General features: G+C 70.3%; 57 protein-coding genes and 3 tRNA genes (1 of these 60 only partly in view). 28 read left to right on the top strand and 32 right to left on the bottom strand.

The window, feature by feature from the left end; translation table 11 throughout:
• The 4 genes in view from ASF39_RS05815 to ASF39_RS05800 are tightly spaced (at most 43 nt apart) and all read left to right on the top strand, a layout consistent with a single transcriptional unit that may run on beyond the window.
• On the top strand, positions 1-875 hold the 3' portion of the coding sequence (locus tag ASF39_RS05815; protein WP_055882237.1) for a geranylgeranyl diphosphate reductase. The gene continues 313 nt to the left of window position 1, outside the view; the window shows 875 of its 1,188 coding nt (coding positions 314-1,188); its start codon lies off the left edge, out of view; the stop codon is at positions 873-875.
• A gap of 9 nt (positions 876-884) precedes the next feature.
• Positions 885-1,370, top strand: coding sequence for a TspO/MBR family protein (locus ASF39_RS05810; RefSeq protein ID WP_244472287.1), 486 nt, complete (start codon positions 885-887; stop codon positions 1,368-1,370).
• 43 nt (positions 1,371-1,413) lie between these two features.
• Complete coding sequence (locus ASF39_RS05805) at positions 1,414-1,770, top strand: hypothetical protein (RefSeq protein WP_055882244.1); 357 nt, start codon at positions 1,414-1,416, stop codon at positions 1,768-1,770.
• A 43-nt stretch (positions 1,771-1,813) separates the two neighbouring features.
• Positions 1,814-3,388: a c-type cytochrome gene (locus tag ASF39_RS05800; protein WP_056281822.1), complete on the top strand. Its 1,575-nt coding sequence runs from the start codon at positions 1,814-1,816 to the stop codon at positions 3,386-3,388.
• 164 nt (positions 3,389-3,552) lie between these two features.
• Here ASF39_RS05800 and ASF39_RS05795 read toward each other — a convergent pair whose 3' ends face one another.
• Both ASF39_RS05795 and mutM read right to left on the bottom strand, forming a co-directional pair.
• Positions 3,553-4,974: a diguanylate cyclase gene (locus ASF39_RS05795; RefSeq protein WP_244472292.1), complete on the bottom strand. Its 1,422-nt coding sequence runs from the start codon at positions 4,972-4,974 to the stop codon at positions 3,553-3,555.
• Between the two features lie 107 nt (positions 4,975-5,081).
• Positions 5,082-5,987: a bifunctional DNA-formamidopyrimidine glycosylase/DNA-(apurinic or apyrimidinic site) lyase gene (gene mutM / locus ASF39_RS05790; protein ID WP_056281820.1), complete on the bottom strand. Its 906-nt coding sequence runs from the start codon at positions 5,985-5,987 to the stop codon at positions 5,082-5,084.
• 137 nt (positions 5,988-6,124) lie between these two features.
• Between mutM and ubiE the strand changes: the two genes are divergently transcribed.
• The 6 genes from ubiE (at position 6,125) to ASF39_RS05760 (ending at position 13,987) form a co-directional block, all read left to right on the top strand.
• Entirely contained in the window at positions 6,125-6,916 is a 792-nt protein-coding gene (gene ubiE, locus ASF39_RS05785; protein ID WP_056281818.1) for a bifunctional demethylmenaquinone methyltransferase/2-methoxy-6-polyprenyl-1,4-benzoquinol methylase UbiE, read from the top strand.
• 37 nt (positions 6,917-6,953) lie between these two features.
• Positions 6,954-8,501 (top strand): 2-polyprenylphenol 6-hydroxylase, encoded by a 1,548-nt coding sequence (gene ubiB / locus ASF39_RS05780; protein WP_056281815.1) that lies wholly within the window; start codon positions 6,954-6,956, stop codon positions 8,499-8,501.
• Between the two features lie 163 nt (positions 8,502-8,664).
• Positions 8,665-10,494: an extracellular solute-binding protein gene (locus ASF39_RS05775; RefSeq protein ID WP_244472291.1), complete on the top strand. Its 1,830-nt coding sequence runs from the start codon at positions 8,665-8,667 to the stop codon at positions 10,492-10,494.
• A gap of 26 nt (positions 10,495-10,520) precedes the next feature.
• On the top strand, positions 10,521-12,344 hold the full coding sequence (locus tag ASF39_RS05770) for an extracellular solute-binding protein (RefSeq protein WP_056281895.1): 1,824 nt from the start codon (positions 10,521-10,523) through the stop codon (positions 12,342-12,344).
• A gap of 12 nt (positions 12,345-12,356) precedes the next feature.
• Positions 12,357-13,463 (top strand): microcin C ABC transporter permease YejB, encoded by a 1,107-nt coding sequence (locus tag ASF39_RS05765; RefSeq protein ID WP_056281813.1) that lies wholly within the window; start codon positions 12,357-12,359, stop codon positions 13,461-13,463.
• Positions 13,464-13,474: 11 nt separating this feature from the next.
• Entirely contained in the window at positions 13,475-13,987 is a 513-nt protein-coding gene (locus ASF39_RS05760) for an N-acetyltransferase (protein ID WP_056281810.1), read from the top strand.
• 70 nt (positions 13,988-14,057) lie between these two features.
• Here ASF39_RS05760 and ASF39_RS05755 read toward each other — a convergent pair whose 3' ends face one another.
• The 4 genes from ASF39_RS05755 to ASF39_RS05740 form a co-directional block, all read right to left on the bottom strand.
• On the bottom strand, positions 14,058-16,139 hold the full coding sequence (locus tag ASF39_RS05755; RefSeq protein WP_056281806.1) for a hypothetical protein: 2,082 nt from the start codon (positions 16,137-16,139) through the stop codon (positions 14,058-14,060).
• Positions 16,140-16,239: 100 nt separating this feature from the next.
• Positions 16,240-19,065 (bottom strand): DUF4159 domain-containing protein, encoded by a 2,826-nt coding sequence (locus tag ASF39_RS05750; protein ID WP_056281801.1) that lies wholly within the window; start codon positions 19,063-19,065, stop codon positions 16,240-16,242.
• 4 nt (positions 19,066-19,069) lie between these two features.
• Positions 19,070-19,984, bottom strand: coding sequence for a DUF58 domain-containing protein (locus ASF39_RS05745; RefSeq protein WP_055882280.1), 915 nt, complete (start codon positions 19,982-19,984; stop codon positions 19,070-19,072).
• A gap of 9 nt (positions 19,985-19,993) precedes the next feature.
• Complete coding sequence (locus ASF39_RS05740; protein ID WP_055882283.1) at positions 19,994-20,998, bottom strand: MoxR family ATPase; 1,005 nt, start codon at positions 20,996-20,998, stop codon at positions 19,994-19,996.
• 186 nt (positions 20,999-21,184) lie between these two features.
• Here ASF39_RS05740 and ASF39_RS05735 point away from each other — a divergent pair, with 186 nt between their 5' ends.
• Positions 21,185-22,339 (top strand): helix-turn-helix domain-containing protein, encoded by a 1,155-nt coding sequence (locus ASF39_RS05735; RefSeq protein ID WP_056281798.1) that lies wholly within the window; start codon positions 21,185-21,187, stop codon positions 22,337-22,339.
• 73 nt (positions 22,340-22,412) lie between these two features.
• Here the strand turns inward: ASF39_RS05735 and ASF39_RS20280 are convergent, their stop codons facing one another.
• Positions 22,413-22,958: a helix-turn-helix domain-containing protein gene (locus ASF39_RS20280; protein WP_162240577.1), complete on the bottom strand. Its 546-nt coding sequence runs from the start codon at positions 22,956-22,958 to the stop codon at positions 22,413-22,415.
• A gap of 330 nt (positions 22,959-23,288) precedes the next feature.
• On the opposite strand from ASF39_RS20280, the gene ASF39_RS05725 reads away from it, so the two are divergent.
• From ASF39_RS05725 to ASF39_RS05710, 4 genes are all read left to right on the top strand, one after another.
• A complete protein-coding gene (locus ASF39_RS05725; protein ID WP_056281794.1) occupies positions 23,289-23,873 on the top strand; it encodes a DUF1285 domain-containing protein in 585 nt (194 codons plus the stop codon).
• The gene (locus ASF39_RS05720; RefSeq protein WP_056281791.1) at positions 23,870-24,571 is read left to right on the top strand and encodes a CoA pyrophosphatase; all 702 of its coding nucleotides are present in this window, start codon (positions 23,870-23,872) and stop codon (positions 24,569-24,571) included. The genes ASF39_RS05725 and ASF39_RS05720 overlap by 4 nt, the downstream gene beginning before the upstream one ends.
• Before the next feature lie 101 nt (positions 24,572-24,672).
• The gene (locus ASF39_RS05715) at positions 24,673-24,930 is read left to right on the top strand and encodes a DUF6111 family protein (RefSeq protein WP_055882298.1); all 258 of its coding nucleotides are present in this window, start codon (positions 24,673-24,675) and stop codon (positions 24,928-24,930) included.
• A 38-nt stretch (positions 24,931-24,968) separates the two neighbouring features.
• Entirely contained in the window at positions 24,969-26,186 is a 1,218-nt protein-coding gene (locus tag ASF39_RS05710) for a CCA tRNA nucleotidyltransferase (RefSeq protein ID WP_244472290.1), read from the top strand.
• A gap of 15 nt (positions 26,187-26,201) precedes the next feature.
• On the opposite strand, the gene atpC is transcribed toward ASF39_RS05710, so the two are convergent.
• From atpC to ASF39_RS05670, 8 genes are all read right to left on the bottom strand, one after another.
• A complete protein-coding gene (atpC, locus tag ASF39_RS05705) occupies positions 26,202-26,603 on the bottom strand; it encodes an ATP synthase F1 subunit epsilon (RefSeq protein ID WP_055882302.1) in 402 nt (133 codons plus the stop codon).
• Positions 26,604-26,679: 76 nt separating this feature from the next.
• Positions 26,680-26,931: a hypothetical protein gene (locus tag ASF39_RS05700; protein WP_055882305.1), complete on the bottom strand. Its 252-nt coding sequence runs from the start codon at positions 26,929-26,931 to the stop codon at positions 26,680-26,682.
• A 4-nt stretch (positions 26,932-26,935) separates the two neighbouring features.
• Positions 26,936-28,396 (bottom strand): F0F1 ATP synthase subunit beta, encoded by a 1,461-nt coding sequence (atpD, locus tag ASF39_RS05695; RefSeq protein ID WP_055882308.1) that lies wholly within the window; start codon positions 28,394-28,396, stop codon positions 26,936-26,938.
• Positions 28,397-28,442: 46 nt separating this feature from the next.
• The gene (locus ASF39_RS05690; protein WP_056281785.1) at positions 28,443-29,318 is read right to left on the bottom strand and encodes a F0F1 ATP synthase subunit gamma; all 876 of its coding nucleotides are present in this window, start codon (positions 29,316-29,318) and stop codon (positions 28,443-28,445) included.
• 157 nt (positions 29,319-29,475) lie between these two features.
• Positions 29,476-31,005: a F0F1 ATP synthase subunit alpha gene (atpA, locus tag ASF39_RS05685; RefSeq protein ID WP_055882317.1), complete on the bottom strand. Its 1,530-nt coding sequence runs from the start codon at positions 31,003-31,005 to the stop codon at positions 29,476-29,478.
• A gap of 82 nt (positions 31,006-31,087) precedes the next feature.
• Entirely contained in the window at positions 31,088-31,657 is a 570-nt protein-coding gene (locus tag ASF39_RS05680; RefSeq protein ID WP_055882320.1) for a F0F1 ATP synthase subunit delta, read from the bottom strand.
• A gap of 339 nt (positions 31,658-31,996) precedes the next feature.
• Positions 31,997-32,692, bottom strand: a complete 696-nt coding sequence (locus ASF39_RS05675) for a DsbA family protein (RefSeq protein WP_056281781.1) — start codon at positions 32,690-32,692, stop codon at positions 31,997-31,999.
• Between the two features lie 208 nt (positions 32,693-32,900).
• Positions 32,901-33,299 (bottom strand): DUF3597 domain-containing protein, encoded by a 399-nt coding sequence (locus ASF39_RS05670; protein WP_055882325.1) that lies wholly within the window; start codon positions 33,297-33,299, stop codon positions 32,901-32,903.
• Between the two features lie 294 nt (positions 33,300-33,593).
• Here ASF39_RS05670 and ASF39_RS05665 point away from each other — a divergent pair, with 294 nt between their 5' ends.
• From ASF39_RS05665 to ASF39_RS05655, 3 genes are read left to right on the top strand one after another with little or no spacing between them, the layout of a single operon-like run.
• A complete protein-coding gene (locus ASF39_RS05665) occupies positions 33,594-34,622 on the top strand; it encodes an ABC transporter substrate-binding protein (RefSeq protein WP_056281777.1) in 1,029 nt (342 codons plus the stop codon).
• A 5-nt stretch (positions 34,623-34,627) separates the two neighbouring features.
• On the top strand, positions 34,628-35,380 hold the full coding sequence (locus tag ASF39_RS05660) for an ABC transporter permease subunit (protein WP_055882331.1): 753 nt from the start codon (positions 34,628-34,630) through the stop codon (positions 35,378-35,380).
• Positions 35,377-36,153, top strand: coding sequence for an ABC transporter ATP-binding protein (locus tag ASF39_RS05655; RefSeq protein ID WP_056281773.1), 777 nt, complete (start codon positions 35,377-35,379; stop codon positions 36,151-36,153). The genes ASF39_RS05660 and ASF39_RS05655 overlap by 4 nt, the downstream gene beginning before the upstream one ends.
• A 58-nt stretch (positions 36,154-36,211) precedes the next feature.
• Here ASF39_RS05655 and ASF39_RS05650 read toward each other — a convergent pair whose 3' ends face one another.
• From ASF39_RS05650 to ASF39_RS05640, 3 genes are all read right to left on the bottom strand, one after another.
• Complete coding sequence (locus ASF39_RS05650; protein ID WP_082494389.1) at positions 36,212-36,733, bottom strand: hypothetical protein; 522 nt, start codon at positions 36,731-36,733, stop codon at positions 36,212-36,214.
• 144 nt (positions 36,734-36,877) lie between these two features.
• The gene (locus tag ASF39_RS05645) at positions 36,878-37,063 is read right to left on the bottom strand and encodes a hypothetical protein (RefSeq protein ID WP_056281770.1); all 186 of its coding nucleotides are present in this window, start codon (positions 37,061-37,063) and stop codon (positions 36,878-36,880) included.
• Positions 37,064-37,240: 177 nt separating this feature from the next.
• Positions 37,241-39,049: an adenine deaminase C-terminal domain-containing protein gene (locus tag ASF39_RS05640; RefSeq protein WP_056281767.1), complete on the bottom strand. Its 1,809-nt coding sequence runs from the start codon at positions 39,047-39,049 to the stop codon at positions 37,241-37,243.
• 284 nt (positions 39,050-39,333) lie between these two features.
• Here ASF39_RS05640 and ASF39_RS05635 point away from each other — a divergent pair, with 284 nt between their 5' ends.
• On the top strand, positions 39,334-39,591 hold the full coding sequence (locus ASF39_RS05635; protein ID WP_055882343.1) for a hypothetical protein: 258 nt from the start codon (positions 39,334-39,336) through the stop codon (positions 39,589-39,591).
• A gap of 63 nt (positions 39,592-39,654) precedes the next feature.
• Here ASF39_RS05635 and ASF39_RS05630 read toward each other — a convergent pair whose 3' ends face one another.
• From ASF39_RS05630 to ASF39_RS05610, 5 genes are all read right to left on the bottom strand, one after another.
• The gene (locus ASF39_RS05630) at positions 39,655-39,873 is read right to left on the bottom strand and encodes an alkylphosphonate utilization protein (protein ID WP_055882346.1); all 219 of its coding nucleotides are present in this window, start codon (positions 39,871-39,873) and stop codon (positions 39,655-39,657) included.
• A 15-nt stretch (positions 39,874-39,888) separates the two neighbouring features.
• Positions 39,889-40,104 (bottom strand): hypothetical protein, encoded by a 216-nt coding sequence (locus ASF39_RS05625; RefSeq protein WP_055882350.1) that lies wholly within the window; start codon positions 40,102-40,104, stop codon positions 39,889-39,891.
• A gap of 79 nt (positions 40,105-40,183) precedes the next feature.
• On the bottom strand, positions 40,184-40,882 hold the full coding sequence (locus ASF39_RS05620; RefSeq protein ID WP_055882353.1) for an esterase: 699 nt from the start codon (positions 40,880-40,882) through the stop codon (positions 40,184-40,186).
• A gap of 7 nt (positions 40,883-40,889) precedes the next feature.
• On the bottom strand, positions 40,890-41,267 hold the full coding sequence (locus tag ASF39_RS05615; protein ID WP_055882356.1) for a hypothetical protein: 378 nt from the start codon (positions 41,265-41,267) through the stop codon (positions 40,890-40,892).
• A 41-nt stretch (positions 41,268-41,308) separates the two neighbouring features.
• On the bottom strand, positions 41,309-41,752 hold the full coding sequence (locus tag ASF39_RS05610) for an OsmC family protein (RefSeq protein WP_055882360.1): 444 nt from the start codon (positions 41,750-41,752) through the stop codon (positions 41,309-41,311).
• A gap of 266 nt (positions 41,753-42,018) precedes the next feature.
• Here ASF39_RS05610 and ASF39_RS05605 point away from each other — a divergent pair, with 266 nt between their 5' ends.
• The 6 genes from ASF39_RS05605 (at position 42,019) to ASF39_RS05580 (ending at position 46,803) form a co-directional block, all read left to right on the top strand.
• Complete coding sequence (locus tag ASF39_RS05605) at positions 42,019-42,447, top strand: PAS domain S-box protein (RefSeq protein ID WP_055882364.1); 429 nt, start codon at positions 42,019-42,021, stop codon at positions 42,445-42,447.
• A 117-nt stretch (positions 42,448-42,564) separates the two neighbouring features.
• Positions 42,565-43,815: a formyl-CoA transferase gene (gene frc, locus ASF39_RS05600; protein WP_055882368.1), complete on the top strand. Its 1,251-nt coding sequence runs from the start codon at positions 42,565-42,567 to the stop codon at positions 43,813-43,815.
• A gap of 207 nt (positions 43,816-44,022) precedes the next feature.
• Positions 44,023-45,228 carry an HPP family protein gene (locus ASF39_RS05595; protein WP_056281765.1) on the top strand — a complete coding sequence of 402 codons (1,206 nt, stop codon included), beginning with the start codon at positions 44,023-44,025 and terminating at the stop codon, positions 45,226-45,228.
• Positions 45,229-45,518: 290 nt separating this feature from the next.
• Positions 45,519-45,890 (top strand): CBS domain-containing protein, encoded by a 372-nt coding sequence (locus ASF39_RS05590; RefSeq protein ID WP_244472286.1) that lies wholly within the window; start codon positions 45,519-45,521, stop codon positions 45,888-45,890.
• A 178-nt stretch (positions 45,891-46,068) separates the two neighbouring features.
• Positions 46,069-46,350, top strand: a complete 282-nt coding sequence (locus tag ASF39_RS05585) for a hypothetical protein (protein ID WP_055882375.1) — start codon at positions 46,069-46,071, stop codon at positions 46,348-46,350.
• A gap of 267 nt (positions 46,351-46,617) precedes the next feature.
• Positions 46,618-46,803 (top strand): hypothetical protein, encoded by a 186-nt coding sequence (locus tag ASF39_RS05580; protein ID WP_055882378.1) that lies wholly within the window; start codon positions 46,618-46,620, stop codon positions 46,801-46,803.
• A gap of 128 nt (positions 46,804-46,931) precedes the next feature.
• Here ASF39_RS05580 and ASF39_RS05575 read toward each other — a convergent pair.
• The 3 genes from ASF39_RS05575 to ASF39_RS05565 form a co-directional block, all read right to left on the bottom strand.
• Positions 46,932-47,006: transfer RNA gene (locus ASF39_RS05575), tRNA-Gly, on the bottom strand.
• 137 nt (positions 47,007-47,143) lie between these two features.
• On the bottom strand, positions 47,144-47,620 hold the full coding sequence (locus tag ASF39_RS05570) for an NUDIX domain-containing protein (protein ID WP_055882381.1): 477 nt from the start codon (positions 47,618-47,620) through the stop codon (positions 47,144-47,146).
• Positions 47,621-47,627: 7 nt separating this feature from the next.
• Positions 47,628-48,326, bottom strand: coding sequence for a fumarylacetoacetate hydrolase family protein (locus ASF39_RS05565; RefSeq protein WP_055882384.1), 699 nt, complete (start codon positions 48,324-48,326; stop codon positions 47,628-47,630).
• Between the two features lie 163 nt (positions 48,327-48,489).
• On the opposite strand from ASF39_RS05565, the gene ASF39_RS05560 reads away from it, so the two are divergent.
• The 3 genes from ASF39_RS05560 to ASF39_RS05550 all read left to right on the top strand — a co-directional run bounded on the left by ASF39_RS05560 (position 48,490) and on the right by ASF39_RS05550 (position 51,897).
• Positions 48,490-49,965 (top strand): FAD-binding oxidoreductase, encoded by a 1,476-nt coding sequence (locus tag ASF39_RS05560; protein WP_056281763.1) that lies wholly within the window; start codon positions 48,490-48,492, stop codon positions 49,963-49,965.
• A gap of 241 nt (positions 49,966-50,206) precedes the next feature.
• Positions 50,207-50,500 (top strand): DUF2218 domain-containing protein, encoded by a 294-nt coding sequence (locus ASF39_RS05555; protein WP_055882391.1) that lies wholly within the window; start codon positions 50,207-50,209, stop codon positions 50,498-50,500.
• Between the two features lie 128 nt (positions 50,501-50,628).
• On the top strand, positions 50,629-51,897 hold the full coding sequence (locus ASF39_RS05550; protein ID WP_056281760.1) for an aminopeptidase: 1,269 nt from the start codon (positions 50,629-50,631) through the stop codon (positions 51,895-51,897).
• Between the two features lie 94 nt (positions 51,898-51,991).
• Here ASF39_RS05550 and ASF39_RS05545 read toward each other — a convergent pair.
• The 6 genes from ASF39_RS05545 to secE form a co-directional block, all read right to left on the bottom strand.
• A tRNA-Gly gene (locus tag ASF39_RS05545) sits at positions 51,992-52,065 on the bottom strand.
• A gap of 5 nt (positions 52,066-52,070) precedes the next feature.
• Positions 52,071-52,147, bottom strand: a tRNA-Arg gene (locus tag ASF39_RS05540).
• 182 nt (positions 52,148-52,329) lie between these two features.
• Complete coding sequence (gene rplA, locus ASF39_RS05535) at positions 52,330-53,028, bottom strand: 50S ribosomal protein L1 (RefSeq protein WP_055882397.1); 699 nt, start codon at positions 53,026-53,028, stop codon at positions 52,330-52,332.
• A 13-nt stretch (positions 53,029-53,041) separates the two neighbouring features.
• The gene (gene rplK, locus ASF39_RS05530) at positions 53,042-53,491 is read right to left on the bottom strand and encodes a 50S ribosomal protein L11 (RefSeq protein ID WP_055882399.1); all 450 of its coding nucleotides are present in this window, start codon (positions 53,489-53,491) and stop codon (positions 53,042-53,044) included.
• 212 nt (positions 53,492-53,703) lie between these two features.
• Positions 53,704-54,237 carry a transcription termination/antitermination protein NusG gene (gene nusG, locus ASF39_RS05525; protein ID WP_055882402.1) on the bottom strand — a complete coding sequence of 178 codons (534 nt, stop codon included), beginning with the start codon at positions 54,235-54,237 and terminating at the stop codon, positions 53,704-53,706.
• A gap of 65 nt (positions 54,238-54,302) precedes the next feature.
• Positions 54,303-54,605: a preprotein translocase subunit SecE gene (secE, locus tag ASF39_RS05520; RefSeq protein WP_056281757.1), complete on the bottom strand. Its 303-nt coding sequence runs from the start codon at positions 54,603-54,605 to the stop codon at positions 54,303-54,305.
• Positions 54,606-54,693: the final 88 nt, after the last annotated feature.

Here is a 54,693-nt window from a genome sequence, read left to right as displayed (position 1 = left end):
CCGCCCTCGCCGGTGCCGATCACCGCCCCGGCCGGTTCGAGCGGATCGTCCACGATGCCGACGGGCTCGCCACCGTGCATTACACCCCCACGGGGGGCGAGCCGGCCACGGTCCGCACCCGGCTGGTGATCGGTGCCGACGGGGCGACCTCGGCCGTGGGCCGGGCCGAGATCCCCGGCCATGCCGCGATGAAGCAGGTGTTCGCCTACCACGAGATCGTCCGGCGCCCGACCGACGGCAGCGGCGACGTCGAGGCCACCCGCTGCGACGTCTACTACCAGGGCAAGCTCTCGCCCGACTTCTACGCCTGGATCTTCCCGCACGGCGATACGATCAGCATCGGCACCGGCAGCGCCCGCAAGGGTTTCTCCCTGCGCAGCGCCATCCGCGACCTGCGCGCGTCGAGCGGGCTGGCCGCCGGCGAGACCGTGCGGCGCGAGGGCGCGCCGCTCCCGCTCAAGCCCCTCAAGAAATGGGACAACGGCCGCGACGTCCTCCTCACCGGGGACGCCGCCGGCATCGTCGCGCCGGCCTCCGGCGAGGGGATCTATTATGCCATGCTCGGCGGCCGCCTGGCGGCGGAGGCGGCGCAGGCCTTCCTCGTCACCGGCAAGGCCAGCGCCCTCGCCCTGGCCCGCCGCCGCTTCATGAAGCTGCACGGGCGGGTGTTCCTGATCCTGCGGATCATGCAATGGTTCTGGTACCGCAACGATGCGCTGCGCGAGCGCTTCGTCTCCATCTGCAAGGACAAGGATGTCCAGCAACTCACCTGGGACGCCTACATGAACAAGGAACTGGTGAAGGCCAAGCCGGTGGCGCACGTGAGGATCTTCTTCAAGGATCTCGCCCATCTGTTCCGCTGGGTCTCCCCGTAGGTGGATCTCTTGGACTGGAATTGGGCGCCGATCGGGGTCGCTGCCGCGGTCGCGGTCCTGTGCGCCCTCGCGGGCGGCCTGCTGACCACGATCGGCCCGTGGTACAAGGCCTTGCGCAAGCCGTCCTGGCAGCCGCCGGAATGGGTGTTCGGGCCCGTATGGACCACGATCTTCACCCTCGCGGCGATCTCCGGCGTCATGGCCTGGGAAGCCGACCCGCGTCCGGGTCCGCGCACGGCGCTGGTGGTCGCCTACGCCATCAACGTGGTCCTCAACATCGCCTGGAGCGGACTCTTCTTTCGCATGCGTCGGCCGGACTGGGCCTTCGTCGAGGTGCTGGTCCTCTGGGCCTCCGTCGTCTCCCTGATCGTGGTCACGGCGTCGATCGCCACCGTTCCTGCGCTGCTGCTGCTGCCCTATCTCGCCTGGGTCAGCGTCGCCTCCTACCTCAACCTGACGATCGTGCGCCTCAACGGGCCGTTCGGCCGGGCCTGAGCCGGGGCGTCACCCCATCGCCTCCACCGCGCCGCGGGATGTCATGACCGACCTGTTCGCGAGCGGCCGCATCATCGACGTCGTCCTCGGTCTGGTCGCCCTGGAGGCGGTGGTGCTGCTGCTCTGGTGCCGGCGGAAGGGGCCGGCGCCTTTCCCGCTGCTGTGCAACCTCGCGTCCGGTGCATCGCTGATGCTGGGCGTGCGGATGGCCCTCACCGATGCGCCGTGGCCGTTCGTCGCGGCCTGCCTCCTCGGCGCGCTGCTCGCCCACGCCTGCGAACTCGCCGTCAGGCTGCGGCAGCGCCGGACGGTGCCGATGCAACCTCTCGGCGATGAACCCGGCCGGACGCGTGGAACTGACGCGGAAACCGTCGCGTTTGCGCAGCGGCGCCGGGTGTGACGCGGGTTCCGCTTCGGGCGATTGAGCGAAGGAAATCGGCACGATGGTTCGTATCGACGCTGCGGCTGTGGGTGCCGTTGTCCTGACCCTCGGCATCACCGCCGCCGCCGCCCAGGGCGCCGATGCGGATCTGATCAAACGGGGCCAATATCTTGTCACCGCCGGCGATTGCGTGGCCTGTCACACCGCACCGGGGGGCAAGCCCTTCGCCGGCAACTATGTGCTCAACACCCCCATCGGCAAGATCCGCACGCCCAACCTGACCCCCGACAAGGAAACCGGTCTCGGCAACTGGACGGAGGAGGACTTCGCCCGCGCCATGCACGAGGGCATCACCAAGGACGGGTCGTACCTTTACCCCGCCTTTCCGTTCGCCTGGTACACCAAGGTCACCCGCGAGGACGTGAAGGTGATCTTCGCCTATCTCCAGTCCCTCGAACCGGTGCGCGAGGTCCGTCAGGCGTCCGAGATCCCCTTCCCCTTCAACATCCGCACGGCGCTGATCACTTGGCGTACCGCCTTCTTCACGGCCGGCGAGTTCAAGCCCGACCCCAACGCCAGTGCCGAGGTCAATCGCGGCGCCTACCTCGTCGAAGGGCTCGGCCACTGCGGCATGTGCCACAACGAAAACAAGATCGTCGGGAACTCCGGGCTGGCTGGCAAGCTCGGCGGCGGCGTCATCGACGGCTGGTACGCCCCCAACATCACCCCCGACGGTCACCAGGGCATCGGCGGTTGGAGCGACGAGCAGGTCGTCACCTACCTCAAGACCGGGGCCGCGCCCGGGAACCAGCCCGGCGTCGCCGCCGGCCCGATGCGCCAGACCATCGAGGAATCCCTCTCGAAGATGACCGATGCCGACCTGAAGGCGATGGTCGCCTACCTGCGCACGCAGAAGGCCAAGGAGACCTACAAGGTCAAGGACGTGCAGGCCTTCGACCAGGTCGGCGCTCCAGGAGCGGGCACGTACCTCAGCTATTGCTCCTCCTGCCACAAGCCGGACGGGCAGGGCGTACCCGGCGCGATTCCCGCCCTGGCGGGCAACACCTCCGTCCAGGCCGAGGGACCCGAGACCGTGATCCGCGTGATTCTCGGCGGGCTCGGTGCCCAGGCCGGTTACGCGCCGATGCCGGCGGTGGGCGCGGGCATGACCGACAGCCAAGTGGCCGACGTCACCGACTACATCCGCAACAGCTGGGGCAACAGGGCGCCCGTGATCCAGGATCGCGGGGTTGTCTCGGCGGCGCGTGAGCAGACCCGGACGATGCTCGTGGGCAACGCGCCCTGCGGCGAGGTCTCGTCACCCGAACTGGCCAAGGCCTTCGATGGGGCCGGTGCCGCCGAGGCGCTCAGGGACCTGAAGCCGGAGGACTTCATCCCGAAGATCGACGAACTCCTGCCCAGGATCAAATCCGCGGCGGGCGGCCTCAAGGACGAGGAGATCGTCAACGGCCTGACCTCCCGCTTCTGCCAGATCGGACGTGACAACCCGCTCTACGAAAAGGTCGGCTGGCACTCGGTCATCGGAAGCTTCGGCAGCGTCGTCTACAGCCAGCTCAAGAACCCCGAGAAGCGGGCCGACACCGGCATGAAGCCGGGCGCTCCCAAGCCGAACTGATTTGACGTTCCGATACGGTTTCCGCTCGATCCGAGTGGGAACCGTATTTGCAAGCGCGTGCGGCACTCGAGCGAAGCTCCGTCCCGCATCGCGCAATGACCGACCGGAAATGGCATGACACGCCGTCCGGACCGCAAGCCTTGCGGCGGCGTGCGGTCCGTCGGTCAGGCCGAGGCGGCGAAAGGCCAGTCGCCGGCACCGGGGGTGTCGTCGTCGAACCGGTAGGTGTTCCGGCCGCCGGCCTTGGCCCGGTAGAGAGCGAAATCGGCCCGCCGATAAAGTCCGTCGCCGTCGACCCCCGCCTTCGGACCGAGGGCGATGCCGATGCTCAGGCCGACGCCGACGGTGATGCCTTCCACCGAAATCGGCTCGCGCACCGCCTTGATCAGGCGCTTGGCCAGGGACTCGCTGCTCTCGGGCTGTCGCGTCCGTGTCTGCAGCACCATGAACTCGTCACCGCCGAAACGGGCGATGGTGTCCTCGGTCCGCAGGAGCCTGCGCATCCGATCCGCCACGGTCCGCAGCACGACATCCCCGGCCTGATGCCCCAGGGTGTCGTTCACGGACTTAAAGCGATCGAGGTCCAGGCAGAACACGGCGAAATGCTCGCCGTACCGGGTCGCGTGGGCGATCTCCTGGGCCAGTCGTTCCTGGAACAGCGTCCGGTTGGCGACATCCGTCAGTTCGTCGTGGCGGGCCATGTGGGCGATGCGGCGCTCGGCCTCCACCCGCTCGTCGATGTCGCGAACAGCCGCCACGTAGCCGTCGGGCCGGCCGTCGACGGGGTCGTGGGTGAGGTTGAAGGTGGCCTCGACCCAGACCCATTTCCCGTCCTTGCGCCGGTAGCGCTGACGGCTGACGGCACTCTTGACGCGGGCATGCCCGATGTCGTCGAGGACCCGCTGATAGCTGGCGGCGTCGTCGGGATGGACCCCGTCCATGGGACGGGTTCCGAGCAGTTCCGTCGGCTCGAACCCGAGCAGCGAATGGGCCGCCGGTGAGACGTAGCGGCGCGTGGTGTCGAGGTTCGACCAGACGATCATGTCGCTGGCGTTGTCGGCGAGCAGGCGATAGTGCGCCTCGCTCTCGCGCAGCTCGGCCTCGATCTTGGCTTGGCGCAACTGCGCCACGACGATCAGGGCGAGATCCTGGAGACGCTCCCGGTCCTCCTGGGTGAACGTGCGCGGTATCGTGTCGATGACGCACATCGTCCCCACCCGGATGCCCGGCTGCAGGACGAGGGGGGCGCCCGCGTAGAAGCGGATGCCCTGTGGTCCCGTGACCAGCGGGTTGTCGACGAACCGCGGGTCGGCCGTGGCGTCCTCGATCACGAGGACGGCATCGTCGAGGATGGTGTGGGTGCAGAAGGAAATGTCGCGCGCGCTGCCCTCGGTCGCCACGCCGCATTTGGCCCTGAACCACTGCCGGTCGGCCTCGACGATGGTGATCGTGCACATGGGGACGTGGAACAGCGCCTTCGCCGTCCGGCAGATCGCGTCGAGCCGCGGATCGGGAGGGAGCGCCGACAGGTCGAGGTCGCGGATCGCCGCGAGCCTTTCGGCCTCGTTATCGGCCACGAGATGCATGCTCACTCTGCCAATCGGACATCGGCGACCGGCCTTCGCCGGCCGCTCGGGGAGGTCAGGCTATCCTTTGAGCGTTTAACAAACCGTGCGCCCGATCCTCGACTCCGTTACCCGCCCGGCCGCGGCGGGGGCTGGCAGGTCTCGCAGTAGAAGGTCGAGCGACCCGCCTGGACGAGGCGCGCGATCGTGCCGGTGCAGTGCTTGGCCGTGCAGGCCTCGCCGACGCGGTCGTAGACCCGGAACCGGTGCTGGAAGGCGCCGCTGCCGCCGTCGGGATGGGCGTAGTCGCGCAGGGTCGAGCCCCCGGCCGCCACCGCCTCGGTGAGGACGTCGCGGATCACCCGCGCCAGGAGCCGGGCCTTGGGCGTCGGCGACCCGTCCGCCTTGGCCAGGCTCCCGGCCGGCAGGGCGGGATGGAGTCCCGCCCGGTGCAGCGCCTCGCAGACGTAGATGTTGCCCAGGCCCGCGATCAGGCGCTGGTCGAGGAGCGCACTCTTGAGGGGCGTGATCCTGTGCCGGAACAGCCGGGCGATGGTCTCGCCGGTCAGGGCTTCGCCGAGCGGCTCGATCCCCATGCCGGCGAGGTGGCGGCTGGCGGCCAGCGTCGGGGTCGGGACGAGGTCCATGAAGCCGAAGCGGCGGGCGTCGTTGTAGGTGACGGTGGCGCCGCTCGACATCGCCATGACGACGTGGTCGTGCCGGGGCGTGCCCTGCGCCCCGTCGAGGTAGAACTCCCCCGGCGAGAGGTTGCCGCCGTCGGGCAGCGCCACGTCGAACCGCCCGCTCATGCCCAGGTGCAGGATCAGGGTCTCGCCGCTGTCGAGGCCGGCGGTGAGGTATTTCGCCCGGCGTCCGAGATCGAGGACGGTGGCACCCTGCAGACGCTCGGCGAAACGCTCGGGGAAGGGGAAGCGCAGGTTCGGCCGGCGCAAGGTCACCCGGGAGAAACGGGCGCCGACCATGGCGGGGGCGAGGCCGCGCCGCACGGTTTCGACTTCGGGCAGTTCCGGCATGGGGCTCCCTGGACAAGCGAGCGGGGCTTCGTCCGACGATCCGGCACATGGCGATCCCGCCGCCGTTTCGCTATGACGCTTGCCGCGAGGTGCGCGCTCCCGCCAGGGACGCGCATTCGCCCAGGGGTATGAGTGGCATGAGTTCGGACGACAAGACATCCGCCGACACGGGCTTCGCCGGTGAGGCGAACACCCATTTCGGGTTCGAGCGCGTGGCGCTCTCCGAGAAGCAGGCGCGGGTCGACGATGTCTTCCGCTCCGTGGCCAAGCGCTACGACCTGATGAACGACCTGATGTCCGGGGGGCTGCACCGGGCCTGGAAGTCGAACCTCGTGTCGATGCTGCGCCCCTCGCGCAGCCAGCCGTTCCGCCACCTCGACGTGGCCGGCGGCACCGGCGACGTCGCCTTCCGCGTCCTCGATGCGGGCGGGCGTGGCACCCACGTCACGGTGCTCGACATCAACGAGGCGATGCTGCGGGTGGGCGCCGAGCGGGCCGGCGACCGGTTCGACGGCCGGATCGACTTCGTGACCGCCAATGCCGAGGCCCTGCCGCTGCCGGGCAACGCCTTCGACGCCTACACCATCGCCTTCGGCATCCGGAACGTACCGCGGATCGACGTGGCGCTGGCGGAGGCCTACCGCGTGCTGGCGCCGGGCGGGCGCTTCCTCTGCCTCGAGTTCTCGAGCGTGGACATGCCGGTGCTGGACCGGATCTACGACGCCTATTCGTTCCATGTGATCCCACGGCTGGGCGCGCGGGTGGCGGGCGACGCGGAATCCTACCGCTACCTCGTGGAGTCGATCCGCAAGTTCCCCTCCCCCGGGCGGTTCGCCGGGATGATCGAGGCGGCCGGCTTCTCGCGCGTCAGCCACCGCGCGCTCACCGGGGGCATCGTGGCGATCCATTCGGGCTGGAAGATCGCATGACGGCGCAGGGTCGGGTTCGTATCCGGGCGCTCGGCGGGTGCTAGGCGCCCTCGTCCATCTCCTGCGCGGGGTCCGCGTCGGCTTCGTGCTGGCCCGCGAGGGCGGCCTCGCGGTCGTCGACGGCGAGGGCCTGCCGCCGCACCTGCGCCTGGCCCTGCGCCTCGGGCGGATGCTGGAGCGGCGCGGCCTCGGGCCCGGCTCCCTTCAGCGCGCGCTGACCCGGCTCGGGCCGTCCTACGTCAAGGTCGGGCAGTTCCTCGCCACCCGGCCCGACATCGTCGGCATGGACGCCGCCCGCGACCTGGAGCAGCTGCAGGACCGGGTGCCGCCCTTCCCCCAGGACGTCGCCGAGAGAGTGGTGGTGGCCGCCTTCGGCAAGCCGATCCGCGAACTCTTCGTCTCCTTCAGCGTCCCGATCGCGGCCGCCTCCATCGCCCAGGTCCACAAGGCGCATGTGCTCGACGCCGACGGGACGCAGCGCGCCGTCGCGGTCAAGATCATGCGGCCGGGCGTGCGCGAGGGCTTCCAGCGCGACCTCGACGTGATGCGCTTCATCGCGCGGGTGGTGCATGCGCTCTCGCCCAAGGCCGAGCGGCTGCGCCCGCGCGAGGTGGTGGAGATCCTCGCCCGCTCGGTGATGATGGAGATGGACTTCCGGCTCGAGGCCGCGGCCATGTCCGAACTCGCCGACAACACCAAGGGCGACCCCGACTTCCGCGTGCCCAGGCCCGATTGGGAACTGACCGGGCGCGACGTCCTCACCAGCGAGTGGATCGAGGGCATCCGCCTCAACGACCGCGCCGCCATCGTCGCGGCCGGGCACGATCCCGCCGCCCTCGGGCGCACGGTGATCCAGAGCTTCCTGCGCCAGGCGATCCGCGACGGGTTCTTCCACGCCGACATGCATCCGGGGAACCTGTTCGTGGACCCGGACGGCGTCCTCGTGGCGGTGGATTTCGGCATCATGGGCCGGCTTGGTCAGCGCGAGCGGCGATTCCTCGCCGAAATCCTGCTCGGCTTCATCCTGCGCGACTATCGCCGGGTCGCCCAGGTGCACTTCGAGGCCGGCTACGTGCCCTCCCACCACTCGGTGGACGATTTCGCGCAGGCGATCCGGGCGATCGGCGAGCCGATCCACCAGCGCAAGGCCGACGAGATCTCGATGGCCAAGGTGCTCACCCTGCTGTTCGACATCACGGCGCTTTTCGATATGCGCACCCGCACCGAACTCGTGATGCTGCAGAAGACCATGGTGGTGGTGGAGGGCGTCGCCCGCTCCCTGGACCCCAAGCTCGACATGTGGACCGGGGCCGAGCCGGTGGTGCGCTCCTGGGTCGCGCGCAACCTCGGCCCGATCGGCAAGGTGGAGGGGGCGGGCCGCGCCGTCCTGACGCTGGCCGATGTGGTCGCCGACATCCCCGACATCGCCCAGCGCCTGCGCCGCGTCCTGGTGCGCCTCGACGAGGGCGCCCCCGACGAGGCGCAGGCGGCCCGGATCGCCCGCAAGGAGCGGCGGCGGGCGACCTTGTCGACGGTGGCGCTCTGGGCGATCGCCGTCGGGGCGCTGGTCATGGCGTTCGGGTAGGCGCCCGATTGGCGTTCCCGCTCCGGGCGTCCTAAGAACGACAGGCCCGCGGCGCGCTAGAATGGCCGGCGGGATGTCAGCGGGAGAGCGCCGGATCGTGACGCGTCACAGCCTGATCGGATCGTGCCTTACGAGCGTCCTCGCCGGTGTTCTCGCCGGCTGCATGGCCTTCGCCGGACCGGCACCGGCCCAGCCGGCCCCGACCACCGGGGGAGCCTTCGCCCATGCCATGACGCTGATGGGCGAGCCCAAGTATCCACCCGACTTCAAGCACTTCGAGTATGCCGACCCGGCGGCGCCCAAGGGCGGCCTGGTGCGGCTCGGCGCCCAGGGCGGATTCGACAACTTCAACTACGTGGTGTCGGGTCTCAAGGGCGACCTCGAAGGCGGCATCACCCTGATCTACGACACCTTGATGGTGGATTCCGGCGACGAGCCCTTCACCTCCTACGGCCTCGTCGCCGAGGGCGTCCGGGTCGCGGAGGATGCGTCCTCCGTGAGCTACCGCCTGCGCCCGGAGGCGCGCTGGCACGACGGCACGCCGATCACGCCCGAGGACGTGATCTGGTCGTTCGACGTCCTCAAGGCCAACAGCCCGTTCTACGCCAACTACTACCAGACCGTGACGAAGGCCGAGGCCACCGGCGAGCGCGAGGTCACCTTCCGCTTCGGCGAGACCGGCAACCGCGAACTGCCGCAGGTGCTCGGCCAGCTGCGCGTCCTGCCCAAGCACTGGTGGACGGCCAAGGACGCCCAGGGGCGCCAGCGCGACGCCACCCAGACCACCCTCGAGATTCCGCTGGGGTCGGGGCCCTATCGCCTGGCGAAGTTCGAGCCCGGCCGCAGCGCCACCTACGAGCGGGTGGCGGATTACTGGGCCAGGGATCTGCCGGTGAACGTCGGGCGCAACAACTTCGGCACCCTGCGCAACGAGTATTTTCGCGATTCCACGGTGCTGATCGAGGCGCTGAAGGGCGATCTCTACGACTTCCGCACCGAGAACGTCGCCCGCAACTGGGCCACCGCCTACGGCGACTTCCCGGCCGTGAAGGAGGGGCGCCTCGTCAAGGAGGAGTTCCCCGATCGCGGCAACGGCAACATGCAGGCCTTCGCCTTCAACCTGCGCAAACCGAAGTTCGCGGACGCCCGGGTGCGGCGCGCCTTCAACCTCGCCATGAACTACGAGGAGATGAACCGGGCGCTGTTCTTCGGCCTCTACAAGCGGATCGACTCCTATTACTTCGGCTCCGAACTGGCCTCCTCCGGCATGCCCTCGCCCGAGGAACTGGCGCTCCTGGAGCCGCTCAAGGACAAGATCCCGGCCTCGGTGTTCACCACGCCCTACGCCAACCCGGTCAACGGTACGCCCGAGGCGGTGCGCGCCAACCTGCGCGAGGCGGTGCGCCTCCTCAAGGAGGCCGGCTACGAGCTGCGCAACGGCCAGATGACGAACGTCGCGTCGGGCGAGCCGCTCACCGTGGAGTTCCTCGAGTTCCAGAGCGTGTTCGAACGGGTGATCCTTCCCTTCGCGGCGCAGTTGAAGCTGATCGGCATCAACTCGACCCTGCGGGTGATCGACCAGGCCCAGTACCAGAACCGGCTGCGCGGGTTCGATTTCGACATCACCACCACGTCCTGGCCGGAATCCCTGTCGCCGGGCAACGAGCAGCGCGAGTACTGGGGCTCGCTGGCGGCCGACAAGCCGGGCTCGCGCAACATCGTCGGCATCAAGGACCCCGCCATCGACGCCCTCGTCGAGAAGGTGATCTTCGCGCCCGACCGGGCCGGCGTGGTCGCCGCCACGCGGGCCCTCGACCGGGTCCTGCTCGCCCACGACTACGTGGTGCCGCAATGGGCCTCGAACGTCTCGCGGACCCTGCGCTGGAACCGCTTCGCCCGGCCGGCGGTGCTGCCCCGCTACGGCGGCTCGGGCTTCCCGACGACGTGGTGGTACGACGAGGCGCTAGCCACGAAGACCGGGGCACCGCGGTGACCGCGGGCGCGACCCGCCGCACGGTGATGGCGGGGGCCGCGGCCTTCGCCCTGCCCGCCGCACCGGCGGCCGTCGCCGGCACGCGGACCGTCCACGGCCTCTCGAGCTTCGGCGACCTCAAGTACCCCGCCGATTTCCGCAACTTCGACTACGTCGATCCGGCCGCGCCCAGCGGCGGCCGTTTCTCGGCGCAGCTGACCTCGACCATCGGCAACCAATCCTCCGAGACCTTCAACACCCTCAACGTCTACGTCCTGCGCGGCGACGGCGCGCCGGGCATGAACCTGACCTTCGATTCCCTGATGGTGCGGGCGCTGGACGAGCCGGATTCCCTCTACGGCCTCCTCGCCCGCTCGGTGGAGGTCTCCGAGGACGGGCTCACCTACCGCTTCGTCCTGCGGCCGCAGGCCCGCTTCCACGACGGCCAGCGGCTGACGGCCACCGACGTCGCGGTCTCCCTGCGGCTGCTCAAGGAAAAGGGCCACCCCGAGATCTCGCAGGTGGTGCGCGACATGACGGAGGCGGTGGCCGAGGACGAGGGCACCCTCGTCGTACGCTTCGCTCCCGGCCGCAGCCGCGACCTGCCCCTGTTCGTGGCGACCCTGCCGGTGTTCTCGGCGGCCTATTACGAGGGCCGCGACTTCGAGGCCTCGTCCCTCGAACCGCCGCTGGGCTCGGGACCCTATCAGGTCGGGCGCCTGGAGCCGGGGCGCTTCATCGAACTGGAGCGGGTGCGCGACTACTGGGGCGCCGACCTGCCGGTGAACGTCGGCCGGCACAATTTCGATTCGATCCGCTACGAGTGCTTCCGCGACCGTCAGGTCGCGTTCGAGGCCTTCAAGGGCGGGGCCTTCAGCTACCGCGAGGAGTTCACCGCGAAGGTCTGGGCCACCGGCTACGACTTCCCCGCGGTCAAGGAGGGCCGCGTCCGTCGCGAGACCCTGCCGGACGCGACGCCCTCGGGCACGCAGGGCTGGTGGATCAACACCCGCCGCCCCGCCTTCAAGGACGCCCGGGTGCGCGAGGCGGTCGGCCTGTGCTTCGACTTCGCCTGGACCAACAAGACCCTGATGTACGACGCCTACAGGCGCACGGCCTCCTATTTCGAGAACTCGGACCTCAAGGCCACCGGCCTGCCCTCCCCCGAGGAACTGGCGCTCCTCGAACCCCTGCGCGCCAGCCTGCCCGCCGAGGTGTTCGGGCAGCCGTGGAGCCCGCCGGAGTCGGACGGCTCGGGCCAGGACCGGGCCCTGCTCGGCCGCGCCGCCGGGCTGCTGCGCGAAGCCGGTTGCGTGCGCACCGACGGCGTCATGGCCCTGCCGGGCGGCCAGCCCCTGGAGATCGAGTTCCTCGACCTCGACCCCAGCCTGACGCCGCACACCCAGCCCTTCGTCCGCAACCTCGGGCTGATCGGGATCAAGGGCCGCATCCGCCAGGTCGACGCCTCGCAGTACCAGGCCCGCCTCAAGGACTTCGACTTCGACATGACGGTCCGGCGGTTCTCCAACGGCATGACGCCGGGGCCGGAACTGCGCGAGGCCTACGGCTCGCGCGCCGCGGCCACCTCGGGATCGAACAACCTGGCCGGCATCGCCGACCCCGCTGTCGATACCCTCATCGCCGCCGTCACCGAGGCGACCTCCCGCCCCGCCCTCGTCACCGCCTGCCGGGCACTCGACCGCGTGCTGCGCGCGGGCCGGTACTGGGTGCCGATGTGGTACGGAGCGACCCACCGCATCGCGGTCTGGGACGTGTTCGGGCGCCCGGAGCGCACCCCCGCCTACGGCCTGGGCGTGCCCGCCACCTGGTGGTTCGATGCCGCCAGGGCCCGCCGCATCGGCCGGCTTTAAGGAAACCCGCGCGTGCTCGCCTACATCCTGCGCCGCATCGCCCTGATGGTGCCCACCATCTTCGGGATCATGCTGATCACCTTCGCGATCGTCCAGTTCGCCCCCGGCGGGCCGGTGGAGCGGGTGCTGGCCCAGCTCCAGGGCCAGAACGACGCCGGCCTGTCGCGGGTGACCGGCGGGGCCGGCGACCTCGGCGGCGCCGGTATGGCGGCGCGCACCGGTGGCGAGGCCAACTCCCGCTATCGCGGCGCCCAGGGGCTCGACCCGGCCTTCATCGCCAAGCTCGAAAAGCAGTTCGGCTTCGACAAGCCGGCGCCAGAGCGCTTCGCCAAGATGCTGTGGGACTACCTCCGGTTCGACTTCGGCAACAGCTACTTTCGCGACGTCTCGGTGCTGCAGCTGATCCGCGAGCGGTTGCCGGTCTCGATCTCGCTCGGCCTGTGGATGACGCTGATCTCCTACGCGATCTCGATTCCCCTGGGCATCCGCAAGGCGGTGCGGGAGGGCTCGCGCTTCGACCTGTGGACCTCGGGCGTCGTCATCGTCGGTTACGCGGTGCCGAGCTTCCTGTTCGGCATCCTGCTCATCATCCTTCTGGCCGGCGGCTCGTTCGTGCAGATCTTCCCGATCCGCGGGCTGACCAGCGAGGGCTTCGAGAGCCTGTCGCTGTGGGGCAAGGTCGTCGACTACGCCTGGCACATGACGCTGCCGCTCACCGCCCTGGTGCTCGGCGCATTCGCCACCTCGACGCTGCTCACCAAGAACTCGTTCCTCGACGAGATCCGCAAGCAATACGTGCTCACCGCCCGCATGAAGGGCCTCAGCGAGCGCCGCGTGCTCTACGGCCACGTCTTCCGCAACGCCATGCTGATCGTGGTGGCGGGGTTTCCCGGCGCCTTCATCTCGGCCTTCTTCACCGGCTCGCTCCTGATCGAGACGATCTTCAGCCTCGACGGGCTCGGCCTCCTGTCCTTCACCGCCATCGTCGGGCGCGACTACCCGATCGTGTTCGCGACGCTCTACATCTTCTCCCTGCTGGGACTGGCCGTGAACCTGCTCTCGGACCTGATCTACACCTGGATCGACCCGCGCATCGACTTCTCGAACCGCGCCACCTGAGCGAGGGGGCGATGACCACCCTCCCCCTACTGATCCGGCCGGAATCGGCGGAGGACGCGGCGGCCGTCGAACGGCTCCACGCCCGCGCCTTCGGTCCCGGCCGCTTCGCCCGCACGCCCTACCGCCTGCGCGAGGGCGTGCCTCCCCTGCCCACGTTGTCCTTCACGGCGCTGGTCGGCACCTTCCTCGTCGGATCGGTGCGGGTCGGTCCCATCCGCATCGGCACCGACGACGCGCTGATGCTCGGCCCCCTCACCGTCGACCCGAGTTTCGAGAACCGCGGCATCGGCTCGGCCCTGATGAACCGCAGCCTCGATGCGGCGAGGCAGGGCGGCCATCCCCTGATGCTCCTCGTGGGGGACGCGCCGTACTACGCCCGTTTCGGCTTCACGCGCGTGCCGCACGGGGCGCTGACGCTCCCTGGACCGGTCGACCCCGCGCGGGTGCTGTGGCGCGCCCTGCAGCCGGATGCCGACATCACGGCCCGAGGCGAAGTCGCCAGCGTCCGGTCGCGACCGGCCTAGAATGCAGGCGAGCGGAGCGCGGCCCTTTCCCTGAACGCCCGGAACGGCGTCGAGGGGCATCGGGCATCCGTCACGCCACCCGTCCGCGCCGCCCCTCCACTAGCCACATCGCCAGGATCGCCGCCGCCAGGGCGGCCAGAGCCCAGAGACCGAGCGCCAGGGGATAGACTTCGACGCCACGGATGTTGGCGCTGTCGCTCGGATGGAAGCCGATCCAGTCGGCCCCCGCCAGTCGGCCGCTGCGCACGCTCTGGAGCCGGGGCACGCTCACGCCGCCGTTCGCCTCGGCGAGGCGACGGATCGAACCGCCGGTGCCTTCGGCCAGCGGCCGCAGCCGGTCGGTGTCGCTGAAGACGTCGGCGAGTTCGCGCGGGTTGGGCGGCCCGACGCTGACGAAGGCGACGAGGGCACCCGAGCGCAGGGTGTGGAGCCCGAGTTCCGACGCCTCGAAGGTGGTGGAGAACAGGCCCGGCTTGGTTTCCTCCAGGGTGAGGCTGCGCTGCGCCCCGGTCGGCCCGGTGACGGTCACCGGCTCGGCGGTCTCGGCCATGGTCTGGCGCTCGACCCGGACCTCGCGGCCGCGCCCGGTGGTCTGGGCGCGCAGGGCCTCCTCCTCGAGGGCCGGCTCCTTCATCAGCCAGTGGCCGAGGCGGCGCAGCAGGTCGAGGTAGGGACCGCCTTCCTGGTAGCCGCGTGCCCACAGCCAGGCGTGGTCGGACAGCAGCAGCGCGACGCGGCCCTTGTCCTCGCGGGACAGGGCGAGCAGCGGCAGGGCGTTGGGGCCCTGCAGGATCGGCTGGACCCCGGGCTTCACCTGGGCCGAGACGATGCGCAGCCAGTCGCCCCAGGCCGGCGGCGAGGCCTCCGAACCCGGCAGCGCCCGGGTGACCGGGTGCCGGGTGCCGGTGCCGGTCAGCCCGGCCTTGTAGGGTTGCTCGACGACGCGACCGTTGGGTTCCCCCGGCAGGATCGCCGACAGCCGGGTGCGCGACAGGCTCCCCGTCGAGGCGAACTCCGGCCCCGCCGCCACGAGCAGCGCGCCGCCGTCGCGGACGTAGCGCACGATGTTGTCGAAATAGGCCGAGGGCAGCACGCTCTGGTTGGCGTAGCGGTCGAAGATGATGAGGTCGAAGTCCTTGATCTTCTGGACGAACAGCTCGCGGGTCGGGAAGGCGATCAGCGAGAGTTCCGAGATCGGGGTGCCGTCCTGCTTCTCGGGCGGGCGCAGGATCGTGAAGTGGACGAGATCGACGTTGGCGTCGGACTTCAGCAGGTTGCGCCAGGTCCGCTCGCCCTGGTGCGGCTCGCCGGAGACCAGCAGCACCCGCAGCTTCTCGCGGATGCCCTCGATGGGCAGGACGGCGCGGTTGTTGATGGTGGTGAGTTCGCCCGGCAGCGCCTCGACTTCGATCTCGACGACGTTGGGGCCGCCGTGCTCGATCCGCGTGGTGAGGGCGAAGGGCCGGCCGGTGGACACGCTGCGCCGGTCGATCTCCTCGCCGTCGCGGCGCACCGTCACCACGGCGTTGCCGGTGCCGCCGCGCTCCATCACCTCGGCGCGGATCGTCAGCTCGCGCCCGACGATGCCGAAGCGCGGCGCCTCGATCAGCCTGATCTGGCGGTCGCGCTCGTCGGCATGGCCGGTGACGAGGACGTGCAGCGGCGCCTTGATGCCCAGTGCCGCCGCCGAGGCGGGGATGTCGTGGACGACCCCGTCGGTGAGCATGACGACGCCGGCCAGGCGCTCGGGCGCGACGTCGGCCAGCACCTGCCCCAGGGCGGTGAAGAGCTTGGTGCCCTCGTCACCCTCGCCGTCGGGAACGTCGACGAAGCGCGGCTCGATGTTGGCGAGCGAGCCGAACCGGCGCTGCAGTTCGGCCCGCACGGTGTCGGTCATGCCCTTGCGGTCGCCCAGCGCCTGCGACCCCGACCGGTCGACGACCACGGCGACGATGTCCTTGACCGGCTCGCGGTCCTCGCGGACCAGCGACGGGTTGGCGATCGCCAGGAGGACCAGCCCGAGGGCGATCGCGCGCAGGATCGCGCTGCGGCCCCGCGCCACGATGGCGAGGATGCAGAACAGCGCGACCACCACGCCGAAGCCGGCCAGCACCGGCCATGGCAGGAGCGGGGTGAAACTGAGGCTCAGCATGGGCGGTGGCCTCGGTGTTCGACGATAGGACCAAAACACCCACCCGACCTTCCCCCCGATGCGGGGGGAAGGCTCAGGACGTCGAGCCTGTTCGACACCGTCACTGCCCCAGCCTTTCCAAAAGCGCCGGAACGTGGACCTGGTCGGCCTTGTAGTTGCCCGTCAGCGTGTAGATCACGAAGTTGATGCCGCCGCGGAAGGCCATCTCGCGCTGGCGCTGGTCGCCGCCGACGATGGGGTAGAGCGGCTCGCCGCGCTTGCCCACCGCCCAGGCGGCGGCGAGGTCGTTGCCGGTGATGATGATCGGCGACACGCCGTCGCCGGCCCTGGCCGGGCGCCGCTCGCTGCCCTCGCCGGCCGGCGGCAGGGTCTCGACCCAGGTCTGGCCGGTGCTGTAACGGCCGGGGAAGCTGTCGACGAGGTAGAACGCCTTGGTGAGGACGTGGTCGGCCGGCACCGGCTCGAGTTCCGGCACCTCGAGGGTGCTCAGCATCTTGCGCAGGTACAGCGCCTCGGCGGTGGCCGGTCCGCCCGGCCGCGCGGTGAGTGCGTCGCGGGTGTCGAACAGCACCGTGCCGCCGTTGCGCATGAAGGCGTCGATCCGCCGGATCGCGGCCTCGCCGGGCTGCGGCCGGTTCGGGACGATCGGCCAGTAGATGATCGGATAGAACGCGAGCTCGTCCCGGGACGGGTCGATCCCGATCGGTTCGCCGGGCTCCAAGGCGGTGCGGGCGGCGAGCATCTGGGTCAGACCCGAGAGGCCGGCCTTGCTCGCGGCATCGACCGCCTCGTCACCGGTCACCACGAAGGCGAGACGCGTCGCCAGCGCCGATTCGAAGCCGGCCGGGCGCCCGGCCGCGTCCGCCTGGGCATGACCGGGCGAGGGGATCGTCAGGATCGCCAGTCCCCCCGCGACGGCCAGCGCGGCCGCGGCGGCGCGGGCCGTGCGCCGGCCCGGCAGGCGGGCGGTAAAGCCCCCGAGCCAGAGCCCGGCCAGGGTGTCGAGGACGAGGAGCAGCAGCGCAAGGCTGAACAGCGGTGCGCGCAGGTCCCGGGTCTCGGCCCCGCCCAGCGCCTCGAACCGGGCGCCGGCGAGGCTCGCCACGTCCAAGGGCTTCAGCCGGTCGTCCGGCAGCAGTGCGTTCACGGCGATGCCGGCGTCGGCGGGGCCGTAGAAGCCGGCGGGATGCTCGTAGCTCGCCCGTTCCGACTGGTCGGCCGCCACCGCGGTGGCCCCGGCCGGCGGGCTGCCGAGCGCCCCGAAGCCGTCGAGGGCGAGGCGCGGCGCCAGGATCGCGGCGGCGGGCGCCTGCCCCTCGGCGGCCACCGGGGCCGATCCGGTTCCCGCCAAGCCGACGACCCGGCGCAGCATGTCGATGAAGAGGCCCGAGAGCGGCAGGTTGGACCAGGTGGTGTCGGCGGTGACGTGGAACAGCACCACGAGGCCCTGCCCTCGCTTCTCGGCGGTGACGATGGGCGTGCCGTCCTGGAGCGAGGCCCAGGTGCGGCCGGGCAGGTCGGCGTCCGGTTCGGCCAGGATCTGGCGGCGCACGCCGATATCGGCGGGCGGGGTGAGGCCGGCGAAGGGGCTTTCGGGAGCGAAGGCGGCCAGCGTCTTCGGGCTGTCCCAGGACAGGGTGCCCCCGAGCGTCCGGCCGCCGCGGCGCAGGCGTACCGGCACCAGGGTGTCGTTGCCGGAGGCGAGGCGCGGCCCGGCAAAGCGCAGGAGCAGGCCACCCGCCTCCACGAAGCTCGTCACCCGGGCGGAGGCCTGGGCATCGAGGGCGCCGACATCGGCCAGCACCAGCACCGAGACCTGCGCGTCGATCATCCGGGCGATGGAATCGGAGACCCCGGTGGCGCCGCGCGGCTCCTGCACGTCGGCGAAGGGCACGAGGGCGCGCGACAGGTAGTAGGTGGGGGCCAGCAGCGGCTGGGCCTGGTCGCTGGTGCCGCCGAAGACGAGCCCGACCCGGCGGCGCCGGCCGCGCTCATCCATCAGCCTGACGGCGGCGGCGGACCGTTCGCCGGCGATTTCGACGCGGGCGATGGCATTGCGCAGTTCCACCGGCATGTCGAACGCCACCTCGGTCTCGGTCGCACCCTGGGCGAAGGCGAAATCGTGCTCGGCCAGCGGCAGGCCCTTCTGGTCGAGGGCCCGCACCGCCCCGCCGTCGCGGCCATTGGCCGCCGCCCTGAGGACATGGGCGCTCAGCCGCCCGCCGGCCTCCGTGGTGGTGAGGGTGAGCGCCGGAGGCACCTCGGCGCGGCGGATGGTCAGGCTCGCTCCGGCCTTGGCGATCAGGTCGCCGAGACCGGCGGCGAAGCCGTCGCCGCCGACATCGGCGATTCCGTCGCTGATCCAGACGACGGCTGTGCCGGGCATCCGCTCGAGGAATGCCGCGATGGCCGGCAGATGGACCGGGCGGGCGGCCAGGTGCGGCCGGGGCGCGACCGCCCGCAGGCGGTCGAGGGCGGCGGCCGGCGTCCGGGTCTCGAGGGCGGTGGCGGGTTCGGCCATCGCCGCGACGCCCACCGGGCGGCCGTCGCGGGCGGCGGCCTCGATCTCGTCGGTGGCCGCCTGCAGGCGCTCGCGCCAGTCGTGGGCGGCGGTGGCGCCGTTGTCGATCATCACGAGGAGCGGCGTGCGCCCGGCCGCGGCGCCGATGCCGGCGGCGTTCCAGACGGGTCCGGACACGGCCAGGATCAGGCAGGCGGCGGCCAGGATGCGCAGGATCAGGAGCCAGGGCGGCGTGCGCGCCGGCGTCTCGCGGGCCGGCATCAGGTCGGCCATGATCCGCAGGGGCGGAAAGTCGATGCGCTGGGGCCGCGGCGGCGTCACCCGCAGCAGGAACCACAGGGCCGGCAGTGCGACGAGGGCGGCGAGCGCCAGGGGGGCGGCGAAGGTCAGCGGCAATCCCAGCATCGGTTCAGCCCGTCCCGCGGGAGGCGGCGACCAGCGTCAGGAGGCGGAGGGCGGCCTCGCTCGCCGGGCGGTCGGTCCGGTGGGTCGTCACCGTCCAGCCCTGGCTGCGGGCGATCTCGGCGAGGCCGGCCCGGTGCTCGGCGATGCGGGTGCGGTAGGCCTCACCCCAGGCGCCGGCATCGCCGATATGGGCGATCCGGTCGCTCTCCAGGTCGTGGAGGACGGCCTGGCCCGTGAAGGGAAAGCTCTCCTCCACCGGGTCCACCACCACCACGAGGTGGCCGCGGGTGCCCCCGCCCGCGATGTGATCGACCGCCGCCTTCACCTCGGGCAGGGGCGAGAGGAAGTCGCTGACCAGGATGACCTCGTCGAAGCGGCCGGGAACCGCCCGGGGCGGGCCGTCGCGGTCGAGCCCGGCGCGGTCCTCGACCAGGGCCTGCGCCATGGTCTCGACGACCTTTCGCGAGGCGGTGGCGCGGGTGAGGCCCAGCAGGCCGGTGCGCTCGCCGCCCTCCACCAGCACGTCGGCCAGGGCGAACCCGAGCACCAGGGCACGCTCGACCTTGGAGGCCTGCGCGAGCCTGGAGGCGAAGCCCATGGAGGCGGAACGGTCGATCCAGAACCAGATGTTGTGCACCGCCTCCCATTCGCGCTCGCGCACGTAGAGCCGGTCGTCGCGGGCCGAGCGGCGCCAGTCGATGCGCGCGGCGGCCTCGCCGGCGACGAAGGGCCGGAACTGCCAGAAGCTCTCGCCGGGTCCGGCCCGGCGCCGGCCGTGGAGGCCGTGGGCGAGGGTCGTCGAGACCCGGCGCGACTCCAGGATCAGGCGCGGCATCCGCTCGGCCAGCGACAGGGCGTGCTCGGTCTCGCGGCGGCCGGGGGCTCGCGCGCTCGCCGGAAGTACCTGGGTCGCGGCCACCGGCGCGGCCTAGATCTTGGCCGCGAGCTGGGCAATCAGCCCCGGGATGGTCTCGCCGTCCGCCCGCGCCCCGAAACTCAGCGCCATGCGGTGCTTGAGCACCGGCTCGGCCAGGGCCTTGACGTCGGCCAGCGAGGGCGCGACGCGGCCCTCGATGAGGGCGCGGGCGCGCACCGCCAGCGTCAGCGCCTGGCTGGCGCGGGGGCCGGGCCCCCACAGGAGCTTGCCCTTGAGCGACGGGTCGCCGCCCTCGGGCCGGGCCGAGCGCACGAGGTCGAGGATCGCGTCCACCACAGCGTCGCCCACCGGCAGGCGCCGCACCAGCCGCTGGGCCGTGAGCAGCGCCTCGGTCGACATCACCGCCTGCGGCGCGTGGTCGGCGATCCCGGTGGTCTCGATCAGGATGCGGCGCTCGGCGGCGCGGTCGGGATAGCCGACGTCGATCTCCAGCAGGAAGCGGTCGAGCTGCGCCTCGGGCAGCGGATAGGTGCCCTCCTGCTCGATCGGGTTCTGGGTGGCGAGCACGTGGAACGGGCGCGGCAGATCGTGGCGCTCGCCCGCCACCGACACGAAATTCTCCTGCATCGCCTGCAGCAGGGCCGATTGGGTGCGCGGGCTCGCCCGGTTGATCTCGTCGGCCATCAGGAGCTGGGTGAAGACCGGGCCCTTCACGAAGCGGAACGAGCGGTGCCGGTCGGCGTCCTCGTCCAGGATCTCGGTGCCGAGGATGTCCGACGGCATCAGGTCGGGGGTGAACTGGACGCGGCGCGCATCGAGGCCGAGCACGGTGCCCAGGGTCTCCACGAGCTTGGTCTTGGCGAGCCCTGGCAGGCCCACCAGCAGCCCGTGGCCGCCGGCGAGGATGGTGATGAGCGCCAGGTCGACCACCGTCTCCTGACCGAAGATGACCTTGTGGATCGCATCGCGGGCCGCGCTCACCGACCCGAGACAGGCCTCGGCCGTGGCGACGATGCCGTCATCGAGGGTCGTGGCCGGCGAAGCACCTTGGCTCATGCGTGGTCGTCCCGTGTCGCGCCGCGGCGCTCGAAGGGCGGGAGTGTGGCGCCGTTCGAGGCGTGATGGCAAGGTCGGCGCGACGCCGCAGGAGGGATGGAGGGGCGGCGCGCGCCGGGCCGTCGACCTCGGTACGCCGGTCGTCGGCGTCGTCGGCCGCTCCAGGGCCCGCCCTTGCGAAGACGGGTGCGCCTCGGCGCGACGCGGGGATCCCACCGGCGGATCGATTTGGCCAAAGGGCTGGCAGCGCTCGACACATCGACGGCCACGCTCCATGACCCACGCTCGGTCGAACGGTTCCGCCGGGCGCTCATCATGTCCACGACAACCCGGCATTCGATTCAGCTCGCGGACGGCGACGCCGGCTATCGGCAGGCCGCCTGGCGGGAGGTGATGAGCCCGTCGGGCGAGGTCCTGATGAGCCCGGAGGAAGCGGAGCGCTTCACGACGGAGGGCCGTTGGCGCCAGATCGGGCCGTTGCTGGTCGGACATGTCACCGCCGGCGATTTCCGTCTGGTCCGGACCAAGGCGGCGGCCGAGCGCATCGGCCTCGATCACGTCTTCATCAACGTCTTCCTGGCCGGCCGGGGCGAAGGCGTCTGCGGTCGGCGGCGCATGCGTTTCGAGCCCGGCGCGATGTCGATCACCAAGCTGTCGAGCCCGGCCGACTATCGGCTCGAAGGCATCACGCTCACGGCCCTCGTCGTGCCGCGCCGGCTTCTCGAGGCGGCCATGGGGCCGATCGGTCCCTTCGACGGGCGGGTATACCCGCCGAACTCGGTGGAGGCGCTGCTCGTGGGGGCGCACATCGAGGGGCTCCTCGCGATGCCCGATCCGCTGCCGCCCGCCAAGGTGTCCATCGCCAGTCGCAGCAGCCTCACGCTGCTCGCCGCCTGCCTGTCCAAGTCATCCCTGCAGAACATCGCGAACACGGCCGCGGCCGCGGACGACGAGGCCGAACTCGCCAAGGCCGTGCGGCGCTACATCAAGGAACGCCTCGCCGACCCGGACCTCGGGCCGGACCTGATCTGCCGGCAGTTCGCCTTGTCTCGCGCACGCCTCTACCGTCTCATGCGCGATGGCGGGAACATCGCGGCGACGATCCGGCGGCTGCGCCTGGCCCGCGCGCACGGAGAGATCACGGCGGGGCGACACGCGGACCTCACCTCGGCCGCGGTGGCCGCGCGGTTCGGTTTCCGGCAGGAGCGCAGTTTCCGGCGTGCCTTCGTGCAGGAATTTTCCGTCTCGCCGGCTGCGCTCCGCTCCCAGGCCCGCACCGGACTGCGCGTCCCGCTCCCCGAAGCGGGCCTGGTGATCGTGGGGTGGTTCAACGAACTCTGACGGCAGTCAGGGGGGACGCGAGAGCGCAACCGGCACGGGTTCCGCGGCGATCCGCTCGACGCCGAGGAACCGGTCAGCCGGCGAGTCCTGCCTGGCGGTACGAGCCCGGCGGCATTCCGAAAGCCTTGTGGAAGCTGCGGCTGGCATGGGTCACGCTGCGAAAGCCGCTGGCATGGGCGATCGTCTTGATGGAGCGCGCATCGCCCCGGTGGGCCAGGGCGCCGCGCATCAGGTGCAGGCGCTGCCGCTGCACGCAGGTCGCCACGCCGCCGAGCGGCTCGAGGATGCGATAGAGCACCGTGCGCGAGACGCCGGTGCGGCGCGCGATCCGCTCGGGCGTGAGATCCGGGCAGGTCGCCTGCGCCGCGATGAAGGCGAGGATCTCGTCGCGCTTGGTGGCCGCCCGCCGCGAAGATGTCGAGCGATCCGCGGACGATGTCGTGATGCACGAGACAATTCCGGCCGCGTCGTGCGGGTCCCTGGAAACTGCCCTCGCCGTTTTCGCTGGTAGCGGCCGTGTCGTCGTAAGCCCACGATGGAGGACGAGCCCTTCATCGACGCTCGCGGTCCAGGTCGGGGATGGCGTTAGACTGTCCTGGACGCGGCTTGTGTCGAACATCACGGCGTTCCTGCTTGGAATTCCAGCCATGAGCGGGAGACAAACGGACGTCAACGCGGTGGAGCGGAAGCGGACAATCTGCTGCGTCGAGCCTGTGCGATTGGCACGAATCGTCCGCCCGCTGGTCGTTCGAGAGGCCAGGGCCCGCCAGGGCGAGGCAGCGACGGACGGCAGGTCCTTTCCTCGGGTCCTTTGCGGCGTCCGACACGCGCAGTCGTTCCCCGATTCGACCAGGGACGCCGCGAACCGACGCGTGAGCGGTCGTCGGAAGGCCCACGGCGTGCCCGTCGCCTCTGTCCCCACGCCGGTCCAACCGCTATCGTTCCCCTCATGCCCGAAATCCCCTCCCCCGATCCCGTCCTCGCCCGCCTCACCGCGGCCCTCGGCGCCGAGGCAAAGCGTGGCCTGCCTCCGGTGGAGCGATGGAACCCGGCCCATTGCGGCACGATCGACATGCGCATCGCCGCCGACGGCACCTGGTTCCACGAGGGGGCGCCGATCCGGCGGCCGGCGATGGTCAAGCTGTTCGCCTCGATCCTGCGGTGCGAGGAGGACGGCGGCATCGTGCTGGTGACCCCGGCGGAGCGTGTCGCCATCGCCGTGGAGGATGCGCCGTTCGTGGCCGTCGACATGGCCGTGGAGGGCGAGGGCGACGACAGGCGGATCGTGGTGCGCACCAACGTCGACGACGTCGTGTCCGTCGATGCCGAGCACCGCCTGCGGTTCGAGGAGGTCGCAGGCGGCGGCCTCAAGCCCTATGTGCATGTGCGCCGCGGCTTGTGGGCGCGGGTGACGCGGGCGCTGACCTACGACCTCGTCGCCCTGGGTGAGGAGCGCGAGGTCGACGGCGCGCCGTGGTTCGGCATCGCGGCCGGCGGCGTCTTCCATCCCATCGCACCCGCGGCCGCCGCTTGAACGGCGCGCGCCCCGACAGCCTGGCGGCGTTTCTGGAACGGGCCGCCGCCGGCCTCTCGGCCGATGCCCCCCGCCCCGGCGATCCCACCTCCAATCCGCGCGGCGACCACGACCTCGACGCGGACGGGATCGCCGTCGCCCCGCCCGGCCCGCATCGCCACGCGGCGGTGCTGGTGCCGGTGGTGGCCCGCCACACCGGCCTCTCCGTGCTCTTCACCCAGCGCAGCGCGGGCCTGCGCGACCATTCCGGCCAGATCTCGTTTCCCGGCGGCAAGATCGATCCGGCCGATCCCGGCCCGGCCGGCACCGCCCTGCGGGAGGCGTGGGAAGAGATCGGCCTCGCATCCGAGCGGGTCGGGGTGCTCGGCTACCTCGACCCCTACCTCTCGGCCACCGGCTTCCTCGTGGTGCCGGTGGTCGGGCTGGTGGAGGAGCCCCTCACCCTCGCCCTCAACCCGGAGGAGGTGGCGGAGGTGTTCGAGGTGCCCCTCGACGTGCTCATGGACCCGGCCGGCCACAGCCTCGGTTCCGGCGCCTGGCGCGGCCGGACCCGGCGCTACTACGCCATCACCCACGCGGATCGCCTGATCTGGGGCGTGACGGCGGGCATCGTGCGCAACCTCTACGAACGCCTCTGGGCGCCCGGGGACACCCGTGCTTCGTCACGCCGCGCGAGGCCGTCTGTCGAAACCGGGTAGACGGGACCACCTGAGTCCGTAGGGTTCCGGTCGGCCGCCGGACCGGCCTGCGGGAGCCTCGGACCGGAACCCTCCCCGTATCGAGAGTCCTCGAAGGCATCATGATCGCCAGGATCGTCCAAGAAGCCCTGCTGTTCCTGCTGCCGTGGGCGCTGTTCTACGGCTACCTCGCGCTCAAGGGCCGCAACCCGCACCAGGGCTACCATTGGGAGGGGCAGGTGTTCCGCCTGTTCATGGCCGGCATCGGCCTCGTGGTGGTGTCGCTCGTCCTCACCGGTTTGTTCGGCGAGAGTCATCGCGGAGGCTACGTGCCGCCGCGCCTCGAGAACGGACAGGTGGTGCCGGGCACGTTCCGGTGACCGGGCGGCGCCTCGCATACGACGCTCCGGCCGCCCTCCTGCGTCGCCGGGATGTCGGCCGCGTCCTGCGGGCCCTGGCGGTGCCCGGCGAGGAGACCCGGCCGGTGGGAGGCTGCGTCCGCGACGCCCTCCTCGGCGGGTCGGCCGACGACCTCGATCTCGCCACCACCATCGCGCCCGCCGCCGTGATGGCGCTCGCCGCGGATGCGGGTCTTCGTGCCATCCCCACCGGGATCGACCACGGCACCGTGACCCTGCTCGCCGACGGCACCGCCTTCGAGGTGACGACCCTGCGCGAGGACGTCGAGACGGACGGGCGTCACGCGGTGGTGCGCTTCGGCCGCGATTTCGGGCGCGATGCCGAGCGGCGTGACTTCACCATCAACGCCCTCTCCCTCGACGCCGAGGGCCGCCTGCACGACACCACCGGCGGCATCGCCGACCTCGCGGCGGGGCGGGTGCGGTTCATCGGCGACGCGCCGACGCGCATCCGCGAGGACGCCCTGCGGATCCTGCGCTTCTTCCGGTTCCACGCCCGCTACGGCCTCGGGCCGCCGGACGGGGAGGGCCTGGCCGCCTGCATCGCCGTGCGGGACGCCGTCGACGGTCTGTCGCGCGAGCGCATCCGGGCGGAACTGCTCAAGCTCTTGGTCGCCCCCGGTGCGCTGCCGGCGCTGGGCGTGATGGCGCGACACGGTATCCTGACGCGCCTGCTCGCGAGCTCCGGCGACCTCGATCGTCTCGGGCGCCTGCTCGCGGCGCTGCCGCAGGCGGACGGGTTGTCCCGCCTCGCGGCCCTGGCGGTGCGCGAGGCCGGCGACGTCGAGCGCCTGGAGAATGGCCTGCGCCTGTCCCGGGCCGAGGTCCGGCACCTGTCGGCCTACGCCGGCGCCTTGGACGCCCTCGGAGGGACGCGCGCACGCGGTCGTGCCGCCATGCGCGCGCTTCTGGCCGACAACGACGGTCGGGCGCTATCGGAGGCCTTGTCGGTCCTCGCCGGCGAGGAAGCGGAGCCGATGATGACCGAGGAGGGCCGGGCCGCCCTGGCGGCGGTCCTCGACGGGACGGAGGCGCGGCCGGTGTTTCCCGTCGCTGGCGCCGACCTGGTCGGGCGGGGCGTGCCGGCCGGGCCGGCGGTGGGCCGCGGCCTGAAGGCGGCGCGACGGCGGTGGCTCGAGGCGGGCTGCCCGACCGAGGCAGCCGCGATCGACGACCTGGTCGCCGTCGCCCTGGAGGCCGCCGGCCGGCTCGACTGACCGGGGGCGCGTTCCTCAGAAGCTGAGGGCGACCTTGGCGTCCTTCAACTGGACGATCTGGCCGTCAATCTCCTCGCGCTTGGCGAAGTCCTCGGTGGCGTCGCGCTGGAGCTGGAGGGCGGCGATGTCGGCGTCGATGGAGGTCGGGGTGATCTCCTCGAAGGGGTTCGCCCGCTCGGCGATCACCGTCACGCCGGTGGGCCCGATGTCGGCGAAGCCACCGCGCACCAGCACGCGCTTGCCGGCATGCCCGGTCTCGTTGATGACGATCACGCCGACCTTCAGCGCGGTGAGCACCGGGGCGTGGCCCGGCAACACCGTCATCTCGCCCTCGACGCCGGGAAGCTGCACGGCTTCGACCTGGCCCGAGTACAGGGTCCGCTCGGGGCCGACGAAGTCGAACTGGAAGGTGGCCATGGCGTCAGGATTCCTGGGGTCGGACATCGTGGAGGACCGCGCCCGGCCGGTGGACCGGGCGCGGTCGAAAATGAGGTCAGCCGCGGCGGCGGTCGGCGACGAAGCCGGCGCCCAGGCCGAGGACGGCGCCGATCACCGCGTACAGCCCGATATGCTGGACCTGGCCGCTGGTGAGGTCGCCGCCGCCCGCGCCGGCCGAGGACTTGTTGTCCTGGATCTCGACGCTGAGCGGGCCGATCTTGATCTCCGCCGCCTGCGGGCGGGTGAGGTAGCCCACGAGCCCGCCGGCCACGAGGCCGACGAGCAGAAGCATGGTCTTGGCGTTCATGCGCTCAGGCCGAGGCCGCGAGCTTCTTGGCCTTTTCCTTGGCGTCCTCGATGGTGCCGACCATGTAGAAGGCGGCCTCCGGCAGGTCGTCGTAATCGCCGTTCACGAGGCCCTTGAAGCCCTTGATGGTGTCGGCCAGCGGCACCTGGATGCCCGGCGAGCCGGTGAAGATCTCGGCCACCGAGAAGGGCTGCGAGAAGAAGCGCTCGATCTTGCGGGCGCGCGCCACGGTGAGCTTGTCCTCTTCCGAGAGCTCGTCCATGCCCAGGATCGCGATGATGTCCTGGAGCGCCTTGTAGCGCTGCAGGGTCTGCTGCACGCGGCGGGCGACGTCGTAGTGCTCCTCGCCGAGGACGGTCGGGTTGAGCATGCGCGAGGTCGAGTCGAGCGGATCCACGGCCGGGTAGATGCCCTTCTCGGCGATGGAGCGCGAGAGCACCGTGGTGGCGTCCAAGTGGGCGAAGGAGGTGGCGGGCGCCGGGTCGGTCAGATCGTCGGCCGGCACGTAGATCGCCTGCACCGAGGTGATCGACCCCTTGGTGGTGGTGGTGATGCGCTCCTGCAGGGCGCCCATGTCGGTGGCCAGAGTCGGCTGGTAGCCCACCGCGGAGGGGATGCGGCCGAGCAGCGCCGACACTTCCGAGCCGGCCTGGGTGAAGCGGAAGATGTTGTCCACGAAGAACAGCACGTCCTGGCCCTGATCGCGGAAATCCTCGGCGATGGTGAGGCCGGTGAGCGCGACGCGCGAGCGTGCGCCGGGGGACTCGTTCATCTGGCCGTAGACCAGCGCGCACTTGGAGCCCTCGGCCGAGCCGTTGTGCTCCTTGGGGTCCATGTTGACCTTGGACTCGATCATCTCGTGGTAGAGATCGTTGCCTTCGCGGGTACGCTCACCCACGCCGGCGAACACCGAGTAGCCCGAGTGCACCTTGGCGATGTTGTTGATGAGCTCCATGATCAGCACGGTCTTGCCGACGCCGGCGCCGCCGAACAGGCCGATCTTGCCGCCCTTGGCGTAGGGGGCCAGCAGGTCGACCACCTTGATGCCGGTCACCAGGATCTGCGACTCGGTCGACTGCTCGGAATAGGCCGGCGCGGGCTGGTGGATGGCGCGCAGGGTGTCGGACTGGATCGGGCCGGCCTCGTCGATCGGCTCGCCGATGACGTTCATGATGCGGCCCAGGGTGTTGAAGCCCACCGGCACCATGATCGCCTCGCCGGTGTCGGTGACCTCCTGGCCGCGCACGAGGCCTTCCGAGGTGTCCATCGAGATGCAGCGCACGGTGCTCTCGCCGAGCTGCATGGCGACTTCGAGAACGAGGCGGTTGCCGTTGTTCTTGGTCTCCAGCGCGTTCAGGATCTCGGGCAGGTGGCCGTCGAAATGCACGTCGACCACGGGGCCGATGACCTGGGTGATGCGGCCGACCTTGTTGGAGCCGGCGCCGGGGGTAGCGGTGTTCGCCATGATGAGGTCCTTACGATGCGGTGGCGCCGGGGCGCCCGAATGGGTGTTAGAGGGCTTCGGCGCCCGAGATGATTTCGATCAGTTCCTTGGTGATCATGGCCTGACGCGTGCGGTTGTAGATCTGCGTCTGCTTCTTGATCATCTCGCCCGCGTTGCGCGTGGCGGAATCCATGGCGCCCATGCGCGCACCCTGCTCGGAGGCCGCGTTCTCCAGGAGCGCGCGGTAGACCTGAACGGTGAGGTTGCGCGGCAGCAGCGTGTCGAGGATGGCCTCCTCGTTCGGCTCGAACTCAAGGGCGGCGTCGGGCGCGGTGGCGCCGGTCGCAGGCAGTTCGGCCGGGATCAGCTTCTGGGCGGTGGGGATCTGCGAGATCACCGAGCGGAAGCGCGAGTAGAACAGGGTCGCCACGTCGAATTCGCCCGCCTCGAAGCGGGCGATGATCGACTCGGCGATCTCGGCGGCGAACTCGTAGTCCACCGGCCGGGTGCCGCGGATGTCGCGCGCCTCGATGATCTGGTCCTTGAAGATCCGGCGCAGGAGGTCGTTGCCCTTCTTGCCGACGGTGAGGATCTTCACCGTCTTGCCCTCGGCCATCAGCCTGCGGGCGTGGTCGCGGGCCATGCGGCCGATCGACGAGTTGAAGGCGCCGCACAATCCGCGGTCGGCGGTGCAGACCACGAGCAGATGGGTCTGGTCCGAGCCGGTGCCCGAAAGGAGCTTCGGCCCCTGCACGCCGCCGACGAGGTTGGCCGCGAGGTTGCCGAGCACCTGGGACATCTTCTCGGCGTAGGGCCGGCCGTTCTCGGCGGCGTTCTGGGCGCGCCGCAGCTTGGCGGCGGCGACCATCTGCATCGCCTTGGTGATCTTCTGCGTGCCCTTCACCGAGGTGATGCGGTTGCGCAGATCCTTCAAACTCGGCATCGGCTGACTTTCAGATCCGTCTCGGTTCGACCCTGGGGCGGCTCTCCTCCCCCTTGCGGGGAGGAGTCGGAGGTGGGGGTGGTGCCGAAAGGGTCACGCCGTCTCCGGCATCGCCCCCACCCCTGACCCCTCCCCGCGGGGGGAGGGAAAAAGCGCCTTACTTCATCGCTTTGATGACGCCCTCGATGGCGCCCTTCAGGGTGCCGGCGCTGGCGTCCGACAGGTCCTTCGAGTCGCGGATCGTGCCCAGGAGGTCGGCGTGCTTGGTACGCAGGGTCGAGAGCAACGCGTCCTCGAACGCACGGATCTTGTTGACCGGGATCGCGTCGAGGTAGCCGTTGACGCCGGCGTAGATCACCGCGACCTGCTCTTCCATCTTCAGCGGCGAGAACTGCGGCTGCTTCAGGAGTTCGGTCAGTCGCGAGCCGCGGTTGAGCAGCTTCTGGGTCGAGGCGTCGAGGTCGGAGCCGAACTGGGCGAAGGCGGCCATCTCGCGGTACTGCGCGAGCTCGCCCTTGATCTTGCCGGCGACCTTCTTCATCGCCTTGGTCTGGGCCGAGGAGCCCACGCGGGACACCGAGAGGCCGACGTTCACGGCCGGGCGGATACCCTGGTAGAACAGGTCGGTCTCGAGGAAGATCTGGCCGTCGGTGATCGAGATCACGTTGGTGGGGATATAGGCAGAGACGTCGTTGGCCTGGGTCTCGATGACCGGCAGCGCGGTCAGCGAGCCGTTGCCGGCGGCGTCGCCCATCTTGGCGGCGCGCTCGAGCAGGCGGCTGTGGAGGTAGAACACGTCGCCGGGATAGGCCTCACGGCCCGGCGGGCGGCGCAGCAGCAGCGACATCTGGCGGTAGGCGACGGCCTGCTTGGAGAGATCGTCGTATACGATCACGGCGTGCATGCCGTTGTCACGGAAGTACTCGCCCATGGCGCAGCCGGCGAAGGGCGCGATGAACTGCATCGGCGCGGCATCGGAGGCGGTGGCGGCGATGATGATCGAATATTCGAGGGCGCCGTTGTCCTCCAGCACCTTCACGAACTGGGCCACCGTCGAGCGCTTCTGTCCGATGGCGACGTAGACGCAATAGAGCTTGGCGTTCTCGTCGGTGCCGGCGTGGGCGGCCTTCTGGTTGAGGATTGTGTCCAGCGCGATGGCGGTCTTGCCGGTCTGGCGATCGCCGATGATCAGCTCGCGCTGGCCGCGGCCGACGGGGATGAGCGCGTCGATGGCCTTGAGGCCGGTGGCCATCGGCTCGTGCACCGACTTGCGCGGGATGATGCCCGGGGCCTTCACGTCGACGCGGCGACGCTCGGTGGTGGCGATGGGGCCCTTGCCGTCGATGGGGTTGCCGAGGCCGTCGACCACGCGGCCGAGGAGCGCCTTGCCGACCGGCACGTCGACGATGGCGCCGGTGCGCTTGACGGTCTGGCCTTCCTTGATGTCCCGGTCCGAGCCGAAGATCACGATGCCGACGTTGTCCTGCTCGAGGTTCAGCGCCATGCCGCGCACCCCCGATTCGAACTCCACCATCTCGCCGGCCTGGACGCTGTCGAGGCCGTAGGCGCGGGCGATGCCGTCACCGACCGAGAGGACCTGGCCCACCTCGGTGACCGCGGCTTCCTCGCCGAAGTTCTTGATCTGCTCTTTCAGGATCGCGGAGATCTCGGCAGCGCGGATGTCCATCGTTCGGCCTCTTCGAAAACTTGAAAAACACTGGGTGTGGGACGGGATGACGGGATGGACCGGGCCGCGAGGGCCGCGCTCCTCAGGCTTCCCGCATCGCCAGACGAATACCGTTGAGCTTCGTTCGCAGGGACGCATCGACCATGCGGCTGCCGATCTTGACCACGAGGCCGCCGATCAGGCTCGGGTCGACGGTGAGGTCGAGGTCGATCTCCGCGCGGGCGACGTCGCGCAGGGACGCCTTGATCTCCTCGACCACCGCCTCGGACGGCTTCTCGGCGACACGCACCTCGGCGCGCACGATGCCCTTCGACTCCCGCACCAGCACTCGGAAGGCGCGGATCATGTCCGGGAGCGCGAACAGGCGGCGGTTGGCGGCCGAGAGCCTGATGAAGTTGGCGCCGAGCCCGGTGATGCCGGCCTTGTCGAGAATGGCGCCGATGGCGGCGGCCTGTTCGGCACCCGTGAAGATCGGGCTGCGCACCAGGCGCATCAGGTCGGGGCTCTCCTTGAGCATGGCGTCGAAACGCTCGAGCCCCTGGGCCACCGCATCGACTTGGCGCTCCTCGCGGGCCAACTCGAATAGGGCCGAGGCGTAGCGCGCGGCTACGCCTGCGACCGGGGAACCCGCCTCGGAACTGGTCTGCGCCACGCGGCCGCTCTCTCTTCTAATCCAGCCTGCACGTTCCGACCCAGAAGTCGCCATCATGTGGCGTCGGCTCAGGAAACGTCGGCGATGGGAATGTCTCGGACCTAAGAGGGCGCAAACCCCCTCTACCGAAGCGGCGTCGCCCTACCATGCGGTCTCTGGACGCGCAAGGCGAGGCTTGGAGGCGGAGGCCTGACGGCGAGGTCCCGGCGAGGCGGCTAGATCGACCCGGCTGTGCGCGCCGGATGAAGGCCGGCGTCGCAAACGTGTCGGCATGGTGGCTGGATCGCGAAAATCGTGTCCTCGCCGGGACGGCGGTCGGGCTTTCTGTGGACTTTCCGGTCAGCAGGCGATGCGGTCGCAGCGGCGCTGGGCGGCGATCATCCGCGCCAGGGCCTTGGGGCCGGGATGGCCGAGCAGCCCGGTGTTCCCGAGCACGTAGGAGGGCGTGGTCGACAGGCCGAGGTCGGCCGCGATCCGCATCTGGCTCTTGAGTGCGAGCCGAACCTCCTGGCTGTCGCCGATGCCCTCGATCTCCGCCGCCGGGAGGCCGAGCTTTGCCGCCGCCGCCAGGGCGGAGGGCCCGTCGATCCGGCCGGGCTTGGCGAGCAGGCCCTGGTAGAGGCTCCATGCGGCGGCCGAGCCGAGGCGCTTCTGGACGGCCAGCGACACCTTCGCCGCCTGGGCCGATTGGACCGACAGGATCGGGTTGTTGATGAGCCCGATCCGCAGGGCCGGATCGCTGGCGGCGAGGGAGATCAGGTCGGCCGCCGCCTTGCGGCAGTAGGGACAATTGTAGTCGAAGAACTCGTAGAGCGTGACGCCTGCGTCGCGGGGCCCGATATAGGTGACGCCGCGCAAGCCCTCGATCTCCCCGACGATCTCGCCCGGCAGCCGGGTGTTGGCGACCGGCCGGCCCTCGTCGTTGTCCACCTTGAACGCCTGTCCGTACCCTTGTGCGCGGGCGAGGCCGGCCAGACCCGTCGTCGCCACGAGGCCGGCGGAGCCGGCGAGGATGCGCCTGCGCGAAACAATCATCGGGTGCCACGGGTTCGCCAGCCGGGGAGGTTCGGCCGGCGGAGTTTTAGCGACGGTCATCGGAGCGGGATAGGGGTGATCCGCCAGCCCGTCCGCCTCGTGAGGGTCGGCCCGCGATCCCTGGCCGCATGCCTCGCGGATCGGCCGTACGGATCGATGCGCGATCGCGTCCTCTCCTTTCGCGATGAGGAGAGGACGCCGGAAGAGATCAGTCCTTGAGATCGGCCGGCACCTTGCCGCCGTTCTCCTCGAGCTTCTTGATCACCTGCTTGTGCAGCCAGACGTTCATGGAGGCCGAATCGTCCTTGTCGCCGGTGTAGTGGAGCTCGTCGGCGAGCGCCTTACGGGCGGTGAGGCTCGAATCGATGTCGAGGAGCTTCATCAGGTCGACGATCGAGGTGCGCCAGTTGAGGGTCTGCCCGTTCTTGGCGGCCATTCCGTTGAGCACGGCTTCCACGTCCACCGGTTCGCCGGAGGCAGTGGCCGGTGCCGCGCCGCCCGCGGGGGCCGCGGTGCCGGTGGTGGCGTCGGCCGGCTTGGCCTCCGCCGTCGCGCCGCCGCCGAAGGGATGGAGGATCTTGCTGACGATGCTGCCGAGAAAGCTCATGGCGGTAGTCCTTGTGATTAGGAATCGGCCGCGAGGGGGGTGCCGCCGATGTCCTGTCTTAACGGTATCGGACCGAGGCCGTTCCGGAGCGCCGTCTCCGCCTGGCGAAGAAAGCCGGCGCGGCCGGGCCCGGAGGGAGAAGGCCCTTCCCGATCGATCGTCCCAAGCCGAGCCGGACGCACGCGGGTGTTTGAGGAATCCCCCGGCTGTGGCATGGCCGGGCTCGGTCCTTCGCGGGCCAGCCTCGCCCAACCTTGCCTCGCCTCGACCTCGCCTCGAAAGCCGGACTTCCCGATGCGCCCTGCCCTCCCCGTCCTCGCGACGATCCTGACCGCCTTTGCCGGGCTTCTGCTCGCCGCGCCGGCCAGTGCCCAGACGGCGCCGATCCCGGTACGCATCGGCGTCATCCCCATCGTCGGCGCGGCGCCGATCTTCGTGGCCGACGGCGAGGGCTGGCTGAAGGAGGCCGGCCTGAAGCCGACCTTCACCACCTTCGAATCCGGCCCCAACATGATCCAGGCGCTGGCCTCGGGCACCATCGACGTCTACGTCGCCGGCATCGCGCCGCTGGCGGTGGCCCGTACCAAGGGCATCGACGTGCGGGTGGTGGCCGCCACGGCCATCGAGGAGATGGTGGTCGTGGCCGGCCCCAAGCTCGCCCCGTATTTCGCTGGAAACGCCGACAAGGCGCAGGCCTTCGCGCAGTTCAAGGCCAAGGAGGGCCGGGCCGCCCGGCTGGCCACGCAGCCGCCGGGCTCGGTGCCGCACACCACCCTTCAGCATTGGCTCTGGCAGGTCGCCAAGGCGGCGAAATCGGATGCCGAGGTGGTGCCGATGGGCATCGACGCCACCCAGCAGGCGATGCTGGCCGGTGCCGTCGACGGAGCCGCCCTGCGCGAGCCGGCGCTCACCATCGTCCAGAACCGCAACCCGGCGATCACCCTCGTCGCCACCGGCGGCGAGATGTTCCCCAACCAGCCCGGTACGGTGGTCGGGGTCTACGGCGCCTTCGCCGACAAGAATCCCGCCGCCATCGAGGGGCTGGTGAAGGCCCTGGTCAAGGCCACCGACCTCCTGAAGTCCGACCCCGCCCGTGCCGCGGTGCCGGTGGAGGCCGCCCTCGGCAAGGGCATCACCGATCTCGCCACCATCCAGAAGGCGATCACCTCGCCGGCGGCGAAGTTCACCGCCGATCCGCGCGCGATCATCGACGCGACGAAGGCGATGCAGGCCTATCAGGTCTCGATCGGGACGCTGGAGAAGGACATCCCCACCGAGGGGCTGTTCGATGCGCGCTACTACGAGAAGGCGGTCGCCCGCTGACGCCGATGGCCCGCCTCACCCCGACGCTGCTGGCGGCCGCCGGCCTCCTCGCCTTCCTGGCGTTCTGGGAGGCGATGCCGCGGCTGGGCCTCATCAACCCGGCCTTCCTGCCGCCGCCGAGCACGATTCCGGCCGCCTTCCTCAAGGAGATCCGGCTCGGGGTCTGGTCGGAGGCGGTGGTCTCGAGCCTCAGCCACTACGTCGCCGGCCTCGGCGTCGGCGCCGCCGCCGGGGTGGCGCTCGGCATCCTGGTGGGGATGTCGCGCGGCGTCGAGGCCGCCACCGCCTGGGTGGTGCGGCTGCTGCGGCCGATCCCCGGCCTCGCCTGGGTCCCCTTCGCGATCATCTGGTTCGGGGTACAGCCGGAAGCGGCGGTGTTCATCATCGCCATCGGCGTGTTCTGGATCGTGTTCTTCGCGACGCAAGGCGCGGTGCGCGGGGTCGACCGCGACCTCATCGAGGTGGCGCAGGCCTTCGGTTTCCGGTCTCCGTTGTCGCGGCTCACCAAGATCGTGCTGCCGGCCGCCACACCGGGCATCCTCGTCGGCCTGCGCACCGCGCTCGGCCAGGCCTGGATGGCGGTGGTGGCCGCCGAGATCTTCGGCGTGCCCGGCGTCGGTGCGCGCATGATGCAGGCCTCCAGCCTCCTCTCCACCGACATCGTGGTCGTCTACATGCTCACCATGGCCGGCCTCTACGGCCTGTTCGACACCGCCTTCGTCGCCCTGCAGGGCTGGCTGCTGCGGTGGCGCCCATGACCGTTAACGCCATCACCGCCGACGCCATCGTCACCATCACGTCCCTGAGCCTCGCCTACGAGCGCGAGGGCCGGCGCAACGTCATCCTCGAAGGTCTCGACCTCACGGTCCGGCGCGGCGAGTTCGTGGTCATCGTCGGCGAGTCCGGGGTCGGCAAGTCCACGGTCCTGCGCGTGCTGATCGGTCTCGCCCGCCCCAGCGGCGGCAGCGTCCGCCTCGACACCCGGCCCGACTGCCGCACGCCGATGGCGCTGGTGTTCCAGGACGCCCGGCTGCTGCCGTGGCGGCGGGTGGCGTCCAACGTCGCCTTCGGCCTCGAGGGCTCCGGCCTGTCGGGCTCTCAGCGTCTCGAGAAGGCGCGCGAGATGCTGGCCCTGGTCGGGTTGTCCGATTTCGCCGACCGCTGGCCGCACCAGCTCTCCGGCGGCCAGCGCCAACGGGTGGCCATCGCCCGGGCGCTCGCCGTCGACCCCGACGTGCTCCTCATGGACGAGCCGTTCTCGGCGCTCGACAGCTTCACCCGCGAGGGCCTGCAGGAGGAACTGCAGCGCATCCAGGCGCGGACGGCCAAGACCATCCTGTTCGTCACCCACGACATCGACGAGGCGGTGACCCTCGCCGACCGGGTGGTGGTGCTCGCCGGCTCGCCCGGCCGGGTCGCGGCCGACATGACCATCGCCGTACCGCGCCCGCGCCGCCGCCGCGACGGCGCGCTGCTCGAAGCCGCCCGCCAACTGCGGGCGGAGTTGTCGGGCCGGTCGGCCGAACTCTGATCCACCGTCGAAGACCGCGATCGGGCGAGACGATCACCCGGCCGCGGTCGAAGATCCGTCAGTCGTCCAAGTCGCGACGCTGCCGGCGCGGACGATCGTCGTCCTCGTAGGAGCGACGGCGCGGCTCTTCGTCGTACCGGCGGCGCGGCTCGTCGTCATAGGAGCGCGCGCGCGGACGCTCGTCGTCCCTGTCGCGCCGGTCGCGATAATCGCCGCCGCGGTCGTCGCGGTCGCGGCTGCGATACCCGTCGCCGTCGTCGCCACGATCACGCCCGCCCCGGCGACCCTCGGCGACCTTCGGCGCGTACCAGCACATCTTGTTGGCGACGCCCGGCGCCGGATCGCCGAAGGAGCCGACGTTGCAGGGCACCGTTCCACCCTGAGGGAACGGGCGGCCGTTCGTCTTGCCCTTGATGCCGTAATAGACGTTGGTGGGATGCGGCATCCGGCAGACCTCGCCGTCCTGCGCGCAGGGAACCAGGTTCTGGGTATCGAGCTGGGCCGAGGCCGGGGCGTAGCCGCCGAGGGCCGGTCCGAGAAGCGTCGCCGCGAATGCAAAGGCGGCTGTCTTGAAATGCACGATCGTGGTCCTCCCGAGGTCGCTGGCGCCGGTGCCGCCTGTTCCGTCCGCCCCTGGGGTGGCGAGACGGCGAAGCGATAGCACGGACGCGCCGGTTCGCGCGCCCGGGTCGTAGGCCCGTTCTGGAGGTCTTGGCCGCGCCTCTCAGGTGCGCTGCGCGCCCTCGGCTTCGCGCGCCGGGGCGCAGATCTGCGGCGATAGCTTGTCGAGGTGGACGCAGGCGTTCTGGAGGTACCAGGTCCGCAGCCCGGGCTGGGTCGGGGCGACATACATGGCCACAAGGACGAAGCCGGCGACGGCGATGATGATCAGGAGAAGGAGGTTGCGCATGGGGTCGGTTCCGGCAGGCGGGACCCGCGCTGCGTGCGGCTCGCCCGCCCCGCATACCCGATTCCCTAAGATCGATGGTCCTTCCGGCGACGGCCGGTCTCGGCCCCATCAACGCGCCACGCCCGAAAACGACGCAGGTCCCCGCCGCGAAATTCCCGCCACGCCGGCCGGACGGGCTCAGGCCGCCTCGAACAGCGGCACGATCCGCATGCCGGGCACCAGCACGAGGCCCTTGTCGGTGATGCGGATCTCCGGGATGACCGAAAGCGGGATGAGGTTGAAGCCCATGTAGGGAATGCTGCAGCCGGCCGCCTGCCAGGCCTCCTTGAGCACCCGCACCTCCTCGGCCACGATCCCGACCCTCTTGTCGGACAGGAGCCCCGCCACCGGCAGCGGCACCGAGGCGACGACCTTGCCGCCGGCCACCACGCAGACGCCGCCCTGAGTCGCGGTCACCGTGTCGAGGGCGAGGCGCATGTCGGCTTCGTCGAGGCCGGCGACGATGAGATTGTGCGAATCGTGGCCGACGCTGCTCGCCACCGCGCCCGTCTTCAGCCCGAAGGCGCGCAGGAGCCCGTGCGCCACGTTGCCGGCGCCGCCGTGACGCTCGATCACGGTGACGAAGGTGCAGTCGTTCTGAGCGAGGGTCGACGCCCAGTCGGGTCCGGGCTGCAGCGTGAAGCGCTCGTGGACGAGCTCGATGCCCGGCAGGGTCGTGCGGATGGCGTTGACGAGGCAGGGCGCCGCCGGCAGTGCGGGGACGAGGCTCGGCAGCGGATCGGGCAGGTGGATCGTCGCATAGGCGGGCGCCGGATAGCGGTAGGGTCGTGACAGGGCCTCGTCGAGCACGGGCGTGATCCGGCGGTTCTCGACCACGCATTCCCCGCCGTACCAGGTCGATTGCGGAACGAGGTCGTCGTCGAGGAGCACGAGGTCGGCCCGGCGCCCGCCGCCGAACCCTCCGATCTCGCCGTCGAGGCCGTAACGGGTGGCCGGGTGGAGCGAGCCCATCGACCAGGCCTGGACCGGCGGAATGCCCATGCGCACCGCCTCGCGCACCACCCAGTCGAGCCCGAAGGCGAGGAGGTCCTGCGCGTCGCGGTCGTCGGTGCAGACGCAGACGCGCTTGGCCGCCGCCTTGAGCGCGGTGATCGTGCCGATCGCCTCGGGCAGGCTGTGCCAGGGGGTCGTCGGCGGGCCGCCGCGCAGAAAGATCCAGAGACCGGCCTCCAGGAGGTCGTCGGCGATGTCCTGGTCGATGGCCTCGTGAGTGTCGGTGACGCCACTGGCCGCATAGGGCGCGACGAAGCTGCGCCCGTAGATGTGGCCCGAGACCGGCCGTCCCCGCTCCAGCGCGGCGGCGATGATGGCGTGCGCCCGCGCGTCGCCCTCGGCCACCGCCACGAAATCCATCTTCTCGCCGAGCCCGACCGCCTCGGGCCAGGCGTCGAACAGGGCCGCGATCTTGGCCGCCGTGAGGTCGCCCCCGGCGGTCTCGAGCTCGGCCGAGGTCGCCGGCACGGTGCTCGGCACGGTTAGGAAGATGTTGAGCGGGGCCTCGCGGGCGTCCTCCAGCATCCACGCGATCCCGTCGGCATCGCAAACGTTGCCGATCTCGTGGCTGTCGCAGACGATCGTGGTGGTGCCGTTGAGGAGGGCCGCCTCGGCGTAGGCGCAGGCCGTCACCATGCTGCTCTCGATGTGCAGGTGCGGATCGACGAGGCCCGGCGCCAGGAGGCCGCCGGCCACATCCCGGCGCGGGGCGGCCCCGCGGTGGCTCCCGGCGGGATGCACGGCGGCGATGCGCCCACCGGCGATCCAGACCTCGCGGTCGGGCAGGATGCGCTCGGAATAGGTGGAGAGAAGCCGCGCGCCGGTGATGACCAGGTCCGGGTCGGCGCGGCCCGCCGCGACGTCGGCGAGCCGCCGCGTCATCCGGCTCAGGGGCTCCACGGAGAATCGGGTCAGCGCGCGTGGTCGGGTCATCGGGACTCCCGGGTCTGGTGACGTCGCGGATGGCGCACGCATCGTGCCATGCGCGGCGTCGCAGAACGGCAACGCCGGCCAGCGAAACGCCGCATGGAATTGCAAAATCGGCGCGCCGTCACCATCTGCCTGCTATGCCGATCGCGACCACAGTCGCTCGATCGGTGACGGCCACGAGACCGGGTGGCATCGGGTGACGCCGGATGTACGCGCACCCCCCGCCCGACATCCGTGGCCGTCGGCGTTTCTCCTCATTCTCCACACGTATCGTCCGAGTATCCGCCATGGCCAAACGCACGAAATCCAAGCCGCAGGAGCGGGGCTCCGTCCTGTTCGACGTCCTGTACGAAGACGAGTCCCGCGCCTCCAACCGGCGGGTGCCGATGGAGATCCTCGGCGGACTCGACGGCGACGAGCCGGCCCGCGAGATCATCGAGGAGCAGGACCGGGTCATCGCCGAGAAGTCCGGCCGGCCCAAGCGTGAGATCAGGAGCCTGACGCGCTCGCCGCCCCGGGCGCCGACCGCCGTCTCCGACGACTGATCGCGTCTCCGACGCGCGTCGAGCGGGATCGCGAAGCGACGACACGGACCTTGGACGATCCCCTCAGGCCTTCTTCAGGAACTCGGCGCGCAGGACGAGACCCTTCACCTTGTCGGTGCTGCCTTCGATTTCGGCGACGTTGCCGGTGAGGCGGATGCCCTTGACGAGGGTGCCGCGCTTCAGGGTCGTCGAGGTGCCTTTCACCTTGAGGTCCTTGATCAGCGTGACGGAATCGCCCTCGGCGAGGCGGGTGCCGTTGGCGTCCCGGGTCTCTTCACTCACACAGGGTCTCCTCGCTCACAGGTCGGCTTCGGTCTGCGGCGACATGTAGGGGCGACCGGCCTCCGCCAGGGCTCGGTCCACCGCCTCGATGGCGAGCAGGATCCGCATGAAATCCTCGGCGGCCGAGGCGGCCGCCAGCTCGCTGGATCCGATGCGCTTGGCGAGCGCGCTGCGCTGGCGGGCGAGGCTGGCGCGTGCCCGCTTCATGTCGGCGACCTCGTCGGATGTCATGGAGTACCCGTTTTGAATGCGTCGCCGCTGTGCCTGCGGCATGCTCGTGTCCGGCCCGCGAAGGCCGACGATCCCGCTGCTATGGCACGGCGTCCGCCCCGTCGGCGAGCAGGAAGATCACGGCCTTCTCGACGACGGCGGGATCGTAGGCATGCGGCCCGTCGTATTCGACGTAGGTGAGGTCGTAGCCCGCCTGTTCCAGCTTGGACTTGTGGAAGCGGGCGCTGCGATCGATCGGGATCTGGGTGTCCTGGGTGCCGTGGGAGAGGAAGATGCGCGGCGCGCCCATCTGGAGATGGACCGAAAGGAAGCCCGCCGAGGAGGCGACGAGCCGGGTCACCAGATCGCCGTTGGCCAGCCCCATCGACAGGGCGTAGCTGCCGCCGTCCGAATGACCGGCGAAGGCTAGGCGGGTCGGATCGAGCAGGTAGCGCGACGCCACTGCGGCCAGCGCCGTGTCGAGCCGCTCGCGGTCGGGGCCGTGGCCGCCGATCACCAGGTCCCAGGTCGGGAACAGGGATTGCGGCGCCAGCAGCAGGAAGCCGTTCGCCAGGGCGTGGGCCTCGAGCATCGGCAGGATCTTCTCCGCGCTGCCGCCGCCGCCGTGGAACAGCACCACCAGGGGCGTCGGTCGGCGCGGATCGACGCCGGGCGGGACCACCAGGACGGCGTCCCGCGTCTCGAACAGGCCGAGGGCATGGCGCCCCGGGGGCAGCGCCGGCTCTGTCGGGAGCCGGTGGACGAAGGTGAGGCGTCCGGTGAGCGTCGGCGCGATCATGCGGCCCTCACGCCTTGTCGCCGCCCGGCATCGGCTTGATCTTCAACTGATCGATCACCCATCGCCAGCCGCCCCCCTCCTGCTCGCGGGCCGTCTCCACCGAGAGGGTCCCGTTGGGAAGCCGCGCGAAGGTCATGGCGATCGGTCCGTTGCGCAGGGCCGGCAGGGCCTCCGCGCTCGGGAAATGCGAGCGCCGCGACAGGAGGTCGGTGTAGAAGCGCCGGATCTCGTCGTGGCCGGTGGCCACGACCGCGCCGGCGGCGAGCAGAGCGCCGGGCTCGTAGAGTGCCACCAGCCCCTCGACGTCGCCCGCGTTGGCGCGCTCGTTGAAGAGCCGCGCCAAGTCCTCGGGGGCCTGCGCCGGCGAACGGTCGGTGGTGCTCATCTGTCGGTCCTGGGATGTCGGGAATGACGTCGGCGAAATGGTCACTTGAGCCGCTGGCCGGCGGCGTCGTCCACCGCGACGCTGACGGGGATGCCGGCCTTCACGCTCTCGGACACGGTGCAGAACCGTTCGAACTGCTCCAGGACCTTGCCGATCCGCGGGACCGCCTCGGCGGTGGCGCCGAGCCGGATCGTCACGGCGATCCCGGCGATCCGCAGCCGTCCCTCGGCGTTGCGCTCCATCCGGCACTCGGCCTCGGCCTCGATTCCGTTGAGGTCCTGCCCGAATTTGCCCGAGGCGAACATCAGGCTGGCGCACAGGCAGTTGGTGACGCCCGCGACCATGATCTGCTCGGGGAACGGACCGTGCCCGCCGCCGAACGGCTCGGCCTCGTCCACGAGCAGGCCGGGATGCGCCTCGCCGAAATCGACCATGAAGCGATAGCCGTCGATCTGCTTGATCCTGATCCTGGGGCCGTCCGCCATCCGGGCGCTCCTCGATGGGTCAGACGGGCCGTTCCCGACATCGGTCTCGGTTGACAACCCGTCATTGCTGGCATACCAAATACCAGCAACGGAAGGACATGACAATCAACGCGGCGACGATGTGCCGGCAGCGACGGTCATGGCCCGGCAACTGGAGGAGACGACACGCATGCTGACCATCGGCATCTGTTTTCATCGTCCCGGAAGACGGCCTTCCCCGCCGTCCGCAGCGACCCTCGACCGATAAGGACGCGTCGGGCGAGGCCATGGCACAGGCGATCGACTTCGAACAACTGGTGACGGCGACGGGCGACGCCGTCGTGGTGTCGGATGCGGACGGGGCCATCGTCGTCTGGAACCCCGCCGCCGAGCGCATCTTCGGGTTCACCCCGGAGGAGGCGATCGGTCGGTCCCTCGACCTCATCACCCCGGAGCGCCAACGCCAGCGCCACTGGGACGGCTACGCCAAGACCATGCGGACCGGCGTCACCCGCTACGGCGCCGACGTCCTGCGGGTTCCCGCCCTGCACAAGGACGGACACACCCTCTCGATCGCCTTCACGGTCGGGATGCTGCACGGCCCCGACGGGGCCGTCACCGGGATCGCCGCGATCATCCGCGACGAGACCAAGCGCTGGACCGACGAACGCCAGATGCGCCAGCGCCTGGCCGAGCTCGAAGCCCGCGTCGCCTGAGACCATCCGGGCGAGGCCGGCCCATCCGCCGATCCTCGGCCAACATCACGACCCGGACCGAACCGGGCGCGACACCAACCGACCGACCCGAACAGAATTGACAGGGAGAACGCCGACATGACCCAGCCGCTCGAAGGGATCAAGATCATCGATTTCACCCACGTCCAGGCGGGTCCGGCCTGCACGCAGTTGCTGGCCTGGTTCGGCGCCGACGTGATCAAGGTCGAGCGCCCGGGTTCCGGCGATGTCACCCGCACGCAGCTGCGGCACGTCGAGGACGCCGACGCCCTGTATTTCACGATGCTCAACTCGAACAAGCGTTCGTTGACCCTCGACACCAAGACGGCCCAGGGCAAGGAAGTCCTGGAGAAGCTGATCAAGGACTCCGACGTGATGGTCGAGAACTTCGGCCCCGGCGCGCTCGACCGCATGGGCTTCTCGTGGGCCCGCATCCAGGAGCTCAACCCGGGCATGATCCTCGCCTCGGTGAAGGGGTTCTCGGACGGCCACCATTACGAGGACCTCAAGGTCTACGAGAACGTGGCGCAGTGCGCCGGTGGCGCCGCCTCCACCACCGGTTTCTGGGACGGCCCGCCCACCGTCAGCGCCGCCGCACTCGGTGATTCCAACACCGGCATGCACCTGGCCATCGGCATCCTCACCGCGCTCCACCAGAAGAACAAGACCGGCAAGGGCCAGAAGGTCGCCGTGTCGATGCAGGACTCCGTGCTCAACCTCTGCCGCGTGAAGCTGCGCGACCAGCAGCGCCTCGACGCGCTGGGCTATCTCGAAGAGTATCCCCAGTACCCCCACGGCGAGTTCTCGGACGTGGTGCCGCGCGGCGGCAACGCCGGCGGCGGCGGACAGCCGGGCTGGGTGCTCAAGTGCAAGGGCTGGGAGACCGACCCGAACGCCTACATCTACTTCACCATCCAGGGCCATGCCTGGGCGCCGATCTGCAAGGCGATCGGCAAGCCGGAGTGGGAGAAGGATCCGGCCTACAACACCGCCCGTGCCCGCCAGGACAAGATCATGGACATCTTCGGCACGATCGAGGAGTGGCTGGCCGACAAGACCAAGTTCGAGGCGGTCGACATCCTGCGCAAGTTCGACATCCCGTGCTCGCCGGTGCTGTCGATGAAGGAGCTCTCGGTGGACCCGTCCCTGCGCGCCAGCGGCACGGTGGTCGAGGTCCAGCACCCCAAGCTCGGCTCGTACCTAACCGTTGGCAGCCCGATCAAGTTCTCGGACATGAAGGTCGACATCAAGGCCTCGCCGCTCTTGGGCGAGCACACCGACGAGGTCCTGCGCGACCTCGGCTACACCGAGCAGCAGATCGAGATGCTTCACCAGGAGCACGCCGTCTGAGGCCGCTGCGAGGCTGAGGGCTCTACGCCGCCGGGCCGCCGGCCCGGCCGGCGGACAGGCCTGATCGCACGAGACGATTGACGCGGCGCGCCTTTACCGAGGCGCGCCGTCGTCGTTTCTGCAACTGTCGCGCATGGCCGCCGTCGTCGCTGCGCGGCCGGACGCCGAATCGACACCCCGCCCAGACAACCGAGGTCCATCCCGCCGATGCACCCGTTCCTGCGCCACCTCATCCCGGATGCGAGCCCGCTGAGCCGGCGCGAACGGATCCGCTCGGCCGCCGGCGCCCTCGTCGGCATCCTCGTGACCGGACTGGCGAGCCGGGCGGCGCTCGGGCCCGGAACGGCGCTGCCGGCCCTGATCGCGCCGATGGGCGCCTCGGCCGTTCTGCTGTTCGCTGTCCCGTCGAGCCCGCTCGCCCAGCCGTGGTCGATCCTGGGCGGCAACCTCGTCGCCGCGTTGGTGGGCGTGACCGCCGCCCGGACCGTATCCGATCCGACCCTGGCCGCGGCCCTGGCGATCGGCTGCGCCATCGCGGTGATGATGGCCCTGCGTTGCCTGCATCCGCCCAGCGGCGCCGTGGCCCTCACCGCGGTGCTCGGCGGCCAGCAGATCCACGACCTCGGCTACGGCTTCGTGCTGTGGCCGGTGGGCGCGAACTCGCTTCTGCTCCTGACCGTCGCGCTCCTGTTCAACAACCTTACCGGCCGTGCCTATCCTCAGGGCCCGGCCAAGGCGCCGCGCGTCCAGGCCGCCACCGCCGCATCGCCCTCGGGCCGCGCCGGCATCACCGCCGCCGACCTCGACGCGGTCCTCAGGGACTACGACCGGCTGCTCGATGTCGGCCGCGCCGATCTGGAGGCGATCCTGCTGCGCGCCCAGATCCTGGCGCACCGGCGCCGGCCCGGCCAGGCCACCTGCGCCGACCTGATGACCCGGGACGTGATCGGGGTGGCGCCCGAAGCGCCCCTGGCCGAGGCCCTCGACCTCCTGCGCCGCCACCACGTCAAGGCGCTGCCGGTGACGGACGAGGCCGCGCGCATCCTCGGCATCGTCACGCAGACGGACCTCCTCGACAAGGCCGTGTGGGAGCGTGCCGGACCGCGGCTCGGCCTCGCGCGCCGGATCCGCCTGACGCTGATGCGGGGCCGAGCGCCCCACGGCTGCGTCGAGGACATCATGACCGCCCCGGTCAGGACGGCGCGGATGGAGACGCCGGTCTCGGACCTCGTCCTGTGGATGTCGCAGGGTGGCCTCCACCACCTGCCCGTGGTCGGCGCGGACGGGAGGCTCGTCGGGATCGTCTCCCAGACCGACCTCGTCACCGAACTGCTCGCCGACGCCGGCCAGCGGGCCCGCCCCGCGAGCGCCGAGGACGCGCCCGTCGCCATGCCGGTCTACGCCGGGGCCTGACCCGACGGGTCCGGCAGAAGGGCTCGCGGCCGAGCCTTCGGCGACGATCGCTGCATTGCAGCATAATGCCGTCTCGGGCGTAACGCGGGATCGATCGACGGTCGGGCACCATCACGGCTCGTCGGGCCTTCGGTCGCAGCCCGTGCCGACTTCACGGCGACCGGAGAAATAACGCCACCCCGAGGATTGACAGGCGATACCTGGTATACCAGTCCTTTCGCGACCAAAAAGAAGAACGGGAGGCGGACATCGTGGGTGCGAGCCTACAGGCCGGCGGTGCGGCACCTCGCATGCGTTACCTGCGCATGGATCGCTCGGTGCGGGACGCGGTCTCGCTCCTGGCGCAGCCCGATGTCGATGCCATCGTCGTGATCGACGGGGGGCGCCCGGAGGACGGGTCCATCGTCGGGATCGTCACCGAGCGCGACATCTTCCGGGCCATGGCGACCGGCGGCCTCGAAATCCTCGACGGACTGGTCTGGATGATCACCAAGACCGATTTCGTGTCCGTGGACGTGACGATGCCGCGCGCCGAGCGGTTGGCCCAGTTCTGCACGCATCGGACCGACCAGATCGCGATCATGGACGGTTTCGCACTCAAGTCCGTGCAGAGCATCTGGGACTGCGTCGCGGCGGCGTGCCCGGATCCCGGCCCGGCATGACCTGCCATGCGATGGCGCTTCGCACCGACGCCGTTGTCCTTTCGGGCTGGTCGACTTAATTCATGCATAGGCTTGCGAGAGAGCGGAGCGCCGCCGGGTCCGCGCGCGACGCGCCGCCAAAGACATGCCGCCAAAACGTGCTGCCGAAGACGTGCCGCCAGAAAAGGGATGCCCAGCGATGAGCTATCTGACGATCCTCGAATGTCCGGTCACGTACAACGACGCCGACAGCTACGAACAGTCGAGCATCGACATGTGCCCGACCGTGGGCATCACGCAGGGCCTGGTGAGCCGCCACGTCAAGGTTCAGGATTCCAGGCTCCTCGTGGTCTGCATCTGGAAGGACCGCGCGGACAGCGAGCTGGTCTTCGACACCGAGTGGTACGCCAAGGCTGAGGAACGGTGGGGAAGCGATTATCAGCTTCGCCTCGAAACGCTCGGCGCCACCAGCGCCGCTTGAGGCTGGCGCACGGGGAAGGCGCCGCCGTGTCCGTCCCCGGACAGGAACGCGCGAAGCCGCGTCCGCGGCGTCGTTCCTGAATGCGAGACCCCGTGCCTGGTCGGCATCGGTGGATCCGGCGAGGGGTGCCGCCTCCGCGCCACGAGGGCTGCAGTCTTGCGGGGACGACAGCCGGCGTTTCGGGGAGGGGGCCGATCCTGACGCGGGCATGGGCCCCTCTGCGCGGCGAGGCCCCCTCGTCCCGGCGATCACTTTGAAAGCGATACAATGTCGTCTTCCTACAACACGTTGGTGCTGTACGGTTTCCTCCTGATCGTCGGAGGCTTGCTCCTGGCTCTGCGGGCGCGGCGCGCAGTCGACGGCCCGGCGAAGAGCAAGTCCCTTTCCCTGGCGGGCGTCATCGTCGTCAGCGGTCTCGGCTTCTGGGCCGCCAGCATCCTGATGGACACGTAGTCGCCCGGGTTCGTCCTCGGCGGCCCCGCGCGGGCGTCGGCGAGCCCCTGGCCGTCACGAACGCCACCGGAAACGACAAAGGCCATCCGAAGATGGCCTTTCGATCGCTGTCGATTGTCGAGATGAATTGGAGCGGGCGAAGGGATTCGAACCCTCGACCCCAACCTTGGCAAGGTTGTGCTCTACCCCTGAGCTACACCCGCTCACAAACCGCGCCGCCGAGAGAGTGTCGCCCGGCGGCCCCGGACGGCGTCTCTAAACACCATTCCGACGGCTGTGGCAAGCGCCGAAATCGCCCGGATCGTAGCCGGCGCGTTTTCTCCTGACGTTTCGCCCAAGATCACCAGACCGCGGCCGGAAGCAGGCCGTGGCGGATTTCGTCGAGACGGTCGCGGGTGGCGCGGGTGGTCTCGGCGGGAAGGGCATCGAGCGGGAAGAAGCCGCAGGCGGCGATCTCCCGGTCCGGCGCCTTGTCCCTCAGGACGGTGAAGACCGGCGCCACGAAGAGCGCGACGTGGTCGCGGCCGGCGCTGGCGCGGTTGTGGTGGAAACCGTGCAGCCGCAGGGGCACGGCCGGGTCCACCGCGATCTCCGCCTCCTCCCGGAACTCCCGCGCCATGGCGGTGGGCGCGTCCTCGCCGGGCTCGATGCCCCCGCCCGGCAGGTGCCAGCCGGAGACGTAGGTGTGGCGAACGAGGCAGACGCGGCCCCGGTCGTCGATGGCCGCACCGCGGACCCCCAGCGTCATGCCGCGCTGGACGAGGGCACCGAGGTGGAACAGCCTCCGAAAGAGGGGACGATCGAGGAGCGGGGGCACCGGGCGCTCAGGTCACGACGAGGCTGATGGCGCCCAGCCCCGCCACGGCCGCCGTCATGGTCTGGCCGCGCGAGACCGGGCCGACGCCGGAGGGCGTGCCCGTGAAGACGAGATCGCCCGGCGCCAAGGCGAAATAGGTGGAGAGCAGAGCGATTTGCTCGGGCAGCGACCAGATCATGTCGGAGAGGTCGCCGGTCTGGCGCCGCTGGCCGTCGAGATCGAGGGTGATCGCCCCGGCCGAGGGATGCCCGACCGCCTCGGCCCGGTGCAGCGGGCCGATCGGTGCCGACAGGTCGGAGGCCTTGCCGAGGTCCCAGGGGCGCGCCAGTTTCTTGGCGTCGTCCTGGAGGTCGCGCCGGGTCATGTCGAGGCCGATGGCGTAGCCGTAGACATGGGCCAGCGCCCGCTCCGCCGGGATGTCGCTGCCGCCCTCCCCCAGGGCCGCCACCAGCTCCACTTCGAAATGGTAGTTGTCGGTGCGCGGCGGATAGGGATGCTCGGCGGTCGCCCCGGGCGAGACCACCTGCAGGGTGTCGGCCGGCTTCATGAAGAAGAACGGCGGCTCGCGGTCGGGGTCGGACCCCATTTCGCGGGCGTGCGCAGCGTAGTTGCGGCCGATGCAATAGACCCGGCGCACCGGAAAGAGGTCGTCGCTGCCGACGATCGGCAGGACCACCCGAGGCGGGTTGGGGATGACGGACAGCATGGGATGGCCTCACGGCGGGAGATCGCGGCGATCCGCGACCGGATGGGATGATCGGCCCGCCTGCAAAGGCACGGCCATCGGGCTATCATAGGCCTCGCGCATCGAGGCGTCAGCGCCGGTCTTCGTAACCGGTCGATCCCGCTCCGGAGACGGAAAAAAGCCCATGACTTCACCCGCGACGCTGCTGGCGACCCTGTCCGAGCGACTGGGAGGCCGCCACGTCCTCACCGAGGCCGACACCATGGCCCCGGCCATGGTCGAGTCGCGGGGGCTCTACCGGGGCCACGCCCTCGCCGTGGTGCGCCCTGCCGATACCGCCGAGGTCGCCTTCGTCGTCGCGGCCTGCGCCGAGGCGCGAGTGCCGGTGGTGGCGCAGGGGGGCAACACCGGCCTCGTCGGCGGTGGCGTGCCGGAGGGCGGCATCGTGCTGTCGCTGGTGCGGCTCGACCGGGTCCGGGCCCTCGATCCCGTCGGCTCCACGATCACGGTGGAGGCCGGGGTGACGCTGGCCGACGTGCAGGCCGCCGCCGACGGCGCAGGGCTGCTGTTCCCGCTCTCGCTCGCCTCGGAGGGGTCGTGCCGAATCGGCGGCAACCTCGCCACCAACGCCGGCGGCACCGCCGTGCTCGCCTACGGCAACACCCGCGACCTGACCCTCGGGCTCGAGGTGGTGCTGGCCGACGGCAGGGTCTGGAACGGGCTCAAGGCCCTGCGCAAGAACAACGCCGGCTATGACCTCAAGCACCTCTTCGTGGGCTCCGAGGGAACGTTGGGCATCGTCACCGCCGCGGTCCTCAAGCTGTTCCCGAAGCCGCATGCGAGGGCGGTCGCCTTCGTCGGCCTCGCGTCGCCGCAGGCGGCCCTCGCCCTGTTCGAGCGCCTGCGGGGCGCAGCCGGGGCTGACCTGACCGCCTTCGAATACATTCCCCGGTTCGGGCTCGAGATCGTGCTCAAGCACTTGGCGGGCGCCCGCCGGCCCCTCGACGGCGAGCACGCCGCCTATGCGCTCATCGAACTCTCGGCCACGCGCCCCGACGCCGCCCCCGACGACGAGCTCACGGCGTTGCTGTCGGGCGCCATCGAGGAGGGGCTCGTCGACGATGCGACCATCGCGTCGAGCGGGACGCAGGCCGAGGCGCTCTGGGCCCTGCGCGAAAACCTCTCGGAGGTGCAGGGCCGGGAGGGTGGCTCGATCAAGCACGACGTGTCGGTGCCGCTCGGGCGCCTCGCCGATTTCCTGGACGAGGCCACCGCCGCCTGCGAGGCCGCGATGCCGGGCCTGCGCGTCTGCGCCTTCGGCCACTTCGGCGACGGCAACATCCACTTCAACCTCAGCCAGCCGGTGGGCATGGACAAGGCCGCCTATCTCGCCGAATGGGGTCGCTTCAATCGCATCGTTCACGACATCGTGCAGGCTATGGACGGCTCCATCGCCGCCGAGCACGGCATCGGCCGGATCAAGCGCGACGAACTGGCACGCTACGGCGATCCCGTCGGGCTGGATCTCATGCGTTGTCTCAAGAAGGCGTTGGACCCCAACGGCATTCTCAACCCCGGGAAGGTCATTCCCTCCGAGGGAGCGTCCGGGTGTTCGGCGGCGGACCACCCCGAGACGGCCCCATTCTCTACCCAGACTTGAGGCCGGACCAAAAACTTTCCACGCCGACGAGGGATTGTGCGTCGCACAAATCCGGGTGACACTATCATATGCATTGCAGCGGAAGGCGGGGGATTGCGGCGGGTCCGTTAGCCCCCCGTTAACCGGCGGGACACCATTTTCGAAGGCGTGACCCCGCCCTGGATGTCCGGTTTTCGGATCCGCTGCACCGCCGTTGTCCGGACCGATCCGGATCGCGGCCTGACCGTTAGGAGACGACGTGATGCCGACTTCCCAGGCCCGTGTGCCCACCGCCGAGGCCACCCGCTACCTCAAGCAGCTGTGCCGGCACTGGAGCCACAAGTTCCCCGTGGAGACGACGGACGCCCATGGCACTGTGCCGTTCGGCGAGGACCGGGTCTGCACCTTCGAGGCCGAAGCCGACGCCCTGCTGATGCGGGTGGTGACCCCTGACCCGGCCGGATTGACCCGCCTCGAGAACGTGGTCTCGGACCACCTGCTGCGCTTCGCCTTCCGCGAGAACCTCGGCGAGATCCGCTGGTCTCGCGCTGCTTGACCTGTCGCCCGGCCCGCTGATCTTCTAGGGCATCGGACCGAAAGGTGGTTGCCGGCGCTCGGAGACCTCCGATCCGCCGGACCCACCTTCCTCCCCGTCGAGGGGAAGCCAAGCGGCAAGGTTGAGCGATGACGAACGAAGCGGGGTTTGCCGTGGCGAACGGGCTTAGCCACGAGGAGCGCCTCGCGCGCCTCGCCCGGGTGGCGGTCAACGTCGGGCTGGGCCTCAGGGCCGGCCAGGAGCTGGTGATCACCGCTCCGCTGGAGACGGTGCCCCTCGTGCGGGCCATCACCGAGGAGGCCTACAGGGCCGGTGCCTCCCTCGTCACGACCTTCTATTCCGACGATGCCGCCACCCTGGCACGCTTTGCCCATGCCCCCGACGCGGCCTTCGACGTCGCCGCGGGCTGGCTCTACGCCGGCATGGCCGAGGCCTATCGCAACGGCGCGGCGCGGCTCGCCATCGCGGGTGACGACCCCTCGCTGCTGTCGGGGCAGGACGCGGCCAAGGTGTCGCGTGCCAACCGCGCCCGCTCGAAGGCCTACGTTCCCGCCCTCGAACTCATCGCCAACTTCTCGATCAATTGGACCATCGTATCGGCGGCCACCCTGCCCTGGGCGCGGACGGTGTTCCCGCACGATCCGGATACGATGGCCCTGGCCAAGCTGTGGGACGCGATCTTCGCCGCTTCGCGCATCGACGGTGACGATCCGGTCGCCGCCTGGGAGGCCCACAACGCGGCCCTGCGCGCCCGCACCGAGACCCTGAACCGGCACCGCTTCGCCGCCCTGCGCTTCAAGGGGCCTGGCACCGACCTGACGGTGGGTCTCGCCGACGACCACGAATGGTGCGGCGGCGCCTCGACCGCCCGCAACGGCGTCGTCTGCAACGCCAACATCCCCACCGAGGAGGTCTTCACGACGCCTCACAAGGCGCGGGTGGACGGGTTCGTGACCAGCACCAAGCCGCTGTCCTACCAGGGCACCCTGATCGAGGGCATCACGGTGCATTTCGCGCAAGGGCGGATCGTCGAAGCCTCGGCCCGCACCGGCGGCGACGTCCTCGCCAAGGTGCTCGACACCGACGAGGGCGCCAGGCGGCTCGGCGAGGTCGCCCTGGTGCCGGCGTCCTCCGCGATCTCGGCCTCCGGCCTCCTGTTCTACAACACCCTCTACGACGAGAACGCGGCCAGCCACATTGCGCTCGGCCAAGCCTACAGCAAGTGCTTCCGCAACGGCGGCGAAGGCATGAGCGAAGAGGATCTGGCGGCCCGCGGCGCCAACCGCAGCCTGATCCATATCGACTGGATGATCGGCTCGTCGGAGGTCGATGTCGACGGCCTCACCCTGGAGGGCCGCGCCGTGCCGGTGATGCGCGCGGGCGAGTGGATCGACTAGCGGACGGCGCGTTATCGCAGCCCAGCCCCGGGTGTTGGTCGCCTTCGACGAAGCCGATGGCGTTAGCGCCGATTCATCTGAAGGATGTCGAAGGTGGAGCGGGTACCGGGAATCGAACCCGGGTATTCAGCTTGGAAGGCTGCTGCTCTACCATTGAGCTACACCCGCATCTTTGGCGCACCCGACACGATTCGAACGTGTGACCTTTGCCTTCGGAGGGCAACGCTCTATCCAGCTGAGCTACGGGTGCTGACCGGGGGCAGGCATAGCCCATGACGTGGGCCTGTGCAACGCCGATTGCCCTGGTCGACCATGACGGCGACGACGCCCGTCGCTTCGAGGCTGGAACACACGAAAACGCCCGGCCGCATGGGCCGGGCGTTGACGAACGTCTCGGACGGCGATCCCGGCGTACCGGGACGCCGGTCCCGGTCAGGCGCCGAGCACGCTCGCCGGCTCGACCTTGACGCCGGGGCCCATCGAGGAGGTCACGGCGACGCGCTGGATGTAGGTGCCCTTGGCGCCGGCGGGCTTCGCCTTGGCCACGGCATCCGCGAACGCCTTGATGTTCTCGACGAGCTTGTCGGCATCGAACGAGACCTTGCCGATGCCGGCGTGCACGATGCCGGCCTTCTCGACGCGGAACTCCACCGAGCCGCCCTTGGCGCCGGCGACGGCACCCTTGACGTCCATGGTGACGGTGCCGACCTTCGGGTTCGGCATCAGGCCGCGCGGGCCCAGAACCTTACCGAGGCGCCCGACGAGGGGCATCATGTCCGGGGTCGCGATGCAGCGGTCGAACTCGATCTTGCCGCTCTGGACGATCTCGAGGAGATCCTCCGCTCCGACGATGTCGGCGCCGGCGGCGCGGGCGTCATCGGCCTTGGCGCCGCGGGCGAACACCGCCACCCGCACCGTCCGGCCGGAGCCGTTGGGGAGGTTGCAGACGCCGCGGACCATTTGGTCGGCGTGGCGCGGGTCGACGCCGAGGTTCATCGAGACCTCGACGGTCTCGTCGAACTTGGCGCTGGCCTTGTCCTTCACGAGCTTGATCGCTTCGTCGATGGTGTAGAGCTTGAGCGCGTCGATGCCCTCGCGGGCGGCGCGGATACGCTTGCCTTCGTGTGCCATGGTACCCTCCCCCTCAGGCGACGATGTCGAGGCCCATGGCCCGCGCGGAGCCACGGATCATCGCGACGGCGGCATCAACCGAGTCGCAGTTCAGGTCGGGCATCTTCTTCTCGGCGATCTCGCGAAGCTGGGCTTCGGAGACCTTGCCCACCGTCGGGCCCTTGCCCGGGGTCTTGGAGCCGGAGGCCGGCTTCTTGCCGATCTTCAGGCCGGCGGCCTTCTTGAGGAAGAAGGTGACCGGCGGCTGCTTCATCTCGAAGGTGAAGCTGCGGTCCTGGTAGGCCGTGATCACGACCGGGATCGGCGTGCCCTTCTCGATCTGCGCGGTCTTCGCATTGAAGGCCTTGCAGAATTCCATGATGTTGAGGCCGCGCTGACCGAGCGCGGGACCGATCGGCGGCGACGGATTGGCGGCGCCGGCCGGGACCTGAAGCTTCACGTAACCCGTGATCTTCTTCGCCATGGGGACTGCTCCCAAAGAAATGTCCGCCGCCCGGCTGCCTGGAGCACGGTCGGTTCGGACGGTTGCAGGTCGCGGTGCGGCCCGTGGACCCCGGCGGCGAACCGGGCGGACCTCCCGCGTGTGATGGGGCGAGTAGAGAATGGCGAGTAGCGAGTAGAGGGCGCGCGGCCGTCCCTATTCGCTATTCGCTACTCCCTATTCGCTCCTTACGATCAGGCCTTCTCGACCTGGGCGTATTCCAGTTCCACCGGAGTGGCGCGACCGAAGATCGAGACGGCGACCTTGAGGCGCGAGCGGCTCTCGTCGATTTCCTCGACGGTACCGTTGAAGGAGGCGAAGGGACCATCGGCGACGCGGACGATCTCGCCGATCTCGAAGGAGATCGAGGGCTTGGGCCGATCGACGCCTTCGGCGACCTGGCCCTTGATCCGCTCGGCCTCGGCGTCGGGGATCGGCACCGGCTTCGACTTGTCGGCACCGAGGAAGCCGGTGACCTTGGGGGTGTTCTTGATGAGGTGGTAGACCTCGTCGGTGAGGTCGCATTTCACGAGGACGTAGCCGGGGAAGAACTTGCGCTCGGCATCGACCTTGCGGCCGCGGCGAACCTCCACGACCTTCTCGGTCGGCACCATCACCTCGTCGAACAGCTCGAGCAGGCCACGCTGGGCCGCCTGGTCCTTGATGGACTGCGCGACCTTGTTCTCGAAGTTCGAGTAGGCGTGGACGATGTACCAGCGCTTCGACACGGTTCTCACCAAATCCTGACGTCGGTCGGCCCGGGCACCAAGCGCCGGACGGGCCGAGGAATGCGTTAGGCCCCGACCCCGAGGATCAGGGTCACGAGGTAGCGCAGAACCTGATCCACCGCCGTGAAGAACAGGCTCGCGGCGACGACCATCACGAAGACCATGATCGTCGTGACGACGGTCTCCTTGCGGCTCGGCCAAGTGACCTTGCGGCCCTCGTCCCGGACCTGGCCGAAGAACTCGAACGGCCCGACGCGCTTGGGTGCGGGCCGCACCGGGGGCGTCGCCCGGGGGGGCGTCGGAGACGACGGACCACGCGCGTTGCCGCGCGCCGCCTCGATTTTCTTCGTCGCTTCGTTCGATGCCATGGCGCTAACAGCAGAGGGGATCGGGCCGGGACCGAAGGGACGCGCCGTCCACGGCACTGGGGGAGCCAGCAGCGGCAGCATCCATCGC

The organism is Methylobacterium sp. Leaf108 (assembly GCF_001423265.1).
Taxonomy (GTDB): Bacteria; Pseudomonadota; Alphaproteobacteria; order Rhizobiales; family Beijerinckiaceae; genus Methylobacterium.
The sequence above is the reverse complement of the archived record's forward strand: the minus strand, read 5'-3'. Positions and strand labels throughout refer to the sequence as shown.

Bases quoted from the DNA above. Each gene is read 5' to 3' on its own strand.
- ASF39_RS05805 (WP_055882244.1), top strand. From the start codon at position 1,414: ATGACCGACCTGTTCGCGAGCGGCCGCATCATCGACGTCGTCCTCGGT.
- ASF39_RS05800 (WP_056281822.1), top strand. From the start codon at position 1,814: ATGGTTCGTATCGACGCTGCGGCTGTGGGTGCCGTTGTCCTGACCCTC.
- ASF39_RS05795 (WP_244472292.1), bottom strand. From the start codon at position 4,974: ATGCATCTCGTGGCCGATAACGAGGCCGAAAGGCTCGCGGCGATCCGC.
- mutM (WP_056281820.1), bottom strand. From the start codon at position 5,987: ATGCCGGAACTGCCCGAAGTCGAAACCGTGCGGCGCGGCCTCGCCCCC.
- ubiE (WP_056281818.1), top strand. From the start codon at position 6,125: ATGAGTTCGGACGACAAGACATCCGCCGACACGGGCTTCGCCGGTGAG.
- ASF39_RS05775 (WP_244472291.1), top strand. From the start codon at position 8,665: ATGGCCTTCGCCGGACCGGCACCGGCCCAGCCGGCCCCGACCACCGGG.
- ASF39_RS05770 (WP_056281895.1), top strand. From the start codon at position 10,521: ATGGCGGGGGCCGCGGCCTTCGCCCTGCCCGCCGCACCGGCGGCCGTC.
- ASF39_RS05760 (WP_056281810.1), top strand. From the start codon at position 13,475: ATGACCACCCTCCCCCTACTGATCCGGCCGGAATCGGCGGAGGACGCG.
- ASF39_RS05755 (WP_056281806.1), bottom strand. From the start codon at position 16,139: ATGCTGAGCCTCAGTTTCACCCCGCTCCTGCCATGGCCGGTGCTGGCC.
- ASF39_RS05750 (WP_056281801.1), bottom strand. From the start codon at position 19,065: ATGCTGGGATTGCCGCTGACCTTCGCCGCCCCCCTGGCGCTCGCCGCC.
- ASF39_RS05740 (WP_055882283.1), bottom strand. From the start codon at position 20,998: ATGAGCCAAGGTGCTTCGCCGGCCACGACCCTCGATGACGGCATCGTC.
- ASF39_RS20280 (WP_162240577.1), bottom strand. From the start codon at position 22,958: ATGTTCGACACAAGCCGCGTCCAGGACAGTCTAACGCCATCCCCGACC.
- ASF39_RS05725 (WP_056281794.1), top strand. From the start codon at position 23,289: ATGCCCGAAATCCCCTCCCCCGATCCCGTCCTCGCCCGCCTCACCGCG.
- ASF39_RS05715 (WP_055882298.1), top strand. From the start codon at position 24,673: ATGATCGCCAGGATCGTCCAAGAAGCCCTGCTGTTCCTGCTGCCGTGG.
- atpC (WP_055882302.1), bottom strand. From the start codon at position 26,603: ATGGCCACCTTCCAGTTCGACTTCGTCGGCCCCGAGCGGACCCTGTAC.
- ASF39_RS05700 (WP_055882305.1), bottom strand. From the start codon at position 26,931: ATGAACGCCAAGACCATGCTTCTGCTCGTCGGCCTCGTGGCCGGCGGG.
- atpD (WP_055882308.1), bottom strand. From the start codon at position 28,396: ATGGCGAACACCGCTACCCCCGGCGCCGGCTCCAACAAGGTCGGCCGC.
- ASF39_RS05690 (WP_056281785.1), bottom strand. From the start codon at position 29,318: ATGCCGAGTTTGAAGGATCTGCGCAACCGCATCACCTCGGTGAAGGGC.
- atpA (WP_055882317.1), bottom strand. From the start codon at position 31,005: ATGGACATCCGCGCTGCCGAGATCTCCGCGATCCTGAAAGAGCAGATC.
- ASF39_RS05675 (WP_056281781.1), bottom strand. From the start codon at position 32,692: ATGATTGTTTCGCGCAGGCGCATCCTCGCCGGCTCCGCCGGCCTCGTG.
- ASF39_RS05670 (WP_055882325.1), bottom strand. From the start codon at position 33,299: ATGAGCTTTCTCGGCAGCATCGTCAGCAAGATCCTCCATCCCTTCGGC.
- ASF39_RS05665 (WP_056281777.1), top strand. From the start codon at position 33,594: ATGCGCCCTGCCCTCCCCGTCCTCGCGACGATCCTGACCGCCTTTGCC.
- ASF39_RS05660 (WP_055882331.1), top strand. From the start codon at position 34,628: ATGGCCCGCCTCACCCCGACGCTGCTGGCGGCCGCCGGCCTCCTCGCC.
- ASF39_RS05655 (WP_056281773.1), top strand. From the start codon at position 35,377: ATGACCGTTAACGCCATCACCGCCGACGCCATCGTCACCATCACGTCC.
- ASF39_RS05645 (WP_056281770.1), bottom strand. From the start codon at position 37,063: ATGCGCAACCTCCTTCTCCTGATCATCATCGCCGTCGCCGGCTTCGTC.
- ASF39_RS05640 (WP_056281767.1), bottom strand. From the start codon at position 39,049: ATGACCCGACCACGCGCGCTGACCCGATTCTCCGTGGAGCCCCTGAGC.
- ASF39_RS05635 (WP_055882343.1), top strand. From the start codon at position 39,334: ATGGCCAAACGCACGAAATCCAAGCCGCAGGAGCGGGGCTCCGTCCTG.
- ASF39_RS05625 (WP_055882350.1), bottom strand. From the start codon at position 40,104: ATGACATCCGACGAGGTCGCCGACATGAAGCGGGCACGCGCCAGCCTC.
- ASF39_RS05620 (WP_055882353.1), bottom strand. From the start codon at position 40,882: ATGATCGCGCCGACGCTCACCGGACGCCTCACCTTCGTCCACCGGCTC.
- ASF39_RS05615 (WP_055882356.1), bottom strand. From the start codon at position 41,267: ATGAGCACCACCGACCGTTCGCCGGCGCAGGCCCCCGAGGACTTGGCG.
- ASF39_RS05610 (WP_055882360.1), bottom strand. From the start codon at position 41,752: ATGGCGGACGGCCCCAGGATCAGGATCAAGCAGATCGACGGCTATCGC.
- ASF39_RS05605 (WP_055882364.1), top strand. From the start codon at position 42,019: ATGGCACAGGCGATCGACTTCGAACAACTGGTGACGGCGACGGGCGAC.
- frc (WP_055882368.1), top strand. From the start codon at position 42,565: ATGACCCAGCCGCTCGAAGGGATCAAGATCATCGATTTCACCCACGTC.
- ASF39_RS05595 (WP_056281765.1), top strand. From the start codon at position 44,023: ATGCACCCGTTCCTGCGCCACCTCATCCCGGATGCGAGCCCGCTGAGC.
- ASF39_RS05590 (WP_244472286.1), top strand. From the start codon at position 45,519: ATGCGTTACCTGCGCATGGATCGCTCGGTGCGGGACGCGGTCTCGCTC.
- ASF39_RS05585 (WP_055882375.1), top strand. From the start codon at position 46,069: ATGAGCTATCTGACGATCCTCGAATGTCCGGTCACGTACAACGACGCC.
- ASF39_RS05580 (WP_055882378.1), top strand. From the start codon at position 46,618: ATGTCGTCTTCCTACAACACGTTGGTGCTGTACGGTTTCCTCCTGATC.
- ASF39_RS05565 (WP_055882384.1), bottom strand. From the start codon at position 48,326: ATGCTGTCCGTCATCCCCAACCCGCCTCGGGTGGTCCTGCCGATCGTC.
- ASF39_RS05560 (WP_056281763.1), top strand. From the start codon at position 48,490: ATGACTTCACCCGCGACGCTGCTGGCGACCCTGTCCGAGCGACTGGGA.
- ASF39_RS05555 (WP_055882391.1), top strand. From the start codon at position 50,207: ATGCCGACTTCCCAGGCCCGTGTGCCCACCGCCGAGGCCACCCGCTAC.
- ASF39_RS05550 (WP_056281760.1), top strand. From the start codon at position 50,629: ATGACGAACGAAGCGGGGTTTGCCGTGGCGAACGGGCTTAGCCACGAG.
- rplA (WP_055882397.1), bottom strand. From the start codon at position 53,028: ATGGCACACGAAGGCAAGCGTATCCGCGCCGCCCGCGAGGGCATCGAC.
- rplK (WP_055882399.1), bottom strand. From the start codon at position 53,491: ATGGCGAAGAAGATCACGGGTTACGTGAAGCTTCAGGTCCCGGCCGGC.
- secE (WP_056281757.1), bottom strand. From the start codon at position 54,605: ATGGCATCGAACGAAGCGACGAAGAAAATCGAGGCGGCGCGCGGCAAC.